Here is a 57,671-nt window from a genome sequence, read left to right on the forward strand (position 1 = left end):
TTATCAGGCCCTGAAAGCCACGCTTTCAGGGCCTTTTATCTATGCATCGAAACAACCACTGTTTTGTATAAAAAACAAACTCTTATCCCTGCTAATTCTTCTTCAATGGTTTCACCAATGAATCCAATCCTTCTATTTTTATTGCTAAAGTCATCTCCATCAACATGCCCAATTTACCTTGTGGAAATTCGCCTTTACGAGCGAACCACAATAAATACTCTTCTGGTAAGTCAATCAGCATACGCCCCTTGTATTTACCGAATGGCATAACAGTATTCGCAATTTCTATCAGGTTTTCTTTTTCCATAATTTGCATTTATATCGATTAAAAAAGATAACTCCAGTTTACGGGGTACAGGAAAGATATGCGAAAGGAAAGAAGAAAGCTGCATCATCCATGATGCAATATTCCACTACAACACTTTATCTTTCTACAGCACTAAACCTGCAATAGCCGCAGACAAGAAGCTGACAAGGGTTGAACCAAACAGTAGTTTCAAACCAAAACGGGAAACGACGTTACCCTGGTTTTCATTCAAACCCTTAATCGCTCCGGCAACAATCCCAATTGAAGAGAAATTAGCAAAAGAAACCAAGAATACCGACAAAATACCCTGTGAACGCGGAGTAAGTTCTGTCGCAATTGATTGCAAACTATGCATCGCAACAAATTCGTTAGAAACCAATTTGGTTGCCATGATACTACCAACCCGCAACGCTTCATCAGCAGGAATTCCAATTATCCAAGCAAATGGATAGAACACATAGCCCAGCATTTCCTGGAAGCTCATATCAAAAATCATGCTAAACAGCGCGTTAATAGCCGCAATCAGGGCAATGAAACCAATCAACATGGCAGCAACAATCAGTGCGACTTTAAAACCAGCCAGAATATATTCACCCAACATTTCGAAGAAACTTTGGCCTTCGTGAAGATTGCTCATCTGAATATCTTCTTCGCTGTCAACAGAATACGGATTAATCAGTGACAGGATGATAAAAGTACTGAACATATTGAGCACTAATGCCGCCACAACATATTTAGGCGCCAAAATGGTCATGTAAGCACCGACGATTGACATGGAAACTGTTGACATTGCAGTTGCGGCCATCGTGTACATTCGGCGCTCAGACATTTTTCCCAGCACATCTTTATAAGCGATAAAGTTTTCAGACTGACCCAGTATCAGAGAACTTACTGCATTGAATGATTCCAGTTTCCCCATGCCGTTGACCTTAGACAACAGAGTACCAATAACCCGGATGACGATTGGCAATACTTTGATATGCTGCAAAATACCAATCAGTGCGGAAATAAAGATAATCGGACACAATACATTCAGAAAAAAGAATGCCAATTTTGCTCCCATCATGCCGCCAAAAATGAATTCCGTCCCTTCACCCGCAAATTTCAGTAAATGCCCAAACAAGCCAGCAAATCCCATGACAAATTCCTGACCAACACCTGAATTCAGGAAGAACCACGCCAGGACAAGTTCAATAACAAGCAACTGAATAATATAACGAGGACGAATACCTTTACGGTTACTGCTCGCCAGAATAGCAAGGCCGCCAATGACAATCAGAGCCAAAAGGAAATGCAGGATTTGAGACATATCACACTCCAAACACAACAGAAAGCTAGTTTATAAAATGCATTCTATGTAATAAAAGGCGATTAAATGGGATATACATCACATTAGATTGAAATAATTCTTACTCTAAATTTTTATTTAGTGAGATTAATCACATTTTCAGCTAAATTGCATAAGGTCAGATTCGAAAACACATTATCAAATATCACTGATTATTGAGAATAACCTCTCAATAATCAGTAAACAGAATACAAACAAAAAGTTATTCACCCAATAAACGGATCATTTCTTCTTCATCAATAACTGGAATATTTAACTCATTAGCTTTAGCCAATTTCGAACCAGCTGCTTCACCAGCAATCACCAAATCTGTTTTCTTAGAAACGCTGCCAGTCACTTTTGCCCCAAGCGCAACAAGTTTATCTTTGGCTTCATCTCTGGATAACTGATGCAATGAGCCAGTAAGCACAATTGTTTTACCTGCGAATGGGCTGTCAATCTTCTCAGCCTTTGTGACGACAACTTGTTCCCAGTTGATACCGGTATTATCAATCAGGTCATCGATAACTTTTTGATTATGAGGTTCATTGAAGAAGTTAACCAAGTGTTTTGCCACTACTTCACCAACATCCTGGACCTCTTTCAGAGCTTCTTCATCAGCGGCACGTAATTTATCCAAGCAGCCAAAGTGAGCGGCCAGATTAGCAGCGGTCGTTTCCCCAACTTCACGGATCCCCAACGCATAAAGGAAACGAGCAAACGTAGTTTTTTTCGCTTTTTCCAACGCATCTACCACATTTTGTGCGGATTTCGGCCCCATACGATCAAGCCCGGTCAATTTACCCGCAGTAAGCCTGAAAAGATCCGCCGGGGTTTCGACATATTCTTTATCCACCAGTTGATCGATAATCTTTTCTCCCATACCGTCAACATCCATCGCTCGCCGGGAAACAAAGTGTCTCAGTGCTTCTTTACGCTGAGCTCCACAGACTAAACCACCAGTACAGCGCGCAACAGCCTCCCCTTCAATCCGCTCAACATCCGCCCCACATACCGGACAATATTCAGGAAAAACAACTTCATCACTGTCCTGTGGCCTTCTGTCCTCCACAACACCCACGACCTTTGGGATAACATCACCAGCACGACGGATAACAACAGTATCGCCAATACGCAAACCCAAACGTTCAATCTCATCCGCATTGTGCAATGTCGCATTACTAACAGTTACACCAGAGACCTGCACCGGCTCCAGACGCGCTACCGGTGTGATAGCACCAGTACGACCGACCTGAAATTCAACATCGCGGACAATCGTCATCTGCTCCTGAGCAGGAAATTTGAATGCTGTTGCCCAGCGTGGCGCACGGGCGACAAAGCCTAACGTTCTCTGTAGTTCCAGCGAATTTACTTTGATAACAACACCATCAATATCAAACCCCAATGTTGAACGCTGGTTTTCAATATCGTGGTAAAAATCAATAACCTGTTGACTATCAGTACAAACCTTAATTTTATCGCTGACCGGCAATCCCCATTTCTTAAACTGTATCAATCGCTCGTAGTGACTGGCCGGCAATTCCCCTCCTTCCAATACACCAACACCATAACAGAAGAAAGCCAATGGCCGCTTAGCGGTAATACGGGGATCGAGCTGACGCAGAGAGCCAGCCGCTGCATTACGTGGATTAGCAAATACTTTTGCGCCGGTGCGGCGCGCTTCCTCATTCAGCTTCTCAAACCCTTTTTGGGGTATAAAAACTTCACCACGAATTTCAACACGAGTTGGAATATTCTCTCCGGTCAGGCGCAGTGGAATTGCGTAGATAGTCCGTACATTTGATGTAATGTTTTCCCCTGTTGTACCATCACCACGGGTCGCCGCCTGTACCAGTTCACCATTTTCATACAACAGACTAACAGCCAGACCATCCAGTTTCAGCTCACAGCACACCACTAAATCCTGATCATCTTTCAGGCGGTCACGCACTCGCTTATCAAACGCCAAATAACTCTCTTCATCGAATACGTTATCCAGTGATAGCATGGGAATTTTATGGCGGACTTGTTCAAAAGCAGCCAGAGGGGCAGCACCAACCCGCTGTGTCGGTGAATCAGAGGTAATCAGCTCCGGGTTCTGTTCCTCAAGAGCCTTTAATTCCTGCATTAACCGATCATATTCTGCATCAGGGATCTCTGGTGCATTCATGACGTGATACAGATATTCATGATGACGCAGTGTTATTCTGAGATTTTCTATTTGTTGAGCAGTTGATTTCATGACTTATAACCAGCGATAAAAAGCCCCCGACTGGCGGAGGCTTGAACATTCGATAAATTGATTATACCTGAACATCAAGTGTGCTGCGAATGCGTGCTTTATACAATTCGATTTTTTGTGGCGTCAGCATTTTACGCTCATCATCAAGCACCACTCCCCCAACATCAGAAGCAATGCGTTGAGCTGCTTGCAACATCAGCTTAAAATTCTGATTAGCTTCTCCGTAAGAAGGTACCATCATAAACATGGAAACCCCTGGAGTGGTAAAATCAGCCATTGTTTCAGGATTAAATGAACCCGGCTTCACCATATTAGCAAGGCTGAATAACACCGGGCCGCTACCCGATGGATTCAGATGGCGGTGGAAAATGTGCATTTCTCCAAATTGGAAGCCAGATTGCAGGATACTTTGCAGCAAGAGCTCACCATTCAGTGCCTGACCGAGGTGTGCTGCCACATGAAGAACCAAAACGATTTCTTTTGCTGCTTTAGCCTGCACTTCCTTTTCACCATCCCCCTCTTTTGCCATATTCTGAGACTTTTCTTCCGTCTGAGGCCTATTTTTCTCCGGCTCATCCTGTCCTTCGGATTCAAACAGGCCAAGCTGGGGTTCCTGCTCTTCTATTTCTGTTACTGCTTTTCTGGTTGTAGTCTCAGACTGATGACTAGCCAGCAACGGATCATTGCTTTCTTCAGACGTAGCAACATCCATTTCAGTTAACTTTGGCTGACGGCGCTCAATAACCGGTTCAGCTTTATATTCCTGATGAGGTTTTACCTGCTTATGGGCGTAAGGCTTTTGTTGATTGTCAAACACTTCATCATCACTGTCATCGACGGAACTTTCCTGACGATCATGTTTATGACGTTTAACTGGGCGATCACGAAAAAGCGAAGAACGCTCTTTACGGCTGGTCCACAACCCATGTAACAGCAAAGCTATTATTGCTATCGCACCAACAATGATTAATATCAGACGCAAATCCTGCATCATTGCTATCTCTGTTGTTTAATTAATATGCCACCACGGCGGAACATTTTCTGTATTAACTGTATTTGTCAAATAACACAAGTGCAAGCTTATACACACTTTTCTTATCATAAATATGCCTGATAAGCATTTTTTGCTTTTTTTTTATACAGAACAATACTAGTCAGTCGAGAATCCTGCCTATATGATAGCGTCTCAATCATACAGGAGAGAATAGGAAGTATGCTTAATTTGACAAAATCACCAAAAAATTTGAGCGGCTTTCAGTATTTGGTGCAAGGTTGCAGATTAATTACTCGCCCAGGTATTAAAAGATTTGTTCTATTGCCTTTATTGGCAAATATTTTGTTACTTGGTGGTTCATTTTGGTGGCTCTACCAGCAACTGGAAAACTGGATCCCCTCGATACTGAACAAAGTACCGGATTGGATGCAATGGCTTAGTTACATTCTATGGCCACTCGCGGTGATTTCTGTTTTGCTGATTTTTACTTATTTATTCAGCACGATAGCGAACTTTATAGCAGCTCCGTTTAATGGATTACTGGCGGAAAAATTGGAAGCTGATTTAACAGGCACTTCTGCGCCGGATACCGGCGTTATGGAACTGGTAAAAGATATTCCACGCATCCTGAAACGAGAATTGGTAAAACTGCTCTACTATATTCCACGCGCCTTGGTTTTGCTGCTTCTCTATTTTATTCCTGTTATCGGGCAAACTGTCGCACCTGTGCTCTGGTTTATTTTCAGTGCCTGGATGTTGTCGATTCAATATTGTGATTATCCATTTGATAACCACAAAGTCAGTTTTCCAACAATGCGTAGCGCCCTTCGTCAAAACAAAATGAATAACCTGCAATTTGGTGCGCTGGTGAGCATTTTGACAATGATACCTATTGTCAATTTGGTGATTATGCCTATCGCAGTATGCGCTGCTACTGCAATGTGGGTAGATCGCTATCGGGATCAACACGGCCTCCATATTATGAAATAAATTTATTGAAATGTTATTCTTTAAGACGATAAGAATATATTCAAACTATATTTCCATAACCTGATTGTTGGCGTATCGTTTATCGGATATCACTAAAGGGAGTTGAAAGACGAGTATGAGTAAAATTTACGAAGACAATTCTTTAACAATTGGTCGTACCCCGTTAATTCGCTTAAAACACTTTGGCAATGGACGTATTCTAGCAAAAGTAGAGTCTCGTAACCCAAGCTTTAGTGTAAAATGCCGCATTGGCTCTAACATGATTTGGGATGCTGAAAAACGCGGTATCCTACAGCCAGGAAAAGAGTTGGTAGAGCCAACCAGTGGTAATACCGGGATTGCGCTTGCTTACGTTGCAGCATCCCGTGGCTATAAATTAACGCTGACTATGCCAGAAACGATGAGTATTGAGCGTCGCAAGCTACTGAAAGCACTGGGGGCAAACCTCGTGCTAACTGAAGGCGCTAAAGGTATGAAAGGAGCCATTGAGAAAGCCAATGAAATTCAGGCCAGTGACCCCGATCGTTATATTATCTTGCAACAGTTCAGCAATCCAGCAAACCCGGAAATCCACGAAAAAACCACTGGTCCGGAAATCTGGGAAGATACCGATGGTGAAGTAGACGCATTTGTTACCGGCGTAGGTACTGGCGGCACACTGACAGGCGTTGCCCGTTACCTGAAAAATACCAAAGGTAAAAACATCACTGTGGTTGCAGTAGAACCCGAAGACTCACCGGTAATCAGCCAAACTCTGGCCGGTGAAGAAGTGAAACCCGGCCCACATAAGATTCAAGGCATTGGTGCTGGTTTTATTCCAGATAACCTTGATCTGAAACTGGTTGACCGCGTATTCAAAATCAGTAATGACGAGGCAATTAAAACCGCTCGTGAAATCATGATGAAAGAAGGCATTTTAGCGGGTATCTCCTCCGGTGCTACCGTTGCAGCCGCAGTGAAACTTTCTCAGGAACCGGAGTATAAAGATAAAAATATCGTTGTCATTCTGGCTTCATCAGGTGAACGCTATCTGAGCAGTGTATTGTTTACTGACTTATCTGATGAATAAAAGTATTTAAGTAACTTACTTAGTTTTATTGATAAAAAAGCACCTAAATGGTGCTTTTTCTGTGTAGTAGATCAAACTTTTACACTTTACCAGATGATTTCTTACAATGGGTTTAGTATTTAACCAATAATAATTATTTCGATGCTCGAAATTAATTAACAGAAGTAGTAGTTTCAGTTAAGTAGTCCTGTAATCTACCTTTACTTCAAACTATCAATCAGAAGCATTGGAAAGAATAATTTTTTTGATAATCGATAAAATATTTTATTACATTATCAATCTCATAGCCTATCCTAGTAGGCGCAATTGATACGGGCCGTTCTTGTGAATGACGTTCTTGTGAAAGAATAGTGAACACGGACAGCACGTATAGCCCGGAGCGTACGCATAGTAACGTATAGTACGTAAGGAGTGATTCGTTTCTCTCCCCCTTCGGGCAAAACTAAAGGGCGCTCAAAAGCCATTTATCGCTTTTGTCGAAATATTGCCGGGCTCGCACTTTAGGCATAAAATCGCCCTACTGGGATAGGCAGTTAATGAATACTCAAGTTAAGATTTGTTTATTACAATTTTTTAACTTACATAGCAAAAATCTAAGTTATTGAGGAAACGTCATGTTCCAGCAAGAAGTCACTATTACTGCGCCAAATGGCCTACACACCCGTCCCGCTGCACAGTTTGTTAAAGAAGCAAAAAGTTTCTCTTCCGACATTACACTGACTTCCGGTGGCAAAACGGCCAGTGCGAAAAGCTTGTTTAAGCTACAAACTTTAGGACTAACTCAAGGCACTGTTGTGACCATCTCCGCTGAAGGCGAAGATGAGCAAAAAGCGATTGAGCATCTGGTTAAATTGATGGCAGAACTGGAATAACCTTCCGTTGACCACAACGCCAGTCAAGATTCAGAGATTGTGAATAATAAACTGATATTCACTTAGCCGTTCCTCATCCCTGGATAAAGTCTTATCCGGGGATGTCAGTTTAAATGCATTTCCTAAAACAGCAAACCATCTGTAGGCTGGCTCTTTAAAAAATACTTATTAGTAGTTAGGTAACATCATGATTTCAGGCATATTAGTATCACCAGGCATCGCTTTCGGTAAGGCATTATTACTGAAAGAAGACCCAATTATTATCAATCAAAAAAAAATCAGTCAAGAACAAGTCGAACAGGAAATTTCCCATTTCAAGCAAGGTCGTGAAAAAGCCTCATCTCAGTTAGAAATAATCAAAAATATAGCGGCAAAAAACCTCGGAGAAGAAAAAGCTGAAATCTTCGAAGGGCATATCATGCTGTTGGAAGATGAAGAACTTGAGCAAGAAATTATTTCGTTAATTAAAAACGATTTCAAAGCTGCGGATGCCGCAGTTTATTCCGTGATTGAGACTCAGGCCCAAGCCCTCGAAGAATTGGATGATGAATACCTGAAAGAGCGTGCCACAGACGTGCGTGATATTGGTAAACGCTTGCTGAAAAACATTCTGGGTATATCCATTGTCGATCTGGGCTCAATTTCAGAAGAAGTTATTCTGATCGCCAACGATTTGACCCCATCTGAAACTGCGCAACTCAATCTGGAAAAAGTTCTTGGTTTCATTACTGATTTAGGTGGCCGTACTTCCCATACCTCAATCATGGCCCGTTCTCTTGAACTTCCAGCGATCGTCGGTACCACCAATTCGACAGCAGCAATCCAAAACGGTGATTACCTGATCCTGGACGCGGTAAATAACCATATTTATATCAATCCATCTGATACAAAAATTGAACAACTAAAAAAAACCAAAAACGAATATCTGGCAGAAAAAGCTGAACTTGCGAAACTAAAAGATCTGCCTGCAATGACTCTTGATGGTCACCAGGTTGAAGTCTGTGCCAACATCGGTACCGTCCGTGATGTTACTGGTGCTGAACGCAATGGTGCCGAGGGTGTCGGTTTATACCGTACAGAATTTCTATTTATGGATCGTGATACACTGCCAACAGAGGAAGAGCAATTCCAGGCTTATAAAGCCGTTGCCGAAGCAATTGGTAGCCAAGCGGTTATTATACGTACGATGGATATCGGCGGTGATAAAAATCTGCCTTATATGAATCTACCGAAAGAAGAGAATCCATTCCTTGGTTGGCGTGCAATTCGTATTTGCCTTGATCGAAAAGAGATCTTACATTCTCAGTTACGTGCTATTTTACGTGCATCTGCTTTCGGTAAATTACGTATTATGTTTCCAATGATTATTTCTGTAGAGGAAGTACTACAACTGAAAGCAGAACTTGAATTGCTGAAAGGCCAACTTCGTGAAGAAAGTAAAAAATTCGATGAAGCAATTGAAGTAGGTGTGATGGTAGAAACACCAGCTTCAGCAGTCATTGCTCGTCACCTGGCAAAAGAAGTTGATTTTTTCAGTATTGGGACAAACGATCTAACTCAGTATACTCTTGCTGTAGACCGTGGTAACGAATTGATTTCTCATCTTTATAACCCGATGCTACCAGCAGTGTTGAACCTGATTAAGCAAACCATTGACGCTTCACACGCTGAAGGTAAATGGACGGGGATGTGTGGCGAGCTTGCAGGTGATGAACGTGCTACACTGTTGCTATTAGGTATGGGGCTGGATGAGTTTAGTATGAGTGCGATTTCTATTCCCCGCATCAAGAAAATCATTCGTAATACGCGTTACGAAGATGCAAAAGCGCTGGCTGAGCAAGCCCTTTCTCAGTCTACCGCTCAGGGAGTGATGGAGTTGGTTGATACATTTATCAAAGAAAAAACACTTTGCTAACAATATCGGTTAAAACGCGGTCCAGTATAAACAATTAGGAGAAGATTCATGGGTCTGTTTGATAAACTGAAATCCCTGGTTTCAGATGATAAAAAAAACAGCGGCACTATTGAAATTATCGCACCCTTATCTGGTGAGATTGTCAATATTGAAGATGTTCCAGATGTTGTTTTCGCTGAAAAAATTGTTGGCGATGGTATCGCTATAAAACCTACCGGCAGTAAGATAGTTGCGCCAGTTGATGGGACGATCGGTAAAATATTTGAAACCAACCATGCGTTTTCTATCGAATCGGACAGCGGTATTGAACTATTTGTCCACTTTGGTATTGATACGGTTGAGCTTAAAGGAGAAGGCTTTAAGCGCATTGCTGAAGAAGGTCAGCGTGTACAGAAAGGTGATTTAGTTTTGGAGTTTGATCTTCAATTCCTTGAAGAAAGAGCGAAATCAATACTGACACCTGTTGTTATTTCCAACATGGATGAAATTAAAGAATTGTCCAAACTGAATGGCTCTGTCACTGTTGGTGAAACGCCCATTATGCGTATTAAAAAGTAGCAATATTTTAACTACCACAATACCCTTTTTGTATTAAAAAAACAGCCGACAACAACGGCTGTTTTTTTATTTTATTCCGGTATTCGATTTACATCACCTTTACATTCAGAAACCGGATAGTGTGAGCAGAACTTACCGCTACTTTGCTCTACCCACTCTAAATGACTGCTTTTGATATCTGCCAACACGACAGAGCCTAGGCTCTCTTAACCCCTTTTTTTTCAACCATTATTTTATAACTTCATTATGATACTGGCTGGCATTTGATAATCAGATTAATTAAATACTCCAGTAGAAAGATATCTGTCACCCCGATCACAGATAATTGCAACAATGACAGAACCCGGATTCTGTGCCGCAACTCTTAATGCACCGGCAACAGCGCCACCAGAACTAACTCCACAAAAAATTCCCTCTTTGTGAGCTAACAAACGCATAGTCTCTTCAGCTTCTTCCTGCTTGATATCCAACACTTGATCCACCAGCTCCTTGCGAAAAATGCCGGGCAGATAAGCCGGCGACCAACGGCGAATACCTGGAATATGGCTGTTCTCAGCTGGCTGTAAACCAATAACCTGAACACCGTTATCCTGGCTTTTTAAATAGCGGCTAACACCAGTAATTGTCCCCGTGGTTCCCATACTGGAAACAAAATGCGTAATGCGTCCTTGTGTTTGCTGCCAAATTTCCGGCCCGGTAGTAGTAAAGTGAGCTAAGGGGTTATCTGGGTTATTGAATTGATCAAGAACTTTACCTTCACCATTACGCTCCATTTGCAGAGCTAAATCACGTGCGCCTTCCATGCCCACATTTCTACTCACCAAAATAAGCTCCGCACCATAAGCACGCATAGAAGCCTGACGTTCAAGGCTCATATTATCAGGCATTAGTAATTTAAGGTGATAACCTTTTACTGCGGCAATCATTGCCAACGCAATACCTGTATTTCCGCTGGTGGCTTCAATCAATACGTCACCCGGAAAAATTTCACCCCGCAATTCAGCCTGCTGAATCATTGACAGCGCTGTCCTGTCTTTTATTGAACCTGCCGGATTATTACCTTCAAGTTTTACCCATATTTCCACACCCAGCTTATCGGTCATTCGTTGTAGTTTTACCAGCGGAGTGTTGCCTATAAAATGTTCCAAGCTTGCCACAGCTATTACCTATTTTTATTTAATAGAACAGCGAAATAACCATATTCAGAAACATATCGCAAGACTTTCAAATAAAAAATGCCCATCTCCAGACGGTAAGAAGATGAGCAAATGGTACCAACCAAAATTTTAAATCATTGTCAGGCGGTCTGAGCTAAACTAAAGGTTTGCAGTTGTTTATCACCCGCATATAAACGGGCTTCAGTACCACCAATAAAATAACGGCTGCCTCTTGTCGGTACTGACGTTTCATCAAACCAAACAATAGCAACCGGCTCCTGATGCCAGCCCAGAGGCTGGACGGAAAGCTGCCAGAAATGCCCACGAGGACTAACCTCAGTCACCTGTACAGGCAGTGGACTGGATGGTGTAGGTTGTGAATTAATCATGACTTCCCATGGTCGCAGGAATACATCAACATTCCCCTGATGGATTGGTGTCACCTTAAGAGGCAAATGTTGCCCGCCAATCAAAAGCTGAGATCCTTTAATCTCACCACGAAGATGGTTAACCTCACCAAGGAATTCCATCACAAAACGGCTGGCCGGATAACGCCATACCTCTTGTGGCGTGCCTACCTGTTCAATATTCCCCTGGCTCATAACAACAACCCGATCAGCCACTTCCATCGCTTCTTCCTGATCATGAGTCACAAAGACACTGGTAAATTTCAGTTCTTCATGAAGTCTGCGTAACCAGCGGCGTAGTTCCATCCTTACCTGAGCATCCAGTGCACCAAATGGCTCATCCAGTAACAGAATTTGTGGTTCAACAGCCAATGCCCTCGCCAGCGCTACCCGCTGTTTTTGTCCACCCGAAAGCTGTGACGGATAGCGTTCAGCAAGATGAGTCAATTGCACCATTTCCAGCAATTCCATAACCTTACGACGGATAGCCGCCGTATCAGGACGCTTACGTCGTGGCAACACGGTCAATCCGAAAGCAACGTTATCGAATACAGTCATATGCCGGAATAACGCATAATGCTGAAAGACAAATCCAACCTGACGATCTTTGGCATGCATACGACTCACATCCTGACCGTGGAAGCTCAGCTTCCCCGCAGTCTGTTGTTCCAGACCAGCAATAATCCTTAACAAGGTTGTTTTACCGGAGCCTGACGGGCCAAGCAGAGCGACCATTTCTCCAGAAAAAATATTCAGAGTGATATCGCTCAGAACCTGAGTCCGACCAAAATATTTACTGATATTATTAATTTCAATACTCATATTGTGCTCCTACCTTAACTATGCTGGCGACTTAACCGCCACTGCAAAGCACTTTTAACAACCAATGTGATCATTGCCATCAACGCCAGTAATGCCGCCGCAGTAAATGCCCCTACGGTATTGTAATCTTGATGCAATAATTCAACCTGCAACGGCAATGTATAAGTTTCACCACGAATCGCACCGGATACCACTGACACAGCACCAAATTCACCAATTGCCCGGGCATTGGTCAAAACCACACCATATAATAACGCCCAGCGGATATTGGGTAATGTCACCCGCCAAAACATTTTCCAACCAGACGCCCCCAACAATATTGCCGCTTCATCTTCCTGGCTTCCCTGGCTAAGCATCATCGGCACCAACTCCCGGACAACAAACGGGCAAGTCACAAACACCGTGACCAACACCATGCCCGGCCAGGAAAACATTAATTGAATGTCATAGGGTTCCAGTAAACTTCCTGCCCAGCCATTCGAACCATAAAACAGCAGATAGAGCAAACCCGCCACTACCGGCGACACAGCAAACGGGATATCGATTAACGTCAGCAAACATTGCCGTCCCGGAAACTGAAAACGTGTCACCAACCAGGCAATCATCACGCCAAAAATCAGGTTTACCGGAACGGTGATCAATGCAATTAATACCGTTAACCAGACGGCATGCAGCATGTCAGTATCTAAAAGATTCTGAGTGACTACCCCAACTCCTTTAGAAAAGGCGGTCATAAATATCCATACAATTGGGATCACTAACAACAAGACTGAAAACAGAACTCCTGTTGTGATAAGCCCCCATTTCCCCCAATTGACAGGCGATCGTTGTGCAATAGAAAATTGAGACAGTTCAGCCATTAATGCCCTCCAATCCGCTTACCAAAGCGACTTTGCAGAGTATTAATGCTAAACAGTAATATCAGGGATACCGCCAATATAACCGATGCAATAGCACTGGCAGCTGGGTAATCAAACTCCTGCAAGCGAATGAAAATCATCAGTGATACCACTTCTGTCTGCCATGCGATGTTACCTGCAATAAAAATCACGGCGCCAAATTCCCCCAGGCTGCGGGTAAAAGAGAGTGCAGCACCAGCAATTAAAGCCGGAGATAATTCAGGCATGATTACACGCCAGAAAGTTTGCCAGCGGCTGGCACCTAATGTCTGAGCCGCTTCTTCATACTCCGGCCCCAACTCTTCAAGTACCGGCTGAATAGTTCGCACCACAAATGGCAGACTGGTAAACGCCATTGCCACCGCAATACCCAGCCAGGTATTCACCACTTTCACATCAAAGTGCCCAAGAAGTGAACCATACCAACCTGTAGCAGAGAACAGCGTTGCCAGTGTCAACCCGGCTACCGCAGTAGGCAACGCAAAAGGGAGATCCATCAAGCCATCCAGTAAGCTACGGCCTGGGAAACGATAGCGGGTTAAGACCCATGCCATCAGCATACCAAACACCGCATTGAAAAAACTGGCAACCGCTGCCGCCAGTAATGTCACTTTGTAAGCCGCCACTACCTGGGGATTAGCAATAACCTGCCAATACTGTTCCCAAGTCATACTGGAAAGCTGCACAACCAATGCACTCAGGGGCAATAATAAAATCAAGCAGGTATAGAACAAGCTGCTACCTAAACTCAGCCCAAAACCAGGCAATACTCGCTTACTAGATACCGCAAACATTACTTATGCCCTTCCGCCAGCAATTGATCCAGTGTGCCATCTGTATTGAAGTGGGTTTTCATCACTTGTGGCCAACTACCAAACTGATCTTCCAGTCGGAACAATTTAGTTTCTGGGAAACGTGCTTTTTGCTGATCCATCACTTTTTTATCGCTGACACGATAATTAAAGCCAGTGATGATCTGCTGTGCCTGTGGGCTATAGAGATAATTCAGATAAGCTTTCGCCGCCTCCTCAGTGCCGTTTCTCACAATATTCTTATCAATCCAGGCAACAGGGAATTCCGCCAGAATATCTATCGGTGGGACAATCACTTCATATTTGTCGTTACCATATTGTTTACGGATATTGCTTACTTCAGATTCGAAGCTTATCAGCACATCACCCAAACCACGTTCAATAAATGAAGTCGTTGCACCGCGACCGCCGGTATCAAACACAGTGACATTTTTCAGGAAACGTTTCATCCATTCGCGGGTTTTATCCTGATCCCCGCCATTTTCCTGTTGAATAGCTCCCCACGCAGCCAGATAAGTGTAACGGCCATTACCGGAAGTTTTAGGGTTTGGGAAGACTAATTTGACATCTTTACGTACTAAGTCATGCCAGTTACGGATATTTTTGGGATTACCTTTACGTACCAGAAATGCCATTGTGGAATAGTAAGGTGAACTACTATTTGGTAGACGGCTCTGCCAATCAGCGGGTATCAGATCACCACGATCATGCAAAATTTGCACATCTGTCACCTGATTGTAAGTCACTACATCGGCCCGCAATCCCTGAAGAATTGCCAGCGCTTGTTTGGAGGAGCCTGCATGGGATTGTTTGATTATCAATTTATCCTGTGGATGCTGCTCATTCCACTGTTTTTCAAATTCAGGATTAAGGGCAGAAAATAGCTCACGCGCAACGTCATAAGAGCTGTTTAACAACTCTACAGCAAAGGCATTACTGCTGCCTAATAAAGTTACTGCTACCAGTCCGTTTAGTATTTTATTGTTTACTGAATACTTTTTCATTTCTCACCTTATCCGTTATTTCATCAAATAACGCTCCGGTGACTAATGTATCCAGTTTATTTATAACAGGGTAGATAACTATCGCTGTTTAATATACCAAATTGCAATTAGAAAGTATGAAACGCAATAAGCTGACAGGAATAGTAAGGTTTTTACTTGAAAAATGCGGGCCTGCTACAGCTCCGCAAGAAATACATCAAATTCACCAAACTGACTCAGTTTGTACTTTCACTCAGAAACAGCTTTTCACCGCTTCCAAACGATACGTTCCACTTTCCAGTTTTTCAGAGCATCATCAGAAGGCATCAAACCTTCCGGACCATTCCAGTTGCCTGTAAACAGATAACTGACATTCTTACTCTGCGGAGATACGCAGATAACTGCCCTCTTTTCTGATTCGCTCACCGTATTTCGGCAAGCATCAAATGCCCGGTTATAAAGCACCGAGAATGGTGTACCGATCTTTGTCCCCCAGACGGTCTCAATATCTTTATCCAACACATCAATACGGCTGACTTTTCCATCTGCCTGACCAAAAAGTTCTATTTTCAGTTGATCACCCTCCATCGCTTGAAATACCGTCACCAACTGACCATTTTTCGTTTCCATGCCGCTGCGTAAGTGGTACTTCCCATCTAACCCTTTATCTATCGCGTCCTTATTCATTGCTGTCAGACTATTTATTTCCCCAACCCCTTGAGCTGAGATTTTTAACGAGCCACCAAACCAGCTAAAAGGCGATAAACTCGACCATGAAAAACCAGATGAGCCCGCACAACCAGCCAGTAACAATGAACAACCTATTGTGGCAAAACGTAATCCTGACAAAATGTTAGTTAAAAAAAACTCCTGCATAACTGGCTCCTTTTGATTAAACACAGAAATGAATACTGAGACATCACACCACGATTGTTAGTTTCAGAGAATAGTTTAAATTATTAACAATGAGTGAATATCACATTGATTAAATATCGCTTGCCGGTATACTGCTTTTCTAAAAATAAGTCACCATAATAAGGTCAATATGATGAAAAAAACATTTGCAACCGCCGCCCTGATTGCTTTATTCAGTGCACCATTAACAGCCCAAACCACACATATGCAATCTGGTGGTTTTTCTGGCCCAAATGCGGCGCAAGCACCAATTCAGACAGCACCACTAGGTGGTTTTGTCGATAACAATGCAAGAATCTCCACTACCCAACAAGTTAAAAGCATGAGAGATGACAGTTGGGTCATGCTGGAAGGGAATATCGAATCCCGTATCCGTGATGATCATTTCATCTTCCGCGATAACTCAGGAATGGTTGAAGTTGAAATTGACCACAAATACTGGAATGGTCAGACGATAACACCTCAGGATAAAATCCGTATCGAAGGGGAAGTCGATAAAGAATGGGGTACTGTGACAGTTGATGTAAAAAAAGTGACTAAATTGAACTAATTATTTGTGGCTGAATGGGACTCATTCAGCCACATTTCTACTTAATATTCCTGGTCAATAATCAAGCGCTTGCTGAAAATAACACTCTCCTGATGGCAATCTTCATATTCTAACTTTTCGCACATATAGAGAGTGGCATCATTATCCTCAGGCACAATAAAAATTATTTTCGGACAGCCACGGGCAATCAATTTCTTTTCCAACCGGGAAATTAATGCATTCGCAATTCCCCGTCCCCGGAATTCAGGATGAACACCCAAATAATAAGCCGAACCACAGTGACCGTCATAACCACCCATAACAGTCCCAACCACTTCACCCGCCACTTCCGCGACTAAAAACAGGTCAGGATCATGGGTCAGCTTACGCTCAATATCCATTTCAGGATCAACACCAGGATTAAGTAAATCGCAGCGTTCCCATAAGGTGATCACTGCTTCAAAATCATCTTGTCGAAATACCCGAATTTCCATTCCTAACCAACCTGTTTTTATTGAAATAACCATTTCACATTATCTTCGCTTTAGCACCGGAATCAATACGAAAATGTGTTCTCTATCACCAATAGGTATAATATGGCAATCACTGCATTATTAATGAGAAAAGAATCATGAACACACCAAACATCAATCAGATTAAATCTTTTTTCCTTTCATTACAGAATGAAATTTGCCAGCAACTGGAACAGGTAGATGGCAAAGGGAAATTTATTGAGCAATGCTGGCAACGGGAAGAAAGCGGTGGCGGCCGCAGCCGAATTATGAAAGAAGGTGCTATATTCGAACAAGCCGGCGCTAATTTTTCCCATGTATCAGGAACCATGCTTCCCTCATCAGCAACAGCCCATCGCCCTGAATTGGCCGGCCGTAATTATCAGGCCATGGGCGTCTCTCTGGTTATTCATCCTTTAAATCCCTATATCCCAACCAGCCATGCTAACGTCCGGTTTTTCATTGCGGAAAAAGAAGGTGAAGCGCCAGTATGGTGGTTCGGTGGAGGTTTTGATTTAACACCTTATTATGGTTTTGAGGAAGATGCTATTCACTGGCACACTACCGCCAAAAATATATGTCAACCATATGGAGAAGATATCTATCCAAAATACAAAAAATGGTGTGATGAGTATTTCTATATTAAACATCGTAATGAAGCTCGTGGAATTGGTGGCTTATTTTTTGATGATTTAAATACGCCTGATTTTGAACATTGTTTTCACTTTACTCAGGATATAGGTAAAGGTTTTATTTCTGCTTATCTGCCTATTGTGGAAAAAAGGAAGAACATATTATGGAGTGAACGTGAACGGCAATTTCAATTATATCGCCGTGGTCGTTATGTTGAGTTTAACCTGGTTTGGGACAGGGGAACCCTATTTGGATTACAAAGTGGCGGACGAACAGAGTCTATCTTAATGTCCATGCCACCATTAGTACGTTGGGAATATGACTATCACCCTGAGCCAGGATCTGTGGAAGATTCTTTATATACTGACTTTCTGCCAGTAAAAAACTGGATATGATTTTTTATCATGTTAGGAATATTATAAACAATTATTCCTAACTATTTATATTTTTAATACGACCAATACAGAAATCCCTCACACAAATTATATAACAATTTATTAACAAACCTTTAACATAAAAGAAGCAGGCTGGCCCTGATGACTATCCGATGGAAACGTGTTTAATATGAAAATGTACCTAAAGAGTACATCTAATTAATAACTAATAATTTATTCCAGGAGATATTTTATGCAAATGCAAAACAATAACTACAAAGGTTTAATACCACCGTACATTCTTCAAAATATTTATAAGAATAACAGTGAAAGTGAAAAAGATAACGTATTAATGACATTAAATCATACCCAGAGTTTAATGTTGGACAGTGTTATTAAAACATCAGACTCTATTGATAATACTGATAATGAAGTTGTCAGCGATACTCTACATCGTAGTATTTATGATGCAAAAAATGAAACCAGGTTACCCGGAACTTTAGTACGAGATGAAGGTGATCCAGATAATGGCGACGTAGCCGTTGATAATGCATATAAATATCTGGAAGCAACTTACAATTTCTACAAAGAAGTTTTTAACCGCAATTCATTAGATGATAAAGGAATGAAATTGATTGCCACCGTGCATTACGGCAAAGAATACATGAATGCGTATTGGGGCAGAGGACAAATGGTGTTTGGTGATGGTGACGGTAAGGTTTTCAATAACTTCACCACATCTATCGATGTAATTGGTCATGAATTATCTCATGGTGTTATCGAAAAAACAGCAGATTTGATCTATTTCTTCCAGTCCGGAGCATTGAATGAATCAATTGCCGATGTCTTTGGCTCACTGGTAAGGCAACATTATCTAAAACAGAAAGCTGATGAAGCAAGCTGGGTTGTAGGAGAAGAATTACTGGCCAAAGGTATTAAAGGTGTAGGGATTCGTTCAATGAAAGAACCCGGCAAGGCATATGATGATCCGCTTCTTGGTAAAGATCCTCAGCCTGGTCATATGGATGATTTTAAAGACTACCCGATTTATAGAGACAATGGTGGTGTTCATGTTAACTCAGGTATTCCTAATAAAGCCTTTTATAATCTCGCGATAAAATTAGGCGGATATGCTTGGGAAAAAGCAGGAAAGATATGGTACAACACACTGCTGGATAAAGATCTTGCACGCGATACTACCTTCTTATCCTTTGCCAAGTTAACAGTTAAACATGCTCGTGATTTAGGTGAGGATGTTGAAAAAGCCACTATAGACAGCTGGCAAGAAGTGGGCATTAAAGTGAAAGAAGAAGATAAAGGCAAAGACGAAGGAAAAGATAAGGGAGAAACTAAAGTTTAATCTGTAAATATATCGCTGGTTTAATACCAGCGATATTCTATTATTTGTAACACCTAACCTGACAGCTCCTATTAATAAAGAAAGATAGCTAATGAAAGGTGCTAAAATTGTTAACGACGAATTTCACGCTATACTGTAGAAACGTAAAAATTAACCGTGCAAAACTGGTATATCATGAACAATAAAATCATCGAACTCACAACTGATAGTAAAATCACGATTTCCCTGCAAGGAGGATTTGCTGCTACACCGGGTCTTAGCCAAGATAAAACAGTGAATTTAAAATCATTATCTCCCCACCAGAAACAACTATTTGTTCAGGCTATAGAACGGAATTTTTCTGATTCTATGCCGCTATCACCCTGTCCTGATCAACATTATTATCTGCTCTGTATCATCACGGGAAATGAAGAATATCACTTCATATTTCCAGAATTAGATGCACCAGAAATAATTACTCAAATATGGGATGCCAGCAAAAAGGGTGGTTAATCACCACCCCCCTCTCTTTATTAGAAACTAACGCTTTTTCAGATGAGCCATCAGACGCTTACGTTTACGCATCTGATTCGGCGTCAAAGTATTACGTTTATCAGCAAAGGGGTTTGCCCCTTCTTTAAACTGAATCCGAATGGGTGTCCCCATCACTTTCAAGGACCGACGGAAATAGTTCATCAGATAACGCTTATAAGCATCAGGCAAATTAGCTACCTGATTACCGTGGATCACAACAATGGGTGGATTATAGCCACCAGCATGGGCATATTTCATTTTCACCCTGCGCCCACGGATCATCGGCGGTTGGTGATCTTCTTCAGCCATACGCATGATACGGGTTAACAGTGCAGTATTCACCCGGCGAGTCGCGCAGTCATAAGCCTCAAGAATCGAGTCAAACAAGTTACCCACACCACTGCCATGTAAAGCGGAGATAAAATGCACTCTGGCAAAGTCAACAAAGCCAAGACGATAATCAAGCATTTCTTTCACTTGCTCTTTATCTTCTTGCGACATGCCATCCCACTTATTGACCGCAATAACCAATGAGCGCCCGCTATTAAGAATAAAACCCAATAACGACAAATCCTGATCGGAAATGCCTTCACGGGCATCGATCACCAGTAATACAACGTTAGCATCTTCAATCGCCTGAAGGGTTTTGATGACTGAGAATTTTTCAACCGTCTCGGTAACCTTACCCCGCTTACGCACACCCGCGGTATCAATCAGGATATATTCGCGGCCATCACGCTCCATAGGAATATAAATACTGTCACGGGTAGTACCCGGCATGTCATAAACCACAACCCTTTCTTCACCTAAGATACGGTTCGTCAAGGTAGATTTACCGACGTTTGGCCGGCCGACAATGGCTAATTTTAATGGCAGAGTTAATGGATCAAAATCATCTTCTTCCTCTTCCACCATTTCCACTTCATTCTGCTCCAGCTCGGCCCAATAGGCTGCGTTGGCTTCTTCCTCTGTCAGCTCAACCTCTTCTTCCTCACCTTTACCGGAAAAAGGCAGCAATGCCCGTTCGATAAGTTGGGTGACACCACGACCATGAGAAGCGGCGATGGAATATATATCACCCAATCCAAGTGAATAAAATTCAGCTACGGATGTATCAATATCAATACCATCGGTTTTATTCGCCACCAAAAAAGTGGCTTTTTCACGGCTGCGCAAGTGTTTTGCTATAGCGTGGTCTGCCGGCATCAGCCCGGCACGGGCATCTACCATAAACAGAACAATATCGGCTTCTTCAATCGCCATCAAAGATTGTGCCGCCATATGGGTTTCAACACCATCTTCGGTACCATCAATACCACCAGTATCAATGATGATAAATTCCTGTCCTTCAACTTCGGCCCGACCATATTTGCGATCGCGGGTCAGACCGGGAAAATCCGCTACCAGCGCATCTCTTGTACGGGTTAAACGGTTAAATAACGTGGACTTACCCACATTTGGGCGCCCTACCAGAGCGACGACAGGTGTCATTTGTTGATGCCTCATGACTAAATTTGAAATCAGTATTTTGCTACTCATCATTAGCTGCAACAAAACACTAAAAAGACGAAACGGCCCCTGTGCTTTTCAGGAGCCGTGGGATTATAACAACTCTTTATTCTCTATTTCCGGTAAACAGACAGTAAGAAATACTCAACGGGTAAACAGGTAAACCGCACCGTCTTTCGCCTGTACCATCAGCTTATCACTGGCAACAACCGGACGACTCATGAAACCAGAGCTATCAACTTTATGTTGAGCAACGAACTTACCATCATCCATATTCAACCAGTGCAAATAGCCTTCACTATCACCAACAACCAGATAGCCATTATACATTTCAGGTGCCGTCAAGTTGCGGTGTTGTAATTTTGTCTGAGTCCACAGCGTCACACCATCACTTTGACGCAGGCTCATAACCCGATCGTTTTGATCAACAATGTAAATATGATCACCGGAAACAACCATCTCGTTCACTGAACCCAAATCACGTTTCCAGAGGATCTGACCTGAACGCATGTCAAGCGCCACCAGATTACCGTTATAGGCTATCGCATATATCACGCCTTCAGAAATAACCGGCGTTGTATCAACATCACTAAGACGACCGATTTCTGTCGAGCTAGTTACCTGAGAAATACGTTGCTGCCAAATCAGTTGCCCCTGAGAAATCAGCACTGCGTTAACACGACCATTATCACCCCCCACGATCGCGGCACCGTAAGCCACAGCCGGAGCTGATTCACCACGCAACGATAATGATGGGGTATCCATATTAACGGACCACTGTACTTTTCCATCTGACTCATTCAATGCCTGCAACATGCCGTTGCTGGTATGAATCAGCACCAGGCCATCACTCACCACCGGACGCGACAACGCTTCTCCGGCAACTTCAGATTCCCAGGCAATCTGGCCGTCTTCAGTATTCAGCGCGATGACTTTGGCACGTTCAGTGCCGACATATAAATGATTCCCAGCAACAGTCAGGCCGCCAGAAAGCAACGCAGGGATACGGGAAGAGAGAAAACCCGCTTTTTCAGCCAAATTTACCGACCACACCTCTTTGCCGCTATCAATGTCCAGCGCCTTAACGATGCCATGACGATCAGCAACATAGACAACAGAACCCTGCCAGGTTGGTGTCAAGTGAGAGTAATAACGCCCAACACCATCACCTACAGATTTATCCCAGACAGCCCTTGGGCTAAATTGATTCTCAACCTGTGGCAACGGTGACATAGTTACTGTGTCATGCTCACTTGAACAACCCGCTAACAGAACAGAAGCAACCAGACCAACCAAGAGTGTTTTACGCAGCTGCATTGAAAGGATCCCCTTAGCTGGATAAATTATTCAATTTAAGATTTAACATCGATTTAATCGCCTGCGGTGAATCTGATCCCAGACCTTTGGTATAAGCTGCACGGGCACCCGCAATATCACCTTTTTTCAACAGCGCATCGCCGCGGATATCCTCTGCCACGGCAACCCAGCCGGAACCTTTCACCTGTTCCAGTGTTTTCAATGCGACATCCGCTTTATCTTCCGCCAATTGAACCCTGGCTAAACGAATATTAGCCAGAGCCTGCAAATCTTCATTTTTTGTCTGACTGACAGCCGCAGATAAAAATTGATCCGCTTTGGCTAGCTCATTCTTTTCAACAGCCAATTGAGCCAAATGCATATGAGCCATCACGCCATAACTATTGTTAGTTTCAACGGCAAACTTCTCAGCGGTGGCATGACTCTCTTTTGCACCGGAAATTAATCCACGATTTACCTGTTCAAAAGCTTCCGCACTGCCCTGCAATTGATTTGTCTGATGAGATTGCCAATAACGCCAACCAATCAGCGCGCCAGCGCCCAGCACCAGCCCGAAAACCAACGCTTTGCCATTATCGGCAAAAAAGCGGCGGATCGCGTCAACTTGTTCGTTTTCATTGGTATAGACTTCCACGGAGTCTCTCCTTAACCTAACAATTCAGCCAAACGAGCTGCAATTTCGCTTTGCGGCAACGTTTGTTGTTCGCCTGTACGTAAATCTTTAATCGCTGCCTGACCAGAACGGACTTCATCTTCACCTAAAATCAGCGCAATTTTAGCGCCTTGTTTATCCGCACGTCCCAATTGCTTCTTAAAGTTCCCTCCCCCGTGGTTAGTCACCAGACGCAATTGCGGCAAGACATCACGTATCTGCTCAGCCAGAATCAACGCTGCCTGCTGACTACCTTCGCCGAAGGAAGCAAGATAAACCTCCGCCACTGATAGCTCCGCCACAAATGCCGGGTTCATTTCCTGCACCAACAGAACCAGACGTTCCATTCCCATAGCAAAACCCACAGCAGGAGTAGGACGACCACCCAGTTGTTCAACCAGCCCATCGTACCGACCACCGGCGCAAACAGTCCCCTGAGCCCCCAAAGCCGTTGTCACCCATTCAAATACCGTGCGGTTATAGTAATCCAGACCACGAACCAGACGCTGGTTAATCCGGTATTTGATACCAGCCGCATCAAGAAGCGCACGCAGGCCGTCAAAATGTTCCTTTGATTCGGCATCAAGATAATCAAACAGTTCCGGCGCATCATTAAGAAGTTGCTGAACCTCAGGATTTTTTGAATCCAAAACACGCAATGGGTTGCTGTACATACGACGTTTGCAATCTTCATCCAGCTTATCTTTATGCTGTTCAAGGAAAGCAACCAGCGCTTCGCGATAACTGGCCCGCGCTGCTAATGAACCAATCGAGTTCAGTTCAAGCGTCACATGTTCAGAAATACCGAGCTCACGCCACCAGCGAGCAGTCAATAAAATAAGTTCAACATCAATATCAGGTCCCTGAAGACCAAAGACTTCAGCCCCTAACTGGTAGAATTGGCGGTAACGGCCTTTTTGTGGACGCTCATAACGGAACATGGGCCCGAAATACCATACGCGCTGTTCCTGATTGTACAGCAGACCATGTTCAATACCTGCACGCACACAGCCTGCGGTATTTTCAGGACGCAGGGTCAAACTTTCACCATTGCGATCATCAAAGGTGTACATTTCCTTTTCGACCACATCAGTCACTTCCCCGATAGCCCGTTTGAATAACGGGGTCTGCTCTACAATCGGTGTGCGGATCTCACTATAACCATAACCCGCCAACACGCGTTTCAAAGCGCTTTCAATACGCTGCCAAATAGCAGTGTCTGCTGGCAAGTAGTCGTTCATGCCACGAATAGCTTGGATATTTTTTGCCACGTCTTATCCCTGTTAATAATTCAAAAATGAGGTTGATTATAGAAGCGAATACGGACGAGCTTCAATTAGCAAACTAAAACAACACTGGTTCATCACAACAATGAACCAGTATCAGGTATATTATTTATCCAGTTGACTTATGTCGATACGCTTATTTTCATCCAGCATTGATGCTTTAGCGCGGATCTTAGCCTCAAGTTGATCAATCATATCAGCATTGTCGAGACGCTCTTTCTGCCGCACTCCGTCTTGATAAAAACCACTTTTTGTTCTAGCACCAGTGACACCCAGAGTGGAAACCTCCGCCTCACCCGGTCCGTTAACCACACAACCAATGATTGAAACATCCATCGGGGTGAGTAAATCTTCCAGGCGTTGTTCCAACGCATTAACGGTGCCGATAACATCAAATTCCTGACGAGAACAAGTTGGACAGGCGATAAAGTTAATACCTCGGGAGCGAATGCGTAATGATTTCAGAATATCAAAACCCACTTTAACTTCTTCGACCGGATCGGCAGCCAAAGAAATACGCAGAGTATCACCAATGCCTTCTGACAGGAGGAGACCCAAGCCAATTGCTGATTTTACCGAACCTGCACGAGCGCCACCGGCTTCTGTGATACCAAGATGTAATGGCTGATCAATCTTCTGGGCCAACAAACGGTAAGCACCAACCGCCAGAAATACATCTGACGCTTTTACACTGATTTTAAACTGGTCGAAATTAAGTCTTTCAAGAATATCCACATGGCGCATAGCAGATTCCAACAATGCTTCCGGGGTTGGCTCACCATATTTTTCCTGAATATCCTTTTCCAGTGATCCGCCATTCACACCAATACGGATTGGGATATTTTTGTCGCGGGCAGCCGCCACAACCTCACGGATACGCGCCTCATTACCGATATTACCAGGGTTAATACGCAGACAATCGACACCATACTCTGCAACTTTAAGTGCGATACGGTAATCAAAATGAATATCTGCAACCAAAGGAACATTAGCCTGCTGCTTAATCAATTTAAACGCTTCTGCCGCATCCATCGTTGGTATTGATACACGGACAATATCAACCCCGACACGCTCAAGCGATTTAATTTGTTGAACAGTGGCTTCCACATCTGTAGTGCGTGTGTTTGTCATTGACTGCACCGAAATTGGCGCACCATCCCCGACTGGCACATTCCCTACATAAATACGCGTAGATTTGCGTCTTTTTATCGGCGATTCATTATGCATACTGGTGTTTCTCCCATACTTCCATGTGTTTACTTATAACATGACAACGATGCCATCACTGCCAAAGGCATTTATTGTGTTCCTGGTACTTTAAGACGCGCAATACGATGCTCTTTAATAAAGCGGCTTAAATCGACAACTTGCCCCCGGAACTGTACATCCACTACAGCAGGGGCACCGATAGTTAACTTATAAGGTAATGAACCGGAGAGATTCAGACTGTCACCCTTCTTTTTAGTTCCACTAAACAGCATCTTTCCATTCGCATCAACAACCTGCAACCAACAGGATGCTTTGAAATTCATCACCAGTTTATTACTGTCAGCCACTGCCGTTGAACCATTTTCAGACACAGCCGATAGTGGAGCCGCACTCGGGTTAACGGGTAACGGAGCAGTCCGCGGCTGAATTTCAGGTGTTTCCACCACCTGATGTTGAGCTGATGCTACAGGCGGAGACGTTTCACCGCTATTAGCATTATTCGCCTTCACCGAATTTTCGGTTGAAGCAGCAGATAATGGCTGTTCACTGGCCGGCAACTGTGTCGCCTGATCGTTGCTCCCGGTGGCGAGATCCGACACATGGACTTTCTTCTGAGCAACCTGTGCCGCAGACTGATCAGCCATCGAAATCAATTCTTTCTGTTGAGCTGTGTGGTTTTGCCACCACCATGCTCCCGTCAGACTAATCACGACCAAAATAATTAGCCACGTAATCCACATCAACCAACTTTCACGTTTTTTACGTTTCTTACCCAATGAAAAACTCTGCATCGGTGAAACTTTCGCGGTTTTTGCCGGAGTATGCTTATCCAGAATCGCCAGAATTTCCGCCTCTGGAATTTGTATCAATTTAGCATAAGAACGAACATAACCACGCAGGAAAGTAGGCACCATATTGGCCGGTATATTGTCCTCTTCAATATCACGGATAGTGGAAAGTTTCAGACACAGACGATCAGCCACCGTCTGTTGAGTTAGCCCGTGCTGTTCACGAGCCTGACGCAGGAGCTGACCTGCGGTCAAATGAGCTTGTTCTGGAGTCGTTTCAGTATTCATTAGCAAGAAGACGCGGTACTGTCCAAGTTGTGAAAAACTTCGCGCTGGCTCCTTGCTATAATCCTTACATTATACAATGGCCTGCGCGGCGAAATAGATTTGCTATTTTACTAGCGGCAAATCACTGATAACAAATACGCCTGTCAGCATTATTCCCGGTTAACAGAATTTTGGCTTCTTCATATTGCCCCTGCTCACAGAGAAAAACGCTGTAATGATACAATACCGTATCATTTCCTGGCGCATACTGCATCGCCATTTTGTAACGCTGACGGGCAGCTTCCGGCTGACCAGAATACTGCTCATACAGCGCCATACCTAATTGAGCCTGATAATGGTCTGGCTGCGCCAGTAATACCTTATCAAAGTGGTATCTGGCGGCAGATAAATGACCCTCAGCCAGATAGGCCATTCCCAGTTGAATCCGAGTTTCTGCCGCAACTTTTCTCTGTTTATTTCCGTTTGCCGGTTGATTAGAACACCCTGCCAATAATACGGCAGCAATAACCATTCCCGATAACAATTTCCTTATCATTCCATCCCCACTTAATTAAGGATACGCAATTGTCGCAGTAATTTCAGTTACTGCATGACAGGACATACCAACATTCAGACTGTTCTTACCTGGATAGGTTCACCTGCCTGACGTTTTTTCAGTGTCCGTTTTGTACGATCAATCACATCGCCCGCAAGCTGACCACATGCGGCATCAATATCATCACCGCGGGTCTTACGGACAATAGTTGTAAAACCATATCCCATCAGCACCTTGGCAAAACGGTCGATCCGGCTGTTGGAACTGCGGCCATATGGCGCGCCCGGAAACGGATTCCACGGGATCAGGTTAATCTTACTTGGTGTGTTTTTCAGACACTCAGCCAATTGATGCGCCTGTTCCACACTATCATTAATATGATCAAGCATGACATATTCCACTGTCACCCGCCCCTGGTTCGCATTGGATTTCGTCAAATAACGGCGCACCCCCGCAAGGAACTGCTCAATATTATATTTGCGGTTGATAGGAACGATATCATCACGCACATCATCTGTCGGTGCATGCAGGGAAATAGCCAAAGCGACATCAATCATATCACCAAGTTTATCCAGCGCAGGCACCACACCGGATGTGGATAACGTCACACGGCGCTTAGACAAACCGAAACCAAAATCATCCATCATGATTTCCATTGCGGGAACCACGTTATTCAGGTTGAGCAGAGGTTCACCCATTCCCATCATAACCACGTTGGTAATCGGGCGGCGACCACTGGATTTCAGTGAACCAATAATTTTCGCCGCACACCAAACCTGACCAATAATTTCAGAAACCCGTAAATTACGGTTAAACCCTTGTTGAGCGGTAGAACAGAATTTACATTCCAGTGCACAGCCTACCTGAGAAGAGACACACAACGTAGCCCGATCATCTTCTGGAATATAAACCGTTTCAACTTGCTGATCGCCAACAGTGATAGCCCATTTAATCGTGCCATCGGCTGAACGTTGTTCCTCTGCTACCTCGGGCGCGCGGATCTCAGCAACTTGCTGTAATTTCGCTCGCAGGGTTTTGTTAATATCCGTCATCTGCTCAAAATCGTCATAGCAGTAATGATACATCCATTTCATCACCTGATCGGCACGGAAGGGTTTTTCCCCCATATCGGTGAAGAACTGACGCATTTGTTTGCGATTCAGATCAAGCAGGTTAATTTTCCCGCCTTTTTTTTCTGGGGTTTCAGACACGACAGAAGCAGCAAATTGTGCCGCAGTATTTGGTTGGGACATTTTTTTATATCGCCTCGTTGTTACACTTTCGGCTCTGCGTTGATGAATTCAACGCACGAAGTTTCAATTCGGGTATCACTATCAGTTTAGCCTAGTGACAAATAATAAGCGCCCCGCTGAGTTAACAACGGGGCGCAGCATTGTACAAACTTTAATGCGATGATGCTACGGGTAACGACAAATCAATTACGTGGGCAAATTTCATCTTCTGTGAAGAAATACGCAATTTCACGGTTTGCAGATTCAACAGCATCAGAGCCATGAACCGCGTTTTCAGTAAAACTGTCTGCGTAATCAGCACGCAGAGTACCTGCTAATGCATTATCAGGATTGGTTGCACCCATCAAGTCACGGTGACGTTGTACTGCATTCTCGCCTTCTAATACCTGAACCACGATCGGACCAGAAGTCATAAATTCCACCAGACCATCAAAGAAAGGACGGCCTTTGTGCTCGGCATAAAAGCCTTCAGCCTGTTCACGGGTCAGGTGAAGCATTTTGGCGGCAATAATTTTAAACCCGGCGCTTTCAAAACGGGCATAAACAGACCCGATGGCATTTTTCTTCACTGCGTTAGGTTTAATAATCGAAAAAGTACGCTCAACCGTCATGGATAACCTCTTGGTTCTTTTTTCAGCAACTGATAATTTTAATTTTTTATCCCGATAAGTTAACCGGTTAATACTTATCCCGCAACCCTAGCGGGGATAAAAGAGGCGTTGATTATAGGGGCACGAATGGCGGTTGCCTACAGAAAACATAACATTCCATTAAATTTTTCTTAGCGAAAATTACCATTTTTTCGTACAAATCACACTTTTACCTGAATCGTTTACTTCAAGGTAAAATTGACAGAATCAACCTGTCCCCCCAAATCCAAAACACTCAGCTGATATTTCCCCGGTTGAGTCAATGTCTGAACAAGCCCTTGATTATTTTCTGTGGTCATAACCTGTTCTCCATTGAGAAACCACCACTGTGGCCCACCACTACCGCCTTGCGTTGTAATACGCAAATCAAGGCTGCCAAGACCGGGGAGCCGTTTCAATACATCTCCGTTATGAATGCCGACGATCAACAGCGGGGCTTCATCTGATTTCAGCGGTGGACACTGGAGGTTAACCGGCGGCAAACGCTGCACCCGCAGCTCTTCCGCCGGTAACCATGATTCCAGGCTAATCGGCCATAAAGCGATATTTTTTGGTTGAGCATCAGGGCAATCAGGCGCGACACGCAAACCCTGTTGATCCAGCCATACCTGTTCATTGATACCAGAAATACCTTCTTGCCCCACAGAAGGCAACGTAGGCGGAAGGGTGTTATCCAGAATCCAACTCAGACGACGCTGGCGACAATTACTGTCTCCCTTTGGCAGACTTTGACCTCCCGGCCAACAAATGATTGCCTGACTCACACTTGCCGGACGTGGATCAGAGGGGATCCGTTGAGCGCCATTTCGCATATTTGCCAGCAACAGGTTATTGACCTGATTCATTATCGGAACCGCCGTGGCATAACCGAACTGTCCGGTAACCGGCGTTCCATCCGGCCTGCCAACCCAGACGCCGATGGTATAGCGGGCATTTAAGCCGATAGCCCAGGCATCGCGGTAGCCATAACTGGTACCCGTTTTCCAGGCCAGCGGCACTTGTGCCGGCAATATATCATCAGGTTGCGGGAGACCTTCTCCGGCCATAATCCGCCTGACTATCCACGCGGCACCAGGAGAAAATAGCTGCCTGTCACGCAATTTCTGCTGCGGTGTAAATCTCAGGGGGGAAACCTTCCCCTGACGGGCAAACGCGGTGTAAGCCGCTACCAACTGATCCATCCGGGTTGCCGTCCCACCAAGAATCAATGATAAATTAGGCTCACTGCCGGGAGGAAAACGCAATACTGTTCCCACATTACGCATATTGGCGGTAAACCGCTTGGCACCATATACTTCGAGCAGTTGCACCGCGGGTAAATTCAAGGAACGAACCAATGCCTCACTGACACTGACCGGCCCGTTAAAGCCACTGTCAAAATTTCCCGGACGGTAATAATCAAAACGGCGAGGCACATCCTGTAACAGTGATTCCCCATGAATCAACCCATCATCTAATGCCATTGCGTACAAAAAAGGCTTCAACGTTGATCCTGGCGAACGCCACGAATTTATCATGTCCACATGACCAAAACGGCTGTCATCCTGAAAATCCAGCGAGCCGATATAGGCTTTCACCGCCATATCGGTATGATCAACCACCAACACCCCAACAGAAGTTTTCTCCGGTAACTGGTACTTCCAATTCACCGCCATATCCTCAAGCTGGCGCTGTAATCCTGCATCAATGGTTGTTTTGATGATTTCTTGACGGTGACCTTTAGCCATTCGTCTGGCAAGAAGCGGGGCAAGTTGTGGCACCTGCCGGGGAGCCAGCCATAACATCTCTTGCCGAATATCAGCCACTTTATCTTCCGGCCAGATTTTATACTGCGCCAACCGTTGCATAACCTTGTCACGGGCAGCTTGTGCCCGTTCAGGATAACGATCCGGCCTTAAACGGCTGGGCGCTTGTGGCAAAATAGCCAACAAAGCCGCTTCGCCCGCAGAGAGTTCAGATGGCGGCTTGCCCAAATAAGCCCAACTCGCCGCACCGACGCCTTGTAATGTGCCGCCAAACGGCGCACGGTTAAGATACATTTCGAGAATTTCATCTTTGGAATAGTGCCATTCAAGCTGTAAAGTGCGCCAAATCTGTTTTAACTTCCCGCCCAAAGTACGTGAATGCGGATCAATCAGCCGAGCCACCTGCATTGAAAGCGTACTGCCACCAGATAGAATTTTACCCGCCCGAATATCCTGCCATGCAGCCCTGACAAGCGAAAGCGGATTAACCCCTGGATGCTGATAGAACCAGCGATCTTCATATGTCAGCAATGCCTGAATATATTCCGGTGACACTTGATCCAACCTCACCGGGTAGCGCCAAACCCCTTCATCATCGGCAAAACGCCAAAGCGGCGTCCCATCTTCACCTACGACAACACGCGCCATTTTGACTTCACGCAGTGGCAGAGGCCAAATTTTATCTGCCAGCCATAAACCCGCCGGGATCAGAAACAGCAACAGCACAATCAGCCAAATAAGGTGATGCCTTTTTTTCATGCAAGAATACCTGACGAGCAATCAGCCCTTACGCCTGAGCATAAGGGCTGACAGGGTTTAGCGGACAACTTCCAGTTTTTCAGGTGCAGAACCTACCGCACGCCAGTAAGGCACATACATAGATTCAACCTGAGGTGCGGGAATAGCGTAGACACCCGGCGTCACAGCACGAGCCAGATAGAGCAATGTCACTGGCTGAGTGGAATCAACCGCGACTGCCGCCACATACCGGTCATCACGATATTCAGTATGACGAATCGTCGCCTGTTGCATATCACCAATCAGCTCCTGGAGATTCGCAGCACTGTCACTCAAACTGGCACTGCTGTTAGCCAGATTCTGGTTTTCCACTTCCAGACCGGCAGGCAGTAAATCAACAATCAGCGCATCCGGTACTGATTTATCTGAGCTGACTACCAGCTTCACGACCACCATTTCGCCACTTCTCAAACGGTCAATAGAAACTGGATTACCCTGCATATCCAGATAGCTACGCTGAATTTTCAGCACATTAGAGTAGGGTTTCGGCGAATGCAGCGGGTAACCCACGACATTCAGGCGAGAATAGAGTGTGCTGTTGCCACGGTTGCTGATATCAACACCTTGCAGAATCTGCTCCGCGTTCATCACTTGATTCAATGACTTATCACGACTCAACGGTGGAACCTGCTGATTAACCACCGCCTCCCACGGTTGTTCTGAAGTATCGATAAAGAAACGCCCAGCCAGATAGAGTGAATTACTCTCCTGAGTTGAGAAATAGTCACGGGATGTCAACTCATCAGACAACGCCAGTAATTTCTCATCACGATCTTTTGGCAACATATTGTTTTCAGTCAACAGCGCGACAATCAGAGCATTGTCGCGGATGGAACTGCCATAATCCCCCAATCCGACATCATCGTTACGGTTTTTATTGATCCCCAAGCGGACAGCTTCATCCGCTCTGGTGTTATCACCCATAAGCTTCAATGCAACCCCCAGTTGTACCAGCGACAAACCATTTCCTGCCTGAGAACGACGCTCATAAACTTGTCTTAAAGCACCCAACGGCGCTTTCTGCTGGATGGCAAGCACCAGACCGGCATAAGCCTGAGTCGAGAACCGCATGGCTTCCTGATTCTGGCTGTAACGATAGTTAATGACATTCTTATCCTGTAAATAACGCAGCAAACGGTTATTGGCAGAATTCAGCGCTTCCTTGGGTACGCTATAACCTCGCTGGCTCGCACGGAACAAGAAATCTGTGACATAAGCCGTCAGCCAGTACTCTTCATCACCGGTTCGGTCCCACAAGGCAAAACCCCCATCATGACGCTGCATACTCAACAAGTGAATAATACCCTCATCAATACTGGCCCGGCGTTTGCTGTCACTGTCCGTTTTGATACCCAATTTTTTCAGCTCCGCTTCATTTGAATAGAGTGACGGATAAAGTCCGCTGATAGTCTGCTCAAGACAGCCATACGGATAGGCGTACAGCTCACGGATATAACGTGAAATCTGTAACGGCGGACGACTGGTCAGTAACAACTGGCCTTCGAGCGTTGCCGGCGCTAAACCCGATATGGCATCTAACGGCAACTGCCAATTTTCTCCCTGGCGGATAACCTCAGCAAACAGCCTGGTTTCTGCTGGCTGTGCCGGACGCACACCAATCTTCCAGCTATTTTTATACTGTTTCAGCGCTTCACCGGGCAGATTCAGGCCATTAATCGTCAGGGAAACTTCTCCCTGACCAAAGCCATGATCAGCCGTAACAGGAATTTCCACTGTTGTACGTTTACCTTTTTCCAAGGTTATTGCCTTGCTGGACGCATCGTCTAATTTAATCAGCCCATTAGCCGTAAAGTTTAAAGTCAAGTTTTGCGTCTGTTCGGTTAAGTTGGTCAGATCCAACGACAACAATGAATGATCCCCCCCCGCCATAAAGCGAGGTAACGCCATCTGTGTAATTACCGGTGCGGCAATAACAATTTTACTTTCACCATGACCGAACTCATCTTTACTCCACGCCTGAGCCATCAGCCTCAGTTCACCATTGAAATCAGGAATTGGCAGAACAATCTCCCCTTCCCCCTTTTCATTTAATGTCACAGGCTGTGCCTGTTCAGCAATAATCTGCACTTCAGTTAATGGTTTTCTACCACCGCGGGCAGGAGCATCTTCATCACCAGAACCACCAAAACGCAGATTTGCCAGACGACCTTCACCTTCAATCAACTGACCATACACATCATATTGATCGATGCTATAGCGTTTACGACCAAAGAAAGCCTCATAGGGATCCGGGGTTTTGAAGTTAGTGACATTGAGTACACCAGTGTCTACCGCAGAAAGCAGCACATTAACCTGTTCAGGCAATTTCTGCCCTTGCTGTGGTGTAACCTTGACTTTAACTGTCAGGTTCTGATTTGGACGCATTTTTTCCGGCGCGGATAACGTCAGATCCAATTTACGGTTTTCATCCGCCAACGGCAGATGCAATACACCAATTGCACGTTTTGGTGTCGCCTGACGGGATTTATCTCCCGGACGAATAACTACCGCAGTCAGATAAAGGTCATGACGGCGCCACTCTTTATTAACCGGCACTTCCACATCCAGACCTTGTGCCGGTACATCAATCTCCTGCCACCAGAGCGGCCCTTCACTGGACTCCACCAACAGATAACCTTTACCTGCCTGTGGTGCAGCTATATGCAGTTTTACTTTCTCACCCGCTCGATAAGCCGGCTTATCCAGAGACAGTTTTACCTGATCAGGACGGACAGCACCGGTGCCACCGGTATTATCCTGCCATGAATAACCTGCCCAGAAATTAACGCTGGTGACCAGTTGATTCTCCGGATTGACCACCTCAATACGGTACGAACCCCAATCAACCGGGAAACTGACCTTTGCGGTACCCTCCTGCGCAATCTGGATATGTTCATCCGCCATCACCAAATCTTTCTGGTCATAGCCTGACTGCCAGCCTTCACCATCCGACCAGCGCCAATAATAATCATGGCGTTCATAAATCAAACGGGCGGTCAGATCTTTCGCGGCATATTTTTTGCCATTGGCATCGGCATAAACCAGCTCAAATTCAGCCAATGAATTTTCATCCACATTGTAGCGGCTCTGGTCACGACCGGTACGATAGTCATAAACTGCTTTCTGATTGAACAGTGGACGAATACCAACCAGTTTTTCCGCCGGCCAAACCGCTTGTTCAACCCGACGTGTCACCGGGCGGCCACCAGATTCAAGCAGACTGGCCTGAACAATCACTTTTACCGGCGAAGAGACTGAACTCCAGTTGTCCGCGCTGACATTCAATGCGGCTTCACCGCCACTGTTCAGCGTCAAATCAAACTCATCCAATGTACGACTGAGATTTTCTTCAGTGGCGGCACCAAACTCATAACCCGGTAATTTAGCGACCGCATCACGGTTTGGGCGCAGGAATAACTGCCCTTGCAGGCGATTATCCGCAGCGGGCGCGCCATACAGGTAACGGCCTTTGATGGCGAAATCGACACCGTGGTTTTTCATCACCGGTTGCGCTTCACTGCTAATGTCCAGCGCCATACGCTCCGGCATAAAATCTTCTACATTGAACTTGTAATAACGGGGCTTGTTATCGCCCAAATCAAAACGTAACGACCAGAGTCCGGTAGCCGCTGACTGAGGAATCGTGTAGCGATACTGATACAACCCGTTTTCAGGTTGCCAAACAAAACTACGGACAACCTGACCATCTGTTTTTAATACATCAACTTTGACCGGCTGGCTTTTAATTGCACGACCATCACCATCACGCAATAGCCCATTCACAATCAGCGTCTCACCGGGGCGATAGAGATCACGAGGCCCGAAAACAAAAAACAGCTTGCTGTATCCTTGTGGACCGGCGATATCAAACTCAGACAGATCCAGCGCCGGTGATACCAAATCAATCATACTGGTTTGGTTGTCACGGGTAGCAAGCAATAATTTAGCTTTCGCATTTTTCTCCAGACTGGCGTGTCCATCCGCGTCTGTCATTGCTTTTGACAATAACTGCCCTTTCTCATCCAACAGACGAACTTCCACCCCCTTCAGGCTGTCGCCTTGTTCCAGAGATTGGGTAAACACATCCATCTTATCCAGATAGCTGTGCACGGAGACACCAATATCACTTAGCGTGAACATTGTCGCCGGATTGGCATAAATGTATTTACCCGCCTGCTGCATCACCGCCATATAAACACCGTCTTTCTGCAACGCTTTAATGTTATTTAATGGCAACAGTAACTTTTCGCGGGTATTCAGTGTTGGATTCAGATCGAAACGGCCGGTATAAACCAATTCCGCATCTTTAAGTATTTCTTCAGATTCCCAAGAATTCATGCTGTTGCGATATTGCCACTGTGCAATAAAAGAGGGTAATGCCGTCTCTTTTATCCTAAAAAAGTTAACATCAATACTGTTCACATTGAGTGCTAACACTGGCAAACCTTCGGCTACTTTACTTGGCAACAAAGAGCCCTTGCTGGCAAAACCAACAGATGGCGAAATCGTCTCGGTTGTCAGGGTTTTCTCATACGCGGTTTCAAGCTGACGCTCATTGATGCCTTTAACGCCTTTATCTACGGTCAGTTGCAGTTTACGGGATGGCGGCAGATGGCGCAGGCGAAGCTCCATCATGTTATCTGACAACTCCCACGCTCCATCAAGCTTGCCCTGTTTTACATCCACCAAACGGACATTTTGAGCAAAATTCTGATTTGGATCTAAAGGAACAGAAAATGTCACCACCATCGCGCTGGCGCCATCAAGCTGAACTTCCGAGGCATCCAGAATGGTCACCTCTTTACCGGCATAACGTTTTGCCAGTTCAGCCAGTGATGTCGCATCTTTCTGTTTTACTGATTTTGGTGGAGTATTTGACTGTTGAGGTGCTTTTGCGCTTTGAATTTCTGTGGACTGCGATTGCGCTGCTTTATTATTATCAGTGCTGTCAGACTGATCACAACCAGCAAGCATCAGCAAAGAAGCTAACATCACAGCAAAATAATGCTTTTTTCTTTCCGGCCACCGCCAGAATTGACTTTGATTCATGACTATAACCCCTGCCTTATCCCAACCAACCGGTAGTAGAATTTAATAAATAATTTTATAAATCAACATATTAAATTTAAATCAAGAAAATATAAGCAACTGAATACCACCTCTACATACTATGAGACAACATACAGATCATTAAGCTCATATAATAACGTCTTATTTCGACAAATTAAATATCATAAAGACGATAAATAAGTCTGAATTTATTGATTCAATCGCTGATTAAGAACTCTATATATCTTGGAAAATCTTGCATACTGTTTCCCTAAGTTATTGGAAATAATCCCTTATTAAATTATTTTCTCCAATAATTTACGGAAAGTAAAATAGCCTAGAACAAACAATTAAGATAAGTTGAGTAAAGAGAAAATGGGAGTTGTCGCACCGGATATAAATATCATCATTGGGTTAAATACATCCAGATTCAATATTATATTCCCCCTCTAATGAAATACACAAATGGAAAATCAAACGAAATAATATCGATAACTCCTCCACAATCCCATTACTATTATTTATATAATTTACGGATTAATAACTTAAAGAATTAAAACAGCAATAAATATTAAAATTGTTATAACAATACAATTTCACCCAATACATAACAAACTATTTCCCCATATTAATCATTAAATTAAAAAACATATTAAAAGTTAACTCGAGATTATAACAAATAAAACTAAAAATAAAAAAATCATCATTATACTGACAACGGCACCAAGAAATAACTCATATTAATCAATTGGTTATTCATAACATCAAATAAAAAACAAGAAATTAAATATAAGCGCCATTGCCAACAACAATATAAAAACATTTAGAAAAATCATCAGAAAATAATCCAAACATAACTCCAGATAATATATAAACAAATTACCAAAGATAATAATCACAATTAATATTAGCTAATATGATCATTATAACCACATTTAACGACAAAACAAATCCAGCAACATAAAATATATAAAAATACATTTACAAAATAAAACTTAAAATACATTGACATATGATGCCACTTTCTTACTAAAAGTGGCAATAATTACTCACGTTAAACTCCCATTATTTAAATTATTTTTTATAAAAAATAAATAAAATCCTCTATAATAAAAAAATGCAATAAAAAATATAAATAAACTCTATAATAAAAATATTAACCAATCATTACTATAAACCCAATTATTTAAGGCAGCAAAAACCGCCCACTCCAATGCCGTAGCAAATAGAGTAATAACCCAATGAAAATCCATTTTCTGCATACCTTTCACCACGTTACTCCACTAATAACACCTGTCCGGTTTTTAGTTGCTTAACATTTGGCAACCAGAGCCTTCCCCAGCTACCGGTACAATGACATCCATAGACTTCTTTTATATTTTCTTTTACAAAAAACTCTCTGATCTTCAATAACTCTGTAGGTAATGCTCTCTTTAAATGCAACCCACCTATCACCGCGCATACTTTATCCACACCGGTAATCATTTTAGCGTGATTAATTATTTCACAAATACCCGAATGACCACAGCCAATAATAATCACAAGCCCATTATCACTTTTCCAAATTAATGCACTGTCATCAAGTATATAATCATTAGCCCAAGAACTCCTTCTGACTAAACCACAGGCTTTCCGATGATTACTTGCTATTTCACCTGAAAAAACAAATCGTTCACTTATCTTCATATGCGATTTTGTCAAACGAAAAAAGACTTTCTTTTTAATTCTTTTATTAATTTTACCTGATGTTTTTTTAAATCTTAAAGCAAAATTTTTAAACATAACACCATAATATTTCTCATTTAACGCATCGGGATGACATATTAATTTAGCATTATGGGGAAAATAATTAACACCACCTATATGGTCAGAATGACCATGGGAGATAACAATCCTGGATATATCATCAACAGATATTCCCATCCTATTCGCATTCTCGAGATAGCTGCCATCCGGACCGGTATCAAAAATTATCTTCTCTTCACCATCCTCAAGTAAAAGACTCAAACCAGGTTTAGCTATCAAATATGAGTCAGATGTTCTATTTTCAAGAAGTACAGTTATTTTTAATGACATGGCATATCCATTAGTTTTGTTGAAGTAATGTATCTATTAAACGATACGGGTAACAATAGCATTGATGCACGTCAATAAAATAATGAAAGGCCATTATATCGTCGCATTCTTATAAGCAGATCACAAATTATAGCCGCTCCGCCACAAGTTAATTTTTCAACATGAAATGATTATCTCGCCGTTATATTTATTGCCTTGAAATATTAACATAAAATTATTATACCTTGCTGTAAAGCATATATTTAAAGATAAAAACAACAATAATATTTAAAAAATAAAATTCATAAAACAATCATGGAAATAATTTAACAGAATAAAACCAAACACAATATCCAATATCTGGTGTTATTGTACAATCATTAATTAATCCAACCATTCTTATTTCATCTGTATTATAGGATGAAAATTTAAGGTATTTGCCAATGTGCAATAATAAGTACTTATTATGAAAAATAAATTTCAAATAGAGTAATTTTAATTCTTATCAAATTAAAAAATCCTCCAAAACTATCACTATAATTTACACATCACAAAGCAACTTGTCTGCTGACCGTAGCGGGCAAAACACATATTGTCCGCTACCATCTGGCACTATAACAAATTCCCTGAAATCAGATCAAAAATTTTACCTCTAAATTGCTTGTTTTTTTCACCCTATCCCCTTATTCATGAATGTCGCAGCTGTGATTTAAATTCAGATCCGGCTTACCTATATCATCAATTATCAAAAATTATATTAAGTACATCGCAGAATAATAAATTTTCATAGCCATAAAAAATATAATCAGCGAAGACAGTTTATTAACCAGGTGAATTTTAATCAGTAAATAATCACGAATTTTTTGATAATTTATAATCATGACTATCCCTCCGTACCACAAAAAACTAATTATGAAAGCCATTGAGATCATAATCACTGAAATACTTATATTGATATCCTGTGGCATGCTAACTGATACAGCGCTACTAATGAGTAAAATTGCTTTAGGATTATATAGTTGTAATATAAACCCAGACTTAAATGTGCAGTCTCGCTTATCAGATAATGTGTTCAACTCAATATCGTTCATTGGTTTTATTCGAAATAATCGATAAGCTAAATAAAGCAGGTATGTTCCTCCTAATATATAGAGCGTAAAAAGTATTGCTGGTTCTTTCAAAACGAAAGTTAGCCCACCTAACGCCAAAGTTGTGAATAATGCATTGGCCGTCGCAATACCTACCACACTCATCATTGCTACAGATTTTGAATACGTAACCGCATTTTTCATCGTGACCAAGAAGCCTGGGCCAGGGCTAGCAATACCTACTAATAAGATAGTGCAGAAACTAATAATAAATCCTTGTTCACTACTCATGTTACCCCACTAAATATTCAATATCTTTTTCATCATCGGCACGGAAACTAATATGAGACAGCCGCTCCAATGCTGTTTTTTTTCTAAAACAAAATGAAATTTTATTAATCGATTGACTAATATCGATGAAACCTCCTACACCATAGAACTTACCACCGAGATGAGACACATTCACATTGCCATCCTTGTCAATTTCCCCAATACCCAGTACAGCATGATCAATGTCTCCATTCCATATACTTTTAAACATAGCTGCCTGAGAGAAAACTTTTCTGCCATTTTTGCACATCCCAAATCCCTCGCCATCGTAAATAATTTCGCCTTCAACACCGGATTCAATATACGCCGTAAATGTTTTATCTTCCTGTCTACGCTTTATATGATTAATTGCTGGAACTGGAAGGCCAATACCCACAATCAGTTTTTCGCCATTGCTAATTCTGGCAGCTAACTGGTATGAAATGCTCTCCGACACTAGGCATGTTCGCGATAGATTTCCACAATAGTGATGATACCTGTTTGGCAAATAAGAGATACAATGCAATGATGAAGGTGCAATAAATACCTCATCAAATAAATTCCTATAGCAAAAACTACTGTAATGTTTAATCACTTTATCCGGTAGCTGGATAGCGATTCTCGCTTTCCTCAGCCGAGCAGATTTTATGCATTGTTCTATATCAAGATCTATAGGCTCTGTCTCTAGAACAATGTTTCCATCCGGCGTAAATCCTGATCCTCTTAGTAAAACCAAATCACTATCTGGCAGTGAATAACATAGTTGTTCACCTGATGACTCCACTATAGATAGCTTTTCTGCTGAGTAATCATTATTAATCAATGAGCCGTTGTTATCTGGGTCAATAAAGGTATTTTTACCTATGGTGGTCAGCAATTTCCTCTCATCACTAGAAAGTAAACAACTCGCCACTCCTTGCGGTATATTGTGTACCTCGATACTATTTTCGCCTAGCGCCGAGTTAATATGATTAACAGTTCCGAAAAATCCGCCTACAACCCAATCCACATGGTGACCAAGAAGCAGTGAGTTAAAACCACCATGCCAACCATTACCTGGTAGTGATGCTCCAATGAATCCAAATTTCTCATTGTATCGACCATTCCAACTAGCATTACAAATTAAATTAATTAAATATTCGGGGGAAATTGCGCTACCAAAAGAGACAATATCAATGGTTGAAACTCCTTTTAAGAGCTTTCTAAATCTAGCAATATCTGACAAGTTCATGGGTCTGTCCTTCTTTTGAGATAATCAAAGCATCGACTATCAGTTTTGCATCTCTGACGGTAAGCGACGTTGCTTCTGTGAAGAAACGTGATCCATTTGTCATTGGGCCAAGTACATAGATGTTTCTTTTATCATTGACTTTGCAATTTCTATCAACGTCAACGCCACTAATGGAATGCATCGGTAAGCGACTCATTTGAATAATTTCCAAATCCATTATTGGATTGAATGCTAAAATTGAATTTTTATTAACAGTGGTAGGATCATAACGTCGAGATAAGATAGACAGTTGTCCATCATCAATTAATGTCGCTAGTTTACGCGCATTTACTAATGGAAACATCGCTCGGGTTTCAATAAATTGATGTCTAATATTATGCAAAAGAACTTGATCATCCCGGCCCAATTTTTGGTAGAAATCAAGATAATTCATTGTTCCATTATATAACCTTTCTTGCCAAATAGGTGTATAAGCTGAACAATATTCGACTTCATCTTTTAACGCACATAGAGGATTAAACAATATATATTTCTCAATATCTTTCGTGACCAAAGATTTAAACAGCTGTATTATACTATTAAAAGAAGGAATAGTTTCATTATAGTCATCAAAAATAGATGCACCACCCGCCTTGAATTTCCCCCTCACTCTGGGAAACCGACCTGATAGTGAATAACATTGCATCTTCAGATCTGGCCTATATGTATAAATATAAAGTAAAATGTCAATAGACGTCAGACCTGAACCGTATACATCAATTGTTCCACCGTATGGTAAACTTGCTATTCTATCAAATAAGTGGTCATTTAGAATATCTTTTCCAAAACCGATAGCTAACACACTCGCATCAGTTTTAAAACAGATGCCATTGCATATGATATTACCATCTTCATCTAAATAATCTGCTTTTCCGTAAGTATGCACAACAATACCTGTTTTCTTCAACTGGTCGATTAAGTTATATTTCACATCTTGTAGATAAGCGCCATAAACTCGCCTCGGCAGATAATCGTTATCACAATAATTGTATTTCTTAGCCGTCAACCAATCAGTTATACCTATCACATCATTAAATTGGGTGAGAGAATCTAATCTAGTATTCATTATGAAAACTTCTGGAACATCTTTATATGCAAATCCGACCTGGTTATGATCTTTTGAAAATATCAGAATGGAACTAAGCTGACATTTATATTGTAATAAATGTTTAAGTATTGAAATGCAACCTGCTCCACTACCTATAATTCCTATATTCATAATTATAATAACTCCATTCAGATCCCCACCGAAAGGTATCTTTCTGTTTGACTAGCAGCTATTGTTAGTATTTTTTTTCCTTTATTTTCTTCCCTACTCGCCAATTCAATAGCACAATGCAAAGAAGCACCAGACGAAATACCTATTAACAACCCTTCACTTTCTATAATCTTTCTGGTAGTTTGGAAAGCAGAATTTTCATCAATAATATACACTTCATCAATAATATTCCGGTCCACAGTATTAGCGATTATTCCAGGGCCAATTCCCAATACACCATGGTTAGAATTGATCTCATCTAAAGGAGTCGTCTGACTTAAAACAGCAGCACTTTTAGGTTCAATCGCAACGATATATGTATCCGAACGATATTTTTTAAGAGTGTTCCCTATACCATTACAATGCCCACCAGTCCCAATACCTGCGATAAATATATCTGGAGTACCATTAAAAAAATTGATAATTTCATTGCCGGTTTGATAATGTGCTTGAGGATTATTAAGATTATTCCCTTGGTCGACAAGAAAATAGTTAGCCTTTTTTGAGAGCATTTGTGCTTTTTTTACCGCTCCAGCATAGTTTTCACCACTTGGCGTGAGGATAATTTCTGCTCCTAACAGAGTTAATAACTTTTTACGCTCTTCAGAAACATATTCTGGCATCACAATAATAAGCTTTAGTCCCATAGATGCACATATCCCGGCAAGAGAGATACCAGTATTACCCGTTGTTGCCTCAACAATCGTAGTTTGTGAATCTATCTGCCCATTTTTTATAGCTGATTCAAGCATTGACTTGGCTGCTCTATCTTTAATAGAACCCCAAGGATTAAGAAATTCTAATTTCACATAAATATCTGCATATAAATCTTTTGAGATCTTTTCCAACTTTACAATTGGTGTATTTCCAACCACATCATGTAATAACATTTAATTTCCCCCATTTAGTTCTAAATTATATAAACTTATATAGATTACTAAAACGTACACTTTAGCATAACAAACCTCCTATCTCATTGATATTCATTAAAAACAATTCAAACAAATGATATAATTACAATACTTTTAAAATGTGGAATTATATCATTTCAAGCCATATCAATTAGTTAATGAAACTTGTATATTTCTAACTGCCATTTCAAATAAATAAAATTTAAACCTTTTAATATATAACAAATATTAAATAATTTTCTAAAAGAAAAATAACAAAAACATTAACAAGATCACAAAAAAACAAGCACCACGCGGTTTTTCAATCCATCAATCAATTGCAATTAGTGCATCCATTACCAGAGCGATATAACAAAATTATATTTAAATAAAAATAATTGTGAAAATATTTATATATATATTTTTAATGTAGTTGTTTGCACTAATAGATTAACTTCATAATTTAAAGGGTAATAACACGCCTACTTAACTAACTTTAGATCTGTTTAAAAACAGCCAATTTAGAGGCATGTAAATTCAGGTTCGGCTTTTTGGGTTAGAAGGTATAGGCAATCAATCCGGCCGCTATTTCCAAGAGAAAACTTATCGAACTACGATATCTCGAATGTTCCATTTGAAACATATTTAACCGACAAAATACCATTTCAATTAGAAATCATTTCACTCTGATCGTACTTCAGGTATTTAGTTCTCTTCTTAAGCGAAGTTCAAGTTAACTATATAAATATAATCGAAACTTATAAATAATTATATTTAGATATCATCATATTTAAAAAAAGATTCGTGATAGGAAATACGTACATAATGAACATTTTATTGATGGAAAATAAAATGGCTCTAATGAGATAGGCAACTACTCTGGTACTGTTTTAACACAATAAATCTATTGCAATTATGCGGTATAACAGTACCAGTTACCTTTAAAATATATCTCAGCTAAATTAACATCAGAGATTTTACAAGTCACTTATTCATTACCGGAATATTCCCCCGTAACCAACTGCCTAATTTACGCTGGTAAAATGGCTGTGTATGCTGAATCAAATAATGGCTGATACCACGTTCCTTTTCATCAACCAGGCAGAAGTCAATCGGTTCTTCTTCAGAGGTGTATTCGCAGGCAATACCGCCAGCTTCTTGAATTAGCTGTTCAATCTCATCCTCCGTGCCATTCATTTCCAGCCCAATTAATAAATTAGGTTTTTCATCCACATTTTTATCATGGGCCTGGATGATAAAAGCACGACGGACAGGTTTACGCTGACTAAATAAACTGACCAGAGCTTCAATGAGCTGTGAAGGATATTCTTCCGGCTGGCTAAGTGTTATCGCGCTGCCACTTGGCACATCAACTTCAACCGAAACTAATTCATTTAATGAACTCATAAAAATCTCCAATCAGTTTTTTTATATAAAATGGATTTATTTCGCTTTCGCCAACAACAAATTAGCAATCGAGCGAACCCCATAACCTGTTGCACCAGCCGACCAATGTTCTACCGCAGATTTACGGTAAGTTGCAGAGCAGTCAATATGAACCCAGCCCTTTTGGTATTCTTCCACAAAGTGAGACAAGAAAGCCGCCGCAGTACTGGCACCGGCACTATGTGATGGTGCAGCCACATTGTTCAAGTCAGCAAAATTCGATGGCAGTTGGCTACGATGAAATTCAGCCAATGGCAGACGCCAGAATAATTCATTTTCAGATTCTGATGCAGCCAACAGATCCGCCGCCAGTTTATCATCAAAGCTGAATACACAGTGATAGTCATTACCCACAGCCGTTTTCGCTGCGCCAGTCAGGGTCGCCGCATCAATGATTAACTTCGCTTTCTCTCTGCTGGCATCAATTAAACCATCAGCCAGCACTAAACGACCTTCCGCATCCGTGTTCATGACTTCAACAGATTTACCATTACGGTAACGGATAATATCACCCAGTTTAAAGGCATTACCACTGACCATGTTATCTGCAATACAGAGGAACAGTTTAACGCGCTGTTTCAGGCCACGGCTGATTGCCAATGCCAGCGCACCTGCCAACGTTGCCGCTCCGCCCATATCTGATTTCATGGAGTCCATAAAAGAAGATTGTTTCAGGCTGTAGCCACCGGTATCAAATGTGATGCCTTTACCCACCAAGCAGGCGAATACCGGCGCGTGTGGGTTGTCAGTCGGGTTGTAATCCAGCGCCAACAAAATCGGATCACGGGAAGAGCCTCGGCCAACAGTATGAATACCAGCATAACCCTGTTCACGTAAATCTTCGCCTTTAGTAATGCGATAATTTACCGCTTCACCAGCAACGCCACACATCAGGTCAATAGCACGCTTCGCTAATTGTTCCGGCCCAAGCTCTTCCGCCGACATATTGATGGTGTCACGCACCCAATCAATAATTCTAATTCTGCTTTCCAGTTCTTGTTTTTCAGCCGCCGGCAATTGAGGCCATTCAATAGAACGGCTGCCTTTTGGCGCCCGGAAGCCTTGCCAGAATGCCCAACTTTTTTCTAAATCCCAGCCTTCGCCAACCAAAGCTACATGACGAATTCCCTGACCATCAATTTTACGCCCGGCACGTTGAATCGCACCCAATTTGCCTTTACCAGTCAGATGAATCGTCATCCCTTGCTCACTCGAACTAATCAGCGCTTTTTCACCCCAGCAAGCTGCTGCTGGCTCATAAGACAGTGTTATTGGCATGATTTGTTTAGTCATTCTTTTCTCACCTCTTATTATTCACCGCTTGATGGCAGCCAGGATTTTATTCAGACTTCCACCCATATCATTATTCATTCGTCTGCCAGATATTAACCCTATAAAAAAACTGGCTAAAGCCAGTTTTTCATTAAAGCTCAGACTACCTTAAAACTGTGACAGATAAATAACAAATTAATGCTATTTGTTACTCAAACTCATCCAGCCAGACCAAAAGAATAGCTTCCAGAACTTTTTCATTGGATTTTTCAGGCGCATCATCAAAATCATCCAGATCACAAATCCATTGATGCATATCAGTAAAGCGAACTGTTTTTGGATCCAAATCAGGAAATTTGTCAAACAACGCTTCACCGATTTCACGGCTATCAGACCATTTCAGGCTCATTGATATTTCTCCTGCCAATCAGTGCTCACGGGCATGGTTAATGGTGTATTTTGGAATTTCGACAACCAAATCTTCGTCCGAGACTCTGGCCTGACAACTCAGACGACTTTCCGGTTCGAGCCCCCAGGCTTTATCCAGCATGTCATCTTCCAGTTCAGAACTCTCTTCCAGTGAATCGAAACCTTCACGAACGATACAGTGGCAAGTGGTGCAAGCACAGGATTTTTCACAAGCATGTTCAATCTCAATCCCATTGCGCAATGCAACATTCAGAATGGATTCCCCTTCTTTGGCTTCCAAAACTGCACCATCAGGGCAAAGATCGTTATGAGGTAAAAATATAATTTTCGGCATAATTAAATCTCGTCCACAGAATGGCCCGCCAACGCCCGACGAACAGATGAATCCATCCGGCGTGCAGCGAATTCCTGCGTTTGCTTATCCAGTTGTTTAATTGCGTTCTCAATCACTTCAGGATCACTCCCCTGAACGCTTTTTATAAGTGTTTCTACGGCAGTATCAATCGCCGCGTGTTCTTGTTCATTCAGCAGATCGGCATCTTTTTCTAACGCACTGGTGACACTTTCCAGTACCCGCGCCGCTTCTACTTTTTGTTCTGCCAGTTTGCGCACATTGATATCTTCCTGAGCATTCGCCATAGAATCTTTTATCATGCGGGCGATTTCTTCATCAGACAAACCATAGGACGGTTTCACTTGAATAGAAGCTTCTGCACCAGTGGATTTTTCCAACGCGCTCACGCTCAACAGGCCATCAGCATCCACCTGGAACGTAACCCGGATATGAGCGCCACCCGCCGGTAACGGAGGAATGCCACGCAGGGTAAAACGGGCCAGTGAACGGCAATCACTCACCAATTCCCTTTCCCCTTGTACCACATGCATACTCATCGCACTCTGGCCGTCTTTGAAGGTAGTGAACTCCTGCGCTCTTGCAACCGGAATGGTTGTATTGCGTGGAATCACTTTTTCAACCAGCCCCCCCATTGTTTCCAACCCAAGTGACAGCGGAATAACATCCAACAGCAACATGTCGCTATCCGGTTTGTTACCCACCAAAATATCCGCTTGAATTGATGCGCCGACAGCAACAACTTTATCAGGATCAATGGAAGTCAACGGTTCACGGGCAAAAAATTCGCCAACCCTATGACGAACCAACGGTACGCGGGTTGAGCCGCCCACCATAACCACTTGTAAAACTTCGTCCGCAGAGACTTCAGCATCTTTCAACGCCCGGCGGCTTGCCAGCAAAGTTCGTTTTACCAATGGTGTAATCAGTGATTCAAATTCAGGACGGGTGATTTTTCCCTGCCAACCGGCAATGTTTATCTCTGCAACATCAGCATCACTCAAGGCAATTTTCACTTGAGCGGCAACGTCCAATAGCTGGCGTTGCAGACGATGGTCATCACGATTGCCAATACCCGCCTGTTCACGGATCCAGTCAGCCAGCATCGCATCGAAATCATCCCCACCAAGCGCGGTGTCGCCGCCGGTTGCCAGCACTTCAAAGACACCTCGGCTTAACCGGAGGATGGAAACATCAAAGGTACCGCCACCTAAATCATAAACCGCGATAACCCCTTCCTGACCAGAATCCAGCCCGTAGGCAATCGCAGCAGCGGTGGGTTCATTAAGCAGGCGCAGAACATGTAATCCGGCTAAACGCGCCGCGTCCTTTGTTCCCTGACGCTGGGCGTCATCAAAGTAGGCCGGAACGGTGATCACAACCCCATCAAGCTTACCATCCAGTGTTTCTTCTGCACGCTGTGCCAACAATTTAAGAATTTCAGAAGAAACCTGAATGGGATCGACCAAACCCGTCGCCGTATTGATTAACGGCAGACCGTTTTCACTCGCCTGAAATTGATAAGGAAGATTTGGGTAACGTTGCTGAATATCAGCCAGAGAACGCCCCATCATGCGCTTCACAGAACTGATGGTATTAACCGGATCATGCACCGCCTGTTGACGGGCCAGCCAGCCAATTTCAATACCATTCTCATGGTAGTGGACAACGGAAGGAAGCAGGTAACGGTTTTCGCTATCCATCAGAGTTTCCGCTTGCCCACTGCGAACAGTGGCAACTAATGAATGCGTCGTGCCTAAATCAATACCGGCAGCTAAACGACGTTGATGTGGTACAGCGGATAAACCCGGCTCGCTGATTTGTAATAAAGCCATATACGCTTTCCTTAAAAGTCGTCCAGTAAACGTTCTTCCAGTTGTTCAACCTGCTGCTGCAATTTATCCAGAAAACGCAATTTACGAACGGTATCGGCTGCCTGTTCCCACTGCTGATCATTCAATTGTTGTTCCATTTGCTGACTGCGGGTTTTAATCATCCCGTTCAGACGTTCAGCGAAATCAGCCAGTGCCGCTTCTGCATTCGCTTTACTTTCAATAAATTCCAACTCTTCCCGCAACATGAGCTGTTCCATCAGGAAAGTGTGGTCATTCATAGTGTGCTGCTCATTGGCTAAATCAAAACCATGCAGAGAGAGCATATATTCAGCGCGTTTTAGTGGATGTTTAAGCGTCTGATAGCCGTCATTGATAGTCGCTGCCTGCTGCAACGCCAGCGTTTTTTCACGCTCCGGCTGATTAGCAAAGCGATCAGGATGAAACTGACGCTGCAATTCCTGATAGCAGTATGTCAGCTGTTCACGGTCAATAGCATAACGAGCCGGCAGCCCGAATAAAGTGAAATAGTCCATAATCTAAACTTACTCTGGATTTGGCCGAAAAACGGAATTAAACGTTAAAACTTTCTCCACAACCACATTCGCTGGAAACATTCGGGTTGTTGAATTTAAAGCCTTCATTAAGGCCCTCTTTAACAAAATCCAGTTCTGTACCGTCGAGATAGACCATGCTCTTGCCGTCTATGATAACTTTGACGCCCCTCTCTTCAAACACGGTGTCGTCTTCGTTAATCATATCGGCAAATTCAAGCAGATATGCCATACCTGAGCAGCCTGATGTTCTGACGCCCAGACGCAAACCAACACCTTTTCCACGGTTACTCAGAAATGACGAAACGCGTTGTGCAGCACTTTCTGTAAGGGAAATTGACATACAACAACCTCACTTTTTAAAACCAGCAAAGGTGGATACTGGTTGGTATATAACAGCCAGCATCCACCAATATTTGTTTTCTATTTTCTTATTATCAAGGGCAATTACTTGCCCTGGCGCTTACTTTTGTAATCCGCAATGGCCGCTTTAATGGCATCTTCTGCCAGAATAGAGCAGTGAATCTTCACTGGCGGCAGTTCTAACTCATTTGCAATTTCAGTATTTTTGATCGATTCCGCCTGCTCCAGAGATTTGCCCTTCATCCACTCAGTGACTAAAGAGCTGGAAGCGATTGCAGAACCACAACCGTAAGTTTTGAAACGCGCATCTTCAATAATGCCTTCATTATTGACTTTGATTTGCAGTTTCATGACGTCACCACATGCAGGGGCACCGACCATGCCGCTGCCAACCGTTGGATCTTCATTATCGAAAGAACCGACGTTACGTGGATTTTCATAGTGATCAATTACTTTTTCGCTGTAAGCCATGATGTTATTACTCCTGAAACCGTCTGATTAGTGATGAGACCATTCGATACTGTTTAGATCCACACCTTGTTTGAACATTTCCCACAGTGGAGAGAGTTCACGCAGGCGGCCAATAGATTTGTGAATCAGTTCAATGGCATAGTCGATCTCTTCTTCCGTGGTAAAGCGCCCTAAAGAGAAACGGATAGAACTGTGAGCCAGTTCGTCATTCATACCCAGCGCACGCAATACGTAGGAGGGTTCCAGGCTGGCAGAAGTACATGCAGAACCAGAGGAAACCGCCAGATCTTTTAATGACATCATCAGTGATTCGCCTTCAACATAGTTGAAGCTGACATTCAGAATGTGTGGGGCGCCATGTTCCAAGTCGCCATTAAGGAAGACTTCTTCGATATCTTTAATACCCTGCCACAGGCGTAAACGCAGGCCACGCAGATGCTGAGATTCATTTTCCATTTCCTGCTTGGCAATACGGTAAGCTTCACCCATACCGACAATCTGGTGAACAGGCAAAGTACCGGAACGCATACCACGTTCATGACCGCCACCATGCTGTTGAGCTTCAATACGAATGCGTGGTTTGCGGCGAACATACAACGCGCCAATCCCCATCGGCCCATAAATTTTATGCGCAGAGAAAGACATCAGATCCACTTTCAGTTTGGTTAGGTCAATAGGTAATTTACCTACGCTCTGAGTCGCATCAACATGGAAAATGATACCGCGGCTACGGCACATTTCGCCGATAGCGGCGATATCCTGCACCACACCAATTTCATTGTTAACATGCATGATAGAAATCAGAATGGTGTCATCACGCACCGCGGCTTCCAGATCGTTTAAATCAATCAGTCCATTGCTCTGAGGTGCCAGATAAGTGACTGCAAATCCTTCACGCTCTAACTGACGGCAAGTATCCAGAACCGCTTTATGTTCGGTTTTGCTGGTGATGATATGCTTGCCCTTTTTCTGATAAAAATTAGCAGCACCTTTAATAGCAAGATTGTCAGATTCCGTTGCGCCGGAAGTGAAAACAATCTCACGGGGATCGGCACCCACTAAATCAGCAATCTGATTACGGGCAATATCAACCGCTTCTTCAGCCTGCCAGCCAAAACGGTGAGAACGGGAAGCCGGGTTACCAAATACCCCGTCCATGGTCAGATAATGCATCATCTTTTCAGCCACACGCGGATCAACCGGTGTTGTCGCTGAGTAATCTAAATAAATTGGTAATTTCATTGCTCATATGCTCCCTACTTCTAATACTTCAATTCATCACAAGCTCTGCTTATGCGCGCAGATTAACATTAATTGTTTCTTGTGCTCTGCCGTGAGGTGCGCGGCGCTTATCGTTATCCTGGCGGTCAGCAACGTCTAATACTTCTTGGTTATTAACTAATTCTTCTAAACTGATGCTACTCAGGAAACCGGTAATACGGTCACTTAAATCGCGCCATAAAGTATGAGTCAGACAGCGATCACCGCCCTGACACCCTTCTCTGCCCTGGCAACGCGTCGCGTCTACCGATTCATCAACAGCGAAAATAACTTCGGAGACGACAATTTTCCCGGCATCTCTGCCCAGTAAATAACCACCACCCGGACCACGGACACTTGAAACCAGACCATTTTTGCGCAAGCGAGAGAATAACTGCTCAAGATAAGAGAGGGAAATACCCTGACGTTCAGAGATGTCGGCCAGTGGTACTGGACCTTCCTGTGAGTGTAACGCCACATCAAGCATGGCAGTTACTGCATAACGCCCTTTAGATGTCAATCTCATAAATGATTACCCCGTGGTGAAATATGACGAAATTGTGTCATTCCTGAGTGTTTTAGTCAACTATTTAACCGAGTGATTTACTCAACTATTTTTTTGCCCATTTTTCAATGGAGGTCAGGATACCACGCAGAATATTCAGCTCCTGCGTCTCAGGCCGGGCGCGGGTAAAAAGCCGTCTTAACTTATTGATTATTTGACCAGGATGGGCTTTCCTAATGAAACCAGCATCATATAACACACGTTCAAGATGATGATAAAAACGTTCCATATCATCAACTAATGGATATTCGGTCTCATCTGTTTTCTGCTCAGGTTTATCCTGACACGCCAGATATGCCATACGAATTTCATAACTGACAAGCTGGACAGCCATAGCCAAATTTAACGAACTGTATTCCGGGTTAGTCGGGATATTCAGATGATAATGACACTTTTGCAATTCTTCATTCGTCAGCCCTACACGCTCACGTCCGAAGATAATTGCTACCGGCGCATGTTGAGCTTCCTGCACGCTGCGCTCGCCACATTCACGGGGTTCGACCATCGGCCATGAGAGGGTCCTTGAACGGGCGCTGGTGCCAATCACCAGTTCACAACCAGCCAGAGCTTTATCCAGACTATCAACAATAGTCGCATTACCAATAACATCGCTGGCGCCAGCAGAAAGCGCAATCGCATGGGAATCTGGCTGAACCAGTGGATTAACCAGATAAAGGTTTGTTAATCCCATAGTTTTCATTGCCCGGGCGGTTGAACCCATATTCCCGGTGTGGGAAGTTTCAACCAGGATAATGCGGATATTTTCTAACATGACAACTTCTGGATTAGTTATAAGATCCAAATATCTTAACACAGCGTTAGTCATTTTTCCGAACTACTGCTATACTGCGCGCCGATTAATTATCCGTTCTTTAACATCCTGGTGGAAGATATCCCATGCATCCGATGCTGACCATCGCCATACGTGCGGCGCGTAAAGCCGGCAACCTGATTGCCAAAAATTATGAAACTCCCGATGCGGTTGAAGCTAGCCAAAAAGGCAATAACGACTTTGTCACCAACGTTGACAAAGCCGCAGAAGCGCTCATTATCGACGTTATCCGCAAATCTTATCCTAAACACTCAATCATTACTGAAGAGAGTGGCGAATTGCTAGGCGAAGATGATGATATTCAATGGGTAATCGATCCACTGGATGGCACCACTAACTTTATCAAACGTCTCCCCCACTTTGCCGTTTCTATTGCAGTACGCATCAAAGGCCGTACTGAAGTTGCTGTTGTTTATGATCCAATGCGTAACGAACTTTTCTCCGCAGTCCGTGGTCAGGGTGCTCAGTTGAATAGCTACCGTCTGCGTGGCACTAATGCCCGCGATCTGGATGGCACTGTTCTGGCGACAGGTTTCCCATTCAAAGCAAAACAACATTCCACTGTTTATATTAACACCTTGGGCAAATTGTTTGTTCGTTGTGCTGATTTCCGCCGTACCGGTTCGGCAGCGCTGGATTTAGCTTATGTTGCAGCAGGCCGGGTTGATGGCTTCTTTGAAATTGGCCTGAAACCGTGGGATTTTATGGGTGGCGAGCTGTTAGTACGTGAATCCGGCGGTATCATAACCGATTTCGTTGGTGGTCATAATTACATTCATTCCGGCAACATGGTTGCAGGTAATCCACGCGTGGTTAAAGATATTTTGGCCGAAATGCGTGATGAGTTATCAGAAGCATTGAAACGTTAATTCAAAGTCGATCTTAAAGCAGGAATTGCAGGCGATATCCTTTAAGCCTGCAATTCCATATTTACCTCGAAAGGGTACTTTCACCGACATAACATAAAGACGCATAGGTAGCTACACATCTCAGAACCCTCTTTAGCTCACCTTTATAATCAACCAAGCCAGCCACGTGAAAAGACAGATGCTCTGCCACCGGACTAAGTTTTTGTGTTTCGCTCTGATAGTCAACTTGGTAGCCTTCTTTTCCGCAGATTAACCACTGGAATCCCTGAGAACTGAATTAACACAGATGTCCCACCAAATCACCTCCCTGCCAATCACATGAATCAATGCCTTGCCCAGTTCCCGTGCTTCAATCCGGTTGATACTAGTCAATGCATCCAGATGAGTTTACCGGGCAAGCCGGTCCTCAGAGCCAAGTGATACCCGGTATTATCCGTCAGTGAGTATGCCACCAGGACTATTGGCTAACCGGAAGCGGCATCAACCAACAGGCTGGTTTGTAGTTAACCCGAATTCCTCTTAAGCCATCACTGGAAAATCGTCTTCTGAATAGAAATTTTTAAGTGATGGCTTTTTCAATTTAAGGCTGTAAGCAATCACACCCCCTAAAACAGTCAACAGAAATCCTTTTATACTTCGGTGGCGCGAGTGTTCTATTTGAGAAATGATTTTTAATTGCCCATTAATTGTTTCAATGATAAAGCGCTTTTATAACATTACCCTATCCCATTCAGCTTGCATGTGAGCTTTCATATTTCGGCGCTTTTTGGTGATGAAAGTGATCCCCGTTTTAGCTAAATCGTCAGCCAGTTCCTGACTGAGATAACCTTTATCACCATAAAGAGAACCCGTTAATTTTTTTGTTAATTCATGAACAGGTTCCCGATCATCCACATTACCCGCCGTCACTTTAAGCGCCAGAATTTCCTCCTGATGGTTTATAACCAAGTGTAATTTGAAACCGTAAAACCAACCCATTGAGGTTTTTCCTCGTTGCGCTATCCCTTCAAAGACTTTATGGCGGGGAATACGGATGTTATGACAAACGCGCAGACTCGTGGGATCAATAAAAGCAATGCCTGTCGGTTTCCCTTTTAATTGCGTCAGATAACTGCATAGTGGCATCAAAACAGAAAGGGCGACACTAATAAAACGGGTATAACTGAGCAAGGAGGGAAAATCGTTGTGGTGATATTTCCAAATATGCGCCAGATAAAAATGTTTAAAATCACGGTTAGTTATATACTTTCCAACCCAAAAACCGAGCCTTAATCTAACACTCACTGAAATGGATTGTCTTATACAAATCTAAGGTTACCTATGCTGCCAGAATCCCGGTATTGGTTTTTTTAGGAACAGAAAAACTTCGTTGAGCAGTTAAATTAAATAACCTATTCAACAGTTTCCAATTTAAATTCGGGTGAATAACGTTTCATTTGTGACTCCAAAGCCTCCAGCAGGTGAAGTGACCCCAAAAAATTCTATCTAAGGAAAAACAAAACAGGTTTTTATAACTAAGAGAGTATTTACCATAGCAAGTTTAGTTAATAAATAATCGACTACTTAATATTTAGTTTAATTATTAAACAAATAACTAATTATTTATAATATTAGTAGAAAAAATTATGAATTTATAAAAAATTAAAATTATAAGAAATATTTTAATATGTTATTTTCAAATAATTACCAAAAGATAAATCTTATTTTTATATATAATTAATGAGTGTAGTGTTTAATTAATTTTTAACTAGTTATATTTTCCACCTTAAACTATATCTTAATATATTATTACAATAACTTGAGATTAAAGATGTATATAAAAATACTTAGAATCTATCCCAATAGGGTTTTGTTCCAGACTATAATCCCGCATACAAAATGTAACATAGCTTCATAGTTTTCGACCTTCTTTTCCCATCGGATTAGTATCCGGCGAAAGCGATTCATCCAGCTATGAGTCCTCTCGACAACCCATCTTTGAGCTTTAAAGTCCGTATTCTGGCAGGCATCTGATTCTTCCTTGCGAGACTGGATGTACGGCTCGTAGTGCCGACTCTGTAGATAGCCTCTCAGCCATTCAGCATCAAGCGTATCCGCAACGAGTTTGATATCGTGCGTATTTGCCGCGGCAACAACGAGTGAAAGAGGAAGCCCTTTAGCATCTGTCATGAGGCTGCGTTTTATGTTCGGGGATAAGTGGCGCCATTTTTCCCCAAAGTTCATCACTGAGCCGCCATTTGTTGTTTGCCATATTCTCTATACCTTCAGAAATTATCCGTTATAGAATATGACAATTCCTTTTGGGATAGGTTCTTAGTAAAAAAATAGAAAAACTGAAAAAACAGGACAATATTTTGAGTTCATTACATTAAATCGTATTCGAGGACAATATCCTTTAGCTAAACTAAATGACTTAGAAAACTCTGAACCTGTTGTCGTTTGGTGTAGTAATGATTACTTAGGAATGTCTCAACATCCAGTCGTTGTTGAAGCTATGCATAATGCCATTGATTCGTTTGGCGCTGGTTCAGGTGGGTCTCGTAATATCGGAGGTACCCATTATCATTATGAAGCATTAGAATCTTCACTAGCTGAATGGCATGGCAAAGAGTCTGCACTAGTATTTCCAACAGGATATGGCTCAAATGATGCAACATTACAATGTTTACTAGGTTTGTATGAAAACTGTATGGTTTTTTCTGACGAACGTAATCACGCATCTATTATTAATGGCATACGTTGCTCAAAGGCAGAGCGTAAAATATTTAGACATAACGACACTCAACATTTAGAAGAATTACTTAAGAAACAACCATATGAACGCCTAAAATTAATTGTTTTTGAATCTATTTACTCTATGGATGGTGATATTGCTCCAATTAAAGAAATTGTAAGACTTGCTAAAAAATATAATGCTTTAATATTTCTTGATGAAGTACATGCTATTGGTATGTACGGAGTTAGGGGAGCAGGAATAGCTGCTGGTTTAAATATCTCAGGGTCAATTGATATTATTCAGGGGACTATGGCTAAAGGGATTGGTATTATTGGAGGATATATTACTGGTTCTAAACCTATTATTGATGCAATTCGCTCTTTCGCCTCAGGATTTATATTTACGACTTCATTACCACCAGCTATAGTGGCAGCATGTTATGCAAGTATTGAGTACTTAAAGAACTCCGATATAGAAAGAAAAAAATTACATAAAAAAACTGAAATGCTAAGAGACTCTTTCAGCAGAGCAGGAATTCCAATCATGAATTCTAGTGAAACACACATATTAC

The 57,671-nt window shown here is 42.8% G+C and carries 47 protein-coding genes and 5 pseudogenes (1 of these 52 running past the window's edge); 11 read left to right on the plus strand and 41 right to left on the minus strand.

The window, feature by feature from the left end; translation table 11 throughout:
* Positions 1-91: 91 nt before the first annotated feature.
* From LGZ99_RS07320 to zipA, 4 genes are all read right to left on the minus strand, one after another.
* Complete coding sequence (locus LGZ99_RS07320) at positions 92-307, minus strand: DUF3820 family protein (RefSeq protein WP_021323870.1); 216 nt, start codon at positions 305-307, stop codon at positions 92-94.
* Positions 308-431: 124 nt separating this feature from the next.
* Positions 432-1,616: a NupC/NupG family nucleoside CNT transporter gene (locus tag LGZ99_RS07325; RefSeq protein WP_023045725.1), complete on the minus strand. Its 1,185-nt coding sequence runs from the start codon at positions 1,614-1,616 to the stop codon at positions 432-434.
* Positions 1,617-1,857: 241 nt separating this feature from the next.
* The gene (gene ligA / locus LGZ99_RS07330) at positions 1,858-3,876 is read right to left on the minus strand and encodes an NAD-dependent DNA ligase LigA (RefSeq protein ID WP_036838246.1); all 2,019 of its coding nucleotides are present in this window, start codon (positions 3,874-3,876) and stop codon (positions 1,858-1,860) included.
* Positions 3,877-3,937: 61 nt separating this feature from the next.
* Positions 3,938-4,870, minus strand: coding sequence for a cell division protein ZipA (gene zipA, locus LGZ99_RS07335; RefSeq protein WP_036838244.1), 933 nt, complete (start codon positions 4,868-4,870; stop codon positions 3,938-3,940).
* A gap of 219 nt (positions 4,871-5,089) precedes the next feature.
* Here zipA and cysZ point away from each other — a divergent pair, with 219 nt between their 5' ends.
* The 5 genes from cysZ (at position 5,090) to crr (ending at position 10,274) form a co-directional block, all read left to right on the plus strand.
* Positions 5,090-5,860, plus strand: coding sequence for a sulfate transporter CysZ (gene cysZ / locus LGZ99_RS07340; protein WP_036838242.1), 771 nt, complete (start codon positions 5,090-5,092; stop codon positions 5,858-5,860).
* Between the two features lie 115 nt (positions 5,861-5,975).
* Positions 5,976-6,929, plus strand: a complete 954-nt coding sequence (gene cysK, locus LGZ99_RS07345; RefSeq protein WP_021323874.1) for a cysteine synthase A — start codon at positions 5,976-5,978, stop codon at positions 6,927-6,929.
* 614 nt (positions 6,930-7,543) lie between these two features.
* On the plus strand, positions 7,544-7,801 hold the full coding sequence (gene ptsH / locus LGZ99_RS07350; protein WP_021323875.1) for a phosphocarrier protein Hpr: 258 nt from the start codon (positions 7,544-7,546) through the stop codon (positions 7,799-7,801).
* Positions 7,802-7,988: 187 nt separating this feature from the next.
* Positions 7,989-9,716, plus strand: coding sequence for a phosphoenolpyruvate-protein phosphotransferase PtsI (gene ptsI, locus LGZ99_RS07355; RefSeq protein ID WP_023045721.1), 1,728 nt, complete (start codon positions 7,989-7,991; stop codon positions 9,714-9,716).
* 48 nt (positions 9,717-9,764) lie between these two features.
* The gene (crr, locus tag LGZ99_RS07360) at positions 9,765-10,274 is read left to right on the plus strand and encodes a PTS glucose transporter subunit IIA (RefSeq protein ID WP_023045720.1); all 510 of its coding nucleotides are present in this window, start codon (positions 9,765-9,767) and stop codon (positions 10,272-10,274) included.
* A 275-nt stretch (positions 10,275-10,549) separates the two neighbouring features.
* Here crr and cysM read toward each other — a convergent pair whose 3' ends face one another.
* The 6 genes from cysM to LGZ99_RS07390 all read right to left on the minus strand — a co-directional run bounded on the left by cysM (position 10,550) and on the right by LGZ99_RS07390 (position 16,230).
* A complete protein-coding gene (cysM, locus tag LGZ99_RS07365) occupies positions 10,550-11,431 on the minus strand; it encodes a cysteine synthase CysM (protein ID WP_036838240.1) in 882 nt (293 codons plus the stop codon).
* A gap of 140 nt (positions 11,432-11,571) precedes the next feature.
* Positions 11,572-12,660, minus strand: coding sequence for a sulfate/thiosulfate ABC transporter ATP-binding protein CysA (gene cysA / locus LGZ99_RS07370; RefSeq protein ID WP_036838237.1), 1,089 nt, complete (start codon positions 12,658-12,660; stop codon positions 11,572-11,574).
* Between the two features lie 14 nt (positions 12,661-12,674).
* Positions 12,675-13,520 carry a sulfate/thiosulfate ABC transporter permease CysW gene (cysW, locus tag LGZ99_RS07375; protein ID WP_023045718.1) on the minus strand — a complete coding sequence of 282 codons (846 nt, stop codon included), beginning with the start codon at positions 13,518-13,520 and terminating at the stop codon, positions 12,675-12,677.
* Positions 13,520-14,353: a sulfate/thiosulfate ABC transporter permease CysT gene (cysT, locus tag LGZ99_RS07380; RefSeq protein WP_036838235.1), complete on the minus strand. Its 834-nt coding sequence runs from the start codon at positions 14,351-14,353 to the stop codon at positions 13,520-13,522. The genes cysW and cysT overlap by 1 nt, the downstream gene beginning before the upstream one ends.
* Positions 14,353-15,375: a sulfate ABC transporter substrate-binding protein gene (locus LGZ99_RS07385; protein ID WP_036838232.1), complete on the minus strand. Its 1,023-nt coding sequence runs from the start codon at positions 15,373-15,375 to the stop codon at positions 14,353-14,355. Before LGZ99_RS07385 ends, cysT begins: the two co-directional genes overlap by 1 nt.
* 246 nt (positions 15,376-15,621) lie before the next feature.
* Positions 15,622-16,230 carry an RpoE-regulated lipoprotein gene (locus LGZ99_RS07390; RefSeq protein WP_036838229.1) on the minus strand — a complete coding sequence of 203 codons (609 nt, stop codon included), beginning with the start codon at positions 16,228-16,230 and terminating at the stop codon, positions 15,622-15,624.
* 169 nt (positions 16,231-16,399) lie between these two features.
* Here LGZ99_RS07390 and LGZ99_RS07395 point away from each other — a divergent pair, with 169 nt between their 5' ends.
* Complete coding sequence (locus LGZ99_RS07395; RefSeq protein ID WP_390894004.1) at positions 16,400-16,819, plus strand: YgiW/YdeI family stress tolerance OB fold protein; 420 nt, start codon at positions 16,400-16,402, stop codon at positions 16,817-16,819.
* A gap of 41 nt (positions 16,820-16,860) precedes the next feature.
* Here LGZ99_RS07395 and LGZ99_RS07400 read toward each other — a convergent pair whose 3' ends face one another.
* Entirely contained in the window at positions 16,861-17,292 is a 432-nt protein-coding gene (locus LGZ99_RS07400; RefSeq protein ID WP_021323882.1) for a GNAT family acetyltransferase, read from the minus strand.
* 137 nt (positions 17,293-17,429) lie between these two features.
* On the opposite strand from LGZ99_RS07400, the gene hemF reads away from it, so the two are divergent.
* From hemF to LGZ99_RS07415, 3 genes are all read left to right on the plus strand, one after another.
* Positions 17,430-18,338: an oxygen-dependent coproporphyrinogen oxidase gene (hemF, locus tag LGZ99_RS07405; RefSeq protein ID WP_021323883.1), complete on the plus strand. Its 909-nt coding sequence runs from the start codon at positions 17,430-17,432 to the stop codon at positions 18,336-18,338.
* A 232-nt stretch (positions 18,339-18,570) separates the two neighbouring features.
* A complete protein-coding gene (gene prtS, locus LGZ99_RS07410; protein ID WP_021323884.1) occupies positions 18,571-19,677 on the plus strand; it encodes a metalloprotease PrtS in 1,107 nt (368 codons plus the stop codon).
* 174 nt (positions 19,678-19,851) lie between these two features.
* The gene (locus LGZ99_RS07415) at positions 19,852-20,169 is read left to right on the plus strand and encodes a protealysin inhibitor emfourin (RefSeq protein ID WP_036838225.1); all 318 of its coding nucleotides are present in this window, start codon (positions 19,852-19,854) and stop codon (positions 20,167-20,169) included.
* Positions 20,170-20,196: 27 nt separating this feature from the next.
* Here LGZ99_RS07415 and der read toward each other — a convergent pair whose 3' ends face one another.
* From der to trmJ, 28 genes and pseudogenes are all read right to left on the minus strand, one after another.
* Entirely contained in the window at positions 20,197-21,681 is a 1,485-nt protein-coding gene (der, locus tag LGZ99_RS07420) for a ribosome biogenesis GTPase Der (RefSeq protein ID WP_021323886.1), read from the minus strand.
* A 162-nt stretch (positions 21,682-21,843) separates the two neighbouring features.
* Positions 21,844-23,016, minus strand: coding sequence for an outer membrane protein assembly factor BamB (bamB, locus tag LGZ99_RS07425; RefSeq protein ID WP_036838223.1), 1,173 nt, complete (start codon positions 23,014-23,016; stop codon positions 21,844-21,846).
* A 13-nt stretch (positions 23,017-23,029) separates the two neighbouring features.
* The gene (locus LGZ99_RS07430) at positions 23,030-23,650 is read right to left on the minus strand and encodes a YfgM family protein (protein ID WP_021323888.1); all 621 of its coding nucleotides are present in this window, start codon (positions 23,648-23,650) and stop codon (positions 23,030-23,032) included.
* 11 nt (positions 23,651-23,661) lie between these two features.
* Positions 23,662-24,939: a histidine--tRNA ligase gene (hisS, locus tag LGZ99_RS07435; RefSeq protein WP_023045710.1), complete on the minus strand. Its 1,278-nt coding sequence runs from the start codon at positions 24,937-24,939 to the stop codon at positions 23,662-23,664.
* Between the two features lie 120 nt (positions 24,940-25,059).
* Positions 25,060-26,181: a flavodoxin-dependent (E)-4-hydroxy-3-methylbut-2-enyl-diphosphate synthase gene (gene ispG, locus LGZ99_RS07440; RefSeq protein ID WP_021323890.1), complete on the minus strand. Its 1,122-nt coding sequence runs from the start codon at positions 26,179-26,181 to the stop codon at positions 25,060-25,062.
* A 71-nt stretch (positions 26,182-26,252) separates the two neighbouring features.
* Entirely contained in the window at positions 26,253-27,239 is a 987-nt protein-coding gene (rodZ, locus tag LGZ99_RS07445; RefSeq protein WP_023045709.1) for a cytoskeleton protein RodZ, read from the minus strand.
* A 121-nt stretch (positions 27,240-27,360) separates the two neighbouring features.
* On the minus strand, positions 27,361-27,774 hold the full coding sequence (locus tag LGZ99_RS07450) for a tetratricopeptide repeat protein (RefSeq protein WP_036838221.1): 414 nt from the start codon (positions 27,772-27,774) through the stop codon (positions 27,361-27,363).
* A 74-nt stretch (positions 27,775-27,848) separates the two neighbouring features.
* Positions 27,849-29,027 carry a dual-specificity RNA methyltransferase RlmN gene (locus tag LGZ99_RS07455; protein WP_023045708.1) on the minus strand — a complete coding sequence of 393 codons (1,179 nt, stop codon included), beginning with the start codon at positions 29,025-29,027 and terminating at the stop codon, positions 27,849-27,851.
* Between the two features lie 182 nt (positions 29,028-29,209).
* Positions 29,210-29,638 carry a nucleoside-diphosphate kinase gene (ndk, locus tag LGZ99_RS07460; protein WP_023045707.1) on the minus strand — a complete coding sequence of 143 codons (429 nt, stop codon included), beginning with the start codon at positions 29,636-29,638 and terminating at the stop codon, positions 29,210-29,212.
* Positions 29,639-29,859: 221 nt separating this feature from the next.
* Positions 29,860-32,181 carry a peptidoglycan glycosyltransferase PbpC gene (gene pbpC / locus LGZ99_RS07465; protein WP_036838219.1) on the minus strand — a complete coding sequence of 774 codons (2,322 nt, stop codon included), beginning with the start codon at positions 32,179-32,181 and terminating at the stop codon, positions 29,860-29,862.
* A 57-nt stretch (positions 32,182-32,238) separates the two neighbouring features.
* Entirely contained in the window at positions 32,239-37,269 is a 5,031-nt protein-coding gene (locus LGZ99_RS07470) for an alpha-2-macroglobulin family protein (RefSeq protein ID WP_036838217.1), read from the minus strand.
* Between the two features lie 1,275 nt (positions 37,270-38,544).
* A complete protein-coding gene (locus LGZ99_RS07475) occupies positions 38,545-39,345 on the minus strand; it encodes an MBL fold metallo-hydrolase (protein ID WP_036838215.1) in 801 nt (266 codons plus the stop codon).
* 731 nt (positions 39,346-40,076) lie between these two features.
* Positions 40,077-40,703 carry a LysE family translocator gene (locus LGZ99_RS07480; RefSeq protein ID WP_051769337.1) on the minus strand — a complete coding sequence of 209 codons (627 nt, stop codon included), beginning with the start codon at positions 40,701-40,703 and terminating at the stop codon, positions 40,077-40,079.
* 1 nt (position 40,704) lies between these two features.
* Positions 40,705-41,952 carry a propionate CoA-transferase gene (locus LGZ99_RS07485; RefSeq protein WP_036838213.1) on the minus strand — a complete coding sequence of 416 codons (1,248 nt, stop codon included), beginning with the start codon at positions 41,950-41,952 and terminating at the stop codon, positions 40,705-40,707.
* Complete coding sequence (locus LGZ99_RS07490; RefSeq protein WP_021323897.1) at positions 41,930-43,210, minus strand: FAD/NAD(P)-binding protein; 1,281 nt, start codon at positions 43,208-43,210, stop codon at positions 41,930-41,932. Before LGZ99_RS07490 ends, LGZ99_RS07485 begins: the two co-directional genes overlap by 23 nt.
* 17 nt (positions 43,211-43,227) lie before the next feature.
* Positions 43,228-44,139 carry a PLP-dependent cysteine synthase family protein gene (locus LGZ99_RS07495; protein WP_023044216.1) on the minus strand — a complete coding sequence of 304 codons (912 nt, stop codon included), beginning with the start codon at positions 44,137-44,139 and terminating at the stop codon, positions 43,228-43,230.
* A 556-nt stretch (positions 44,140-44,695) separates the two neighbouring features.
* Positions 44,696-44,815 (minus strand): annotated as a pseudogene (locus tag LGZ99_RS25000) (IS982 family transposase); the annotation flags it as partial.
* A 308-nt stretch (positions 44,816-45,123) separates the two neighbouring features.
* Positions 45,124-45,516, minus strand: a pseudogene (locus LGZ99_RS07500) (enhanced serine sensitivity protein SseB C-terminal domain-containing protein); the annotation flags it as partial.
* A gap of 66 nt (positions 45,517-45,582) precedes the next feature.
* On the minus strand, positions 45,583-46,878 hold the full coding sequence (pepB, locus tag LGZ99_RS07505; protein WP_036838212.1) for an aminopeptidase PepB: 1,296 nt from the start codon (positions 46,876-46,878) through the stop codon (positions 45,583-45,585).
* Positions 46,879-47,065: 187 nt separating this feature from the next.
* Positions 47,066-47,266, minus strand: a complete 201-nt coding sequence (gene iscX / locus LGZ99_RS07510; protein ID WP_021323902.1) for a Fe-S cluster assembly protein IscX — start codon at positions 47,264-47,266, stop codon at positions 47,066-47,068.
* Between the two features lie 18 nt (positions 47,267-47,284).
* Complete coding sequence (gene fdx / locus LGZ99_RS07515; RefSeq protein ID WP_021323903.1) at positions 47,285-47,620, minus strand: ISC system 2Fe-2S type ferredoxin; 336 nt, start codon at positions 47,618-47,620, stop codon at positions 47,285-47,287.
* 2 nt (positions 47,621-47,622) lie between these two features.
* Positions 47,623-49,473: a Fe-S protein assembly chaperone HscA gene (gene hscA / locus LGZ99_RS07520; protein ID WP_262978996.1), complete on the minus strand. Its 1,851-nt coding sequence runs from the start codon at positions 49,471-49,473 to the stop codon at positions 47,623-47,625.
* An 11-nt stretch (positions 49,474-49,484) separates the two neighbouring features.
* On the minus strand, positions 49,485-50,006 hold the full coding sequence (gene hscB, locus LGZ99_RS07525; protein WP_262978997.1) for a co-chaperone HscB: 522 nt from the start codon (positions 50,004-50,006) through the stop codon (positions 49,485-49,487).
* A 37-nt stretch (positions 50,007-50,043) separates the two neighbouring features.
* Complete coding sequence (gene iscA, locus LGZ99_RS07530) at positions 50,044-50,367, minus strand: iron-sulfur cluster assembly protein IscA (protein WP_021323905.1); 324 nt, start codon at positions 50,365-50,367, stop codon at positions 50,044-50,046.
* A gap of 104 nt (positions 50,368-50,471) precedes the next feature.
* Positions 50,472-50,858 carry a Fe-S cluster assembly scaffold IscU gene (iscU, locus tag LGZ99_RS07535; protein ID WP_021323906.1) on the minus strand — a complete coding sequence of 129 codons (387 nt, stop codon included), beginning with the start codon at positions 50,856-50,858 and terminating at the stop codon, positions 50,472-50,474.
* A 27-nt stretch (positions 50,859-50,885) separates the two neighbouring features.
* On the minus strand, positions 50,886-52,100 hold the full coding sequence (locus LGZ99_RS07540; RefSeq protein WP_262978998.1) for an IscS subfamily cysteine desulfurase: 1,215 nt from the start codon (positions 52,098-52,100) through the stop codon (positions 50,886-50,888).
* A 49-nt stretch (positions 52,101-52,149) separates the two neighbouring features.
* The gene (gene iscR, locus LGZ99_RS07545; RefSeq protein ID WP_036838203.1) at positions 52,150-52,644 is read right to left on the minus strand and encodes a Fe-S cluster assembly transcriptional regulator IscR; all 495 of its coding nucleotides are present in this window, start codon (positions 52,642-52,644) and stop codon (positions 52,150-52,152) included.
* 85 nt (positions 52,645-52,729) lie between these two features.
* Complete coding sequence (gene trmJ / locus LGZ99_RS07550) at positions 52,730-53,455, minus strand: tRNA (cytosine(32)/uridine(32)-2'-O)-methyltransferase TrmJ (protein WP_262978999.1); 726 nt, start codon at positions 53,453-53,455, stop codon at positions 52,730-52,732.
* 125 nt (positions 53,456-53,580) lie between these two features.
* Between trmJ and suhB the strand changes: the two genes are divergently transcribed.
* Positions 53,581-54,384 carry an inositol-1-monophosphatase gene (gene suhB / locus LGZ99_RS07555; protein WP_036838200.1) on the plus strand — a complete coding sequence of 268 codons (804 nt, stop codon included), beginning with the start codon at positions 53,581-53,583 and terminating at the stop codon, positions 54,382-54,384.
* Positions 54,385-54,903: 519 nt separating this feature from the next.
* On the opposite strand, the pseudogene LGZ99_RS07560 reads toward suhB, so the two are convergent.
* A pseudogene (locus LGZ99_RS07560) lies at positions 54,904-55,677 on the minus strand (IS982 family transposase); the annotation flags it as partial.
* Between the two features lie 540 nt (positions 55,678-56,217).
* Positions 56,218-56,568: pseudogene (locus LGZ99_RS07565) on the minus strand (IS5/IS1182 family transposase); the annotation flags it as partial.
* Between the two features lie 157 nt (positions 56,569-56,725).
* Here LGZ99_RS07565 and hemA point away from each other — a divergent pair.
* Positions 56,726-57,671, plus strand: a pseudogene (gene hemA, locus LGZ99_RS07570) (5-aminolevulinate synthase) (its annotated part continues 239 nt past the right edge of the window); the annotation flags it as partial.

Source organism: Photorhabdus temperata, from assembly GCF_025384845.1.
In the GTDB taxonomy this organism is placed as follows: Bacteria; Pseudomonadota; Gammaproteobacteria; order Enterobacterales; family Enterobacteriaceae; genus Photorhabdus; species Photorhabdus temperata.

Coding starts and splice junctions, on each gene's coding strand:
- hscA (WP_262978996.1), bottom strand. CDS start 49,473: ATGGCTTTATTACAAATCAGCGAGCCGGGTTTATCCGCTGTACCACAT.
- hscB (WP_262978997.1), bottom strand. CDS start 50,006: ATGGACTATTTCACTTTATTCGGGCTGCCGGCTCGTTATGCTATTGAC.
- ligA (WP_036838246.1), bottom strand. CDS start 3,876: ATGAAATCAACTGCTCAACAAATAGAAAATCTCAGAATAACACTGCGT.
- bamB (WP_036838223.1), bottom strand. CDS start 23,016: ATGCAGCTGCGTAAAACACTCTTGGTTGGTCTGGTTGCTTCTGTTCTG.
- cysT (WP_036838235.1), bottom strand. CDS start 14,353: ATGTTTGCGGTATCTAGTAAGCGAGTATTGCCTGGTTTTGGGCTGAGT.
- LGZ99_RS07325 (WP_023045725.1), bottom strand. CDS start 1,616: ATGTCTCAAATCCTGCATTTCCTTTTGGCTCTGATTGTCATTGGCGGC.
- LGZ99_RS07415 (WP_036838225.1), top strand. CDS start 19,852: ATGAACAATAAAATCATCGAACTCACAACTGATAGTAAAATCACGATT.
- rodZ (WP_023045709.1), bottom strand. CDS start 27,239: ATGAATACTGAAACGACTCCAGAACAAGCTCATTTGACCGCAGGTCAG.
- LGZ99_RS07495 (WP_023044216.1), bottom strand. CDS start 44,139: ATGTTATTACATGATGTGGTTGGAAATACACCAATTGTAAAGTTGGAA.
- fdx (WP_021323903.1), bottom strand. CDS start 47,620: ATGCCGAAAATTATATTTTTACCTCATAACGATCTTTGCCCTGATGGT.
- LGZ99_RS07450 (WP_036838221.1), bottom strand. CDS start 27,774: ATGATAAGGAAATTGTTATCGGGAATGGTTATTGCTGCCGTATTATTG.
- der (WP_021323886.1), bottom strand. CDS start 21,681: ATGACACCTGTCGTCGCTCTGGTAGGGCGCCCAAATGTGGGTAAGTCC.
- trmJ (WP_262978999.1), bottom strand. CDS start 53,455: ATGTTAGAAAATATCCGCATTATCCTGGTTGAAACTTCCCACACCGGG.
- LGZ99_RS07385 (WP_036838232.1), bottom strand. CDS start 15,375: ATGAAAAAGTATTCAGTAAACAATAAAATACTAAACGGACTGGTAGCA.
- LGZ99_RS07470 (WP_036838217.1), bottom strand. CDS start 37,269: ATGAATCAAAGTCAATTCTGGCGGTGGCCGGAAAGAAAAAAGCATTAT.
- LGZ99_RS07400 (WP_021323882.1), bottom strand. CDS start 17,292: ATGGAAATTCGGGTATTTCGACAAGATGATTTTGAAGCAGTGATCACC.
- iscX (WP_021323902.1), bottom strand. CDS start 47,266: ATGAGCCTGAAATGGTCTGATAGCCGTGAAATCGGTGAAGCGTTGTTT.
- prtS (WP_021323884.1), top strand. CDS start 18,571: ATGCAAATGCAAAACAATAACTACAAAGGTTTAATACCACCGTACATT.
- LGZ99_RS07490 (WP_021323897.1), bottom strand. CDS start 43,210: ATGAATATAGGAATTATAGGTAGTGGAGCAGGTTGCATTTCAATACTT.
- ispG (WP_021323890.1), bottom strand. CDS start 26,181: ATGCATAATGAATCGCCGATAAAAAGACGCAAATCTACGCGTATTTAT.
- cysZ (WP_036838242.1), top strand. CDS start 5,090: ATGCTTAATTTGACAAAATCACCAAAAAATTTGAGCGGCTTTCAGTAT.
- iscR (WP_036838203.1), bottom strand. CDS start 52,644: ATGAGATTGACATCTAAAGGGCGTTATGCAGTAACTGCCATGCTTGAT.
- LGZ99_RS07320 (WP_021323870.1), bottom strand. CDS start 307: ATGGAAAAAGAAAACCTGATAGAAATTGCGAATACTGTTATGCCATTC.
- suhB (WP_036838200.1), top strand. CDS start 53,581: ATGCATCCGATGCTGACCATCGCCATACGTGCGGCGCGTAAAGCCGGC.
- pepB (WP_036838212.1), bottom strand. CDS start 46,878: ATGACTAAACAAATCATGCCAATAACACTGTCTTATGAGCCAGCAGCA.
- ndk (WP_023045707.1), bottom strand. CDS start 29,638: ATGACGGTTGAGCGTACTTTTTCGATTATTAAACCTAACGCAGTGAAG.
- LGZ99_RS07485 (WP_036838213.1), bottom strand. CDS start 41,952: ATGAACTTGTCAGATATTGCTAGATTTAGAAAGCTCTTAAAAGGAGTT.
- zipA (WP_036838244.1), bottom strand. CDS start 4,870: ATGATGCAGGATTTGCGTCTGATATTAATCATTGTTGGTGCGATAGCA.
- crr (WP_023045720.1), top strand. CDS start 9,765: ATGGGTCTGTTTGATAAACTGAAATCCCTGGTTTCAGATGATAAAAAA.
- cysA (WP_036838237.1), bottom strand. CDS start 12,660: ATGAGTATTGAAATTAATAATATCAGTAAATATTTTGGTCGGACTCAG.
- hemF (WP_021323883.1), top strand. CDS start 17,430: ATGAACACACCAAACATCAATCAGATTAAATCTTTTTTCCTTTCATTA.
- pbpC (WP_036838219.1), bottom strand. CDS start 32,181: ATGAAAAAAAGGCATCACCTTATTTGGCTGATTGTGCTGTTGCTGTTT.
- cysK (WP_021323874.1), top strand. CDS start 5,976: ATGAGTAAAATTTACGAAGACAATTCTTTAACAATTGGTCGTACCCCG.
- LGZ99_RS07455 (WP_023045708.1), bottom strand. CDS start 29,027: ATGTCCCAACCAAATACTGCGGCACAATTTGCTGCTTCTGTCGTGTCT.
- cysW (WP_023045718.1), bottom strand. CDS start 13,520: ATGGCTGAACTGTCTCAATTTTCTATTGCACAACGATCGCCTGTCAAT.
- LGZ99_RS07480 (WP_051769337.1), bottom strand. CDS start 40,703: ATGAGTAGTGAACAAGGATTTATTATTAGTTTCTGCACTATCTTATTA.
- LGZ99_RS07475 (WP_036838215.1), bottom strand. CDS start 39,345: ATGTCATTAAAAATAACTGTACTTCTTGAAAATAGAACATCTGACTCA.
- iscA (WP_021323905.1), bottom strand. CDS start 50,367: ATGTCAATTTCCCTTACAGAAAGTGCTGCACAACGCGTTTCGTCATTT.
- ptsH (WP_021323875.1), top strand. CDS start 7,544: ATGTTCCAGCAAGAAGTCACTATTACTGCGCCAAATGGCCTACACACC.
- LGZ99_RS07540 (WP_262978998.1), bottom strand. CDS start 52,100: ATGAAATTACCAATTTATTTAGATTACTCAGCGACAACACCGGTTGAT.
- ptsI (WP_023045721.1), top strand. CDS start 7,989: ATGATTTCAGGCATATTAGTATCACCAGGCATCGCTTTCGGTAAGGCA.
- LGZ99_RS07390 (WP_036838229.1), bottom strand. CDS start 16,230: ATGCAGGAGTTTTTTTTAACTAACATTTTGTCAGGATTACGTTTTGCC.
- LGZ99_RS07395 (WP_390894004.1), top strand. CDS start 16,400: ATGATGAAAAAAACATTTGCAACCGCCGCCCTGATTGCTTTATTCAGT.
- iscU (WP_021323906.1), bottom strand. CDS start 50,858: ATGGCTTACAGCGAAAAAGTAATTGATCACTATGAAAATCCACGTAAC.